This is a genomic window from Chlorogloeopsis sp. ULAP02 (assembly GCF_038404745.2).
Classification (GTDB): Bacteria; Cyanobacteriota; Cyanobacteriia; order Cyanobacteriales; family Nostocaceae; genus Chlorogloeopsis.
Window position 1 is genome coordinate 57,672 of the sequence record NZ_JAYKTT020000071.1, and the last position, 57,671, is coordinate 115,342.

The following is a 57,671-nucleotide window of genomic DNA, read 5'->3' on the forward strand; positions in this document are numbered from 1 at the left end:
CTTATCCCCTTATTTACCCATGTTTTTTACATCTAAATTATTCATGAGCAACCTCTTTGCAATTATTTACAAGCTTCCTGAATACTTATGATTTATGGTAGATATGTAGACCTAATTGCTTGACAATAACTGTATGTATAGGACTCATATTTGATTTTTGAAAAACACGTAGTCACGCTAGTAGGGTGTGTTGTCGCGAAGCGTAACGCACCGTTTTCAAGGGTTGGGTGCGTGAGACTAAATTTATAACACAACGGCGTTTTGCAGGAAGAAAATCTACACCGCAAACTGTCTCCCCTAAAAAGACTTAATTTTTCAGTAATTAAACCGGATTCCTATATTTCTTATCCTGATGGCTAATCTTGCTTCAATAACAACAGTTAAGGCTTTCAACTATAAATATAGTAAACATTCAGCCTTTGCTGTTTACTGTCTCCAACCTATAGGGGGATAGGAATTTTCTTAGAGAATAGTTAAATAATAGACTGTAACAATCATTTAGTCATATCTTTAGTTTATGTGTAGTTCAGTGTTTAAACCGTAAACCTCAAATACACCTCACTGCTAAAACAGAGACAACCTTTGACTGAGGAAGGAAAAACTGTATCTGAGACTACTTAAACAACAGCAGCAAGGTTTGGTGGGGCAGATTTAACAATGACTTCTTTACATAACAATTGCAAGCAAGCAGAAGAAACATCACTAGATAGGGAAATCCCAATCAAACAATTAGCCGATATGAGTCCGGGATTGTTGTATCTGTATGATGTGATTGAGCAGCGAAATCTCTACATCAACGCGCGATCGCTCCAATTACTGGGCTACCCACCCGAAACCGTTTTGGCGATGGGAAGTGACTTCATGCTTCAAGTCATGCATCCAGACGATTTGGCTCAAATGCCTGCACATCTTGAACGGCTCAACACTTCTTGTGATGGCAGTTTTCATAACATTCAGTATCGAATGCAGCACGCCAATGGCGAATGGCACTGGTTTAGTAGTCGCGATGCTGTATTTAAGCGGACAGCAGACGGACAAGTTTGCCAGATTTTAGGCACAGCTGAAGATATCACTGAGCAGATACGAGCAGAAGCAACACTCCGCGAAAAGGAACAACATTTCAACATCGCCTTACAGACAGCTAAACTTGGTACCTGGCAATTAGACTTAGCAAGTGATACACTAACTTGCTCACAGCAGTGCAAGGTAAACTTTGGACTAGCACCTGATATTGATTTTTCTCATCAAACTCTATTTTCTGCACTACATCCGGATGATCGTGATCGCGTACAAGCAGCAATGCAACAGGCAATAGAAGAGCGAAGCGATTACGAGATTGAGTTACGTTGCTTTTGGGCAGATGGCAGCTTGCACTGGTTAATTGCACAGGGACGTTTGATTTATAGTTCTGATGGTACTCCTGTGCGTATGGTTGGTGTTACCTTGGATATTACAGAACGTAAGCAATATGAGCAATCTCTCCAGGCAGCCAACCAACGTATCTCCAACATTTTAGAAAGTATCACAGATGCATTTGTGGCATTTGATCGGCAATGGCACTACACCTACGTTAATCAAGAAGCGTCACGATTATTACAACGATCGCCTGAAGAATTACTTGGGAAACGTTGGCAAGATGTCTTTCCCGAAGCAGATCGTCTGAATCCGCAGATTTATCAACAACTGAATCGATCTGTAACTGCACAAGTCACAGTTAAATTTGAAAGTTTTTCCTTTGCTGCCAATCGTTGGCTGGAAATATCTGCTTTTCCTTTCCCAGATGGACTAGCGGTTTATTTTCGTGACATTAGCGATCGCAAACAACAGGAGCGACGCAAAGCAGCACGGTATGCAGTAACTTGTGTTTTAGCTGAGGCGACTACTTTGGTTGATGCTGTTCCAGCGATTTTACAGTCTTTGTGTGAAAGCCTCCAATGGCAACTAGGATCGATTTGGAGCATAGATAAACACCATAACGTTTTGCGCTACGTCAATAGCTGGCACGCTTCCACAAATAATCTACAAGAATTTATCGCGGTTAATCAACAAACAACTTTTGCACCTGGTATTGGACTTCCAGGTATGATTTGGGTAAACCGTCAACCCGCTTGGATTTCAAAAATTAATGAAGAGAAAAACTTTACAAGATCTGCATCAGCAAGCAAAAGTGGTTTGCAATCTGTATTTGGCTTTCCAATTTTGCTTGGCAGCGAGATTTTAGGCGTAATTGAATGCTTTAGCGATCGCGCCCAAGCACCCGATGAAGATTTACTACAAATGATGGCAGCGATCGGTAGTCAAATTGGACAATTCATGGAGCGCAAGCGTACAGAAGAAGCACTACAAGAAAGTCAAGCATTGTTCCAAAGTTTCATGAACAACTGCCCGATCGCTGCCTTTATTAAGGATGAGGCTGGGAAGTACATTTATGTAAATGCGTTTGTAGAACAATTATTACAACGTAGTCAGTCTGAATTGGTGGGCAAAACAGATTTTGAGTTGGTACCCGATCAAGCAACGCAGATGCGTGCTAATGATGCAGCAGTACTGACAAAAAATCAAGCAATCCAAGTATTAGAAACGCTTCAAATGCAGGATGGGGAACACTACTATATGTCCTTTAAATTCCCTTTCCAGAATGCTGCTGGGCGAAAATTTCTAGCAGGAATGTCTGTTGAAATTAGCGATCGCATTCGAGCAGAAGCAGCTTTGCGCAAGAGTGAGGAGAAATACCGCACAATTTTTGAGAATGCAGGTGTATCAATTTGGGAAGAAGATTTTTCTGAGGTGAAAGCAGCGCTAGAACAATTGAAAGCCCAAGGTATTAAAGATTTTCGCACCTTTTTTGCCGAACATCCTGAGTTTGTGCAAAAGGCTGTTGGCATGGTGAGGTTGGTAAATATTAACCATACAACAGTACGAATGTTTGGAGCGCAGGATAAAAACGAACTTTTAACTTCATTCAAGCAAATATTTCTGCCAGAAACCTTTGAGGTGTTTGTCGAAAAACTCCTTACCATTGTTGAAGGAAAAACTTCATTTGAATCAGAAACTATTGTCAAAACTCTACAGGGAGAATGCCTGAATGTAATTTTTACAGTTACATTCCCGCCTGCGACAGCAACATTCGATAGCGTACTGGCGAGCGTTATGAATATCACTGAGCGCAAGCGCTTAGAAGAAGCTTTACGCCAGAGTGAAGAATGTCTGCGACTAGCATTGAATGCTGCCAGAATGGTTGCTTGGACTTGGAATGCTAGCACTGATGTGATCGTTCGTTCCGCAACTGCCTGCGAAGTTTTAGGACTAACACCCGACACCCTCAACGGTACAGGAGCACAAGGATGGCAATTGGTTCACCCAGAAGATCTTGCCCATCACCAGGCAACAGTACAGGCGGCGATTAACTCTAAGGATAGCTATGTGTCTGAATTTCGCGTTATCCGTCCTGACAATGGTAAAGTGATCTGGGTGGAAGAGCGGGGAAAAATTACCTGCGATGAGATGGGGCGTCTTGTCAGCGTTGAGGGTGCAATATTTGACATCACTATTCGTAAACAAATTGAAAAACGAGAACGGGCAGCTCGTGAACAAGCTGAAGCTGCTAATAGAATCAAAGATGAGTTTTTGGCTGTACTTTCTCATGAGTTGCGTTCTCCCCTCAACCCAATTTTAGGTTGGACGCAACTTCTGCAAACTCGCCAGTTTGATCAGCAAGCAACCAGTCGCGCCCTAGAAGCGATTGAGCGCAATGCTAAATTGCAAACTCAACTTATTGAAGACTTACTTGATGTCTCGCGTATTCTGCGTGGCAAACTAGTCTTGAATGTTTGCCCAGTTGATTTAGTAGGGGTGATTGAAGCTGCTTTGGAAACCGTACACCTGGCAGCGGAGGCAAAAAACATCACGATAGAGAAGGTTTTTGCAACCGATATTAGACAAGTTTATGGTGATGCTAACCGTTTGCAACAAGTGGTGTGGAATTTGCTCTCTAACGCCATCAAATTCACACCCCCAGGTGGGCGAGTGGAAGTAAGATTGTCAAAGGAATTGGGGACTGGGGAAGAAGCAGAGGGGCAAGAACGTCAAGCACGATTCTCCGTGTCCCCGCGTCCCCGCGTCCCCGCATCCTCTTCTTCTCAATCCCCAATCACTAACTATGCCCAAATTCAAGTCACAGATACAGGTAAAGGCATTTGTCAAAAATTTTTGCCTCATGTATTTGAATATTTTCGTCAAGAAGATGGGACTATCACCCGACAATTTGGCGGACTAGGGCTTGGACTTGCGATCGCTCGTCACCTCACTGAACTGCATGGTGGCACAATTGAGGCAAAAAGCCCTGGTGAGGGATTAGGAGCAACCTTCACAATTAGATTACCTTTAGTAGCAAATAACACAGAGGTAACTCACAACTGTACACAACCTGATCAAAACTGCGATCTGAGCAATTTGCAGATTTTAGTCATAGATGATGAAGCTGATATGCGAGAGTTACTGGTGATGATTTTAGAATTGTATGGAGCGAAGGTAACAGTCGCAGCATCAGCAGCACAAGCATTGTCTACCTTAGAGCAATATCAACCAGATGTATTAATTAGCGATATTGGTATGCCAGATATGGATGGCTACACGCTAATGCGGCAAATCAAACATCGCTCAACAGAACAAGGTAGACAGATTCCAGCTATTGCCCTAACTGCCTACGCTGGAGAATACAATCGACGTCAAGCACTTGCTGTTGGATTTGACTTACATATTTCCAAGCCTGTAGAGCCACAAAAACTAGTTAGTGCGATCGCTCAAGTTATGAATAAGACTCATAGTGCATCTTAAATTTGCAGGATTTGAGCAAGTATAACTACATATTACCATCAACCAAGCGAAATTTAATAGAGATCTGGTGTAGAGGTATAAAAGCCGAGGCTATTATTCACCAATTTAATTAGAGGAATTAAAGATTAGTCATAAGCACTTAATCAGTCATGGGATTGCCTAAGGCTTTACTTAACCTGCCTAATCCAGAAATTCCAAAACATGACTGAATATATGCGATTGCTGTGAGGTGAACTATGTCAGGCGATGATCTGCCGGAGATTGGTACAAACTGCGAAAATTTTTTTTCACAAGTTTTCTGTGAAACACCCATACTTTCTAGCGGTAGAAACATATGGAGCGGAATCAGTTTAGAGCAGCGCTACCTACCACCAGGGGAGACTCCTGAATATTCTCTCAACCAATTTGTCATTACTATTAATCTTGGGCAGAGTTTTCAGGTAGAGCGAACCCTAGATAGACATCTGCAAGCAGGATTAATGTTTACAGGTGCAGTGGCACTTTGTCCAATGCATATTCCCCAAACAATCCGTTGGGATAGGAATGCCAATGTTCTTTTTCTCTATCTGGATTATGCATTACTCAGTCGTAATGCTGTAGAGTTACTTGATACAGATAAATTTGAGATTTTACCGCATCTGATCGCTCAAGATCTGCTGGTTCATCAAATTGGGCTAGGATTGAAAGCACAACTTAAAACCAATGGTTTAGATAGCCGTCTCTACGCCGAATCAGCCGCAACATTTTTAGCTGTTCATCTCCTGCAAAACTATTCAACTCGAAAATCTTTGCTTTGGGAGTATGCAGGAGGTTTACCGCAACAGCAGCTAAAACAAGCAGTTGATTATATTCAAGATCACCTAACACAAAAAATCTCTCTAGATGCGATCGCTAATTATCTCGGTATCAGTCGCTATCACTTTTGCCGATTATTCAAGCAATCTACGGGACTTAGTCCCCACCAGTATGTGATTCAACAGCGCATAGAACGGGCGAAGCAACTATTACTGCAAGGTGAGATGAGTATTGCGTATGTTGCTCAAGCCTGTGGCTTTTCCCATCAAAGCCATCTTAATCGCCACTTCAAACGATTAACCGGAGTGACACCCAAAAATTTGCTCAAATCATAGCAAAATTATGCAAAAGCAGCACAAACGTGCAAGACATTTAGCTGACGACTTGCAAAAATTAAGTTGTTTAAGTAAATTCTTGCCATCAATATTTCTACTTTTCCTAACTCAAAAAGTCTCACATAATTACTATCTTAGCGTTACAAAATCACCTATCTTTTTCTTTGTATGCTACCCTTACGGGAAGCTGATACGCGTCTAATATGTACTTTTTGGTTAGTTAAAAAGTTTTTTCAAAAACATAATTGTCATAGGAGTTAATTAACACATGGCCAGTGTCAAAGCTTGTAATTTATCTTTTGATTCTGAAAATTTGTTTACAGAACTTTCAGAGGATGAACAAGAAATAATTTCTGGAGGCAGCATTCCCCAAGGAATACCCTGTACAGATGATTTACCACCAGGGCATTGGGGTGCTCCATGTATTGGACGTGGTGGTGTTTCAGATATCAAAGTGTTTGTGTGGGAGCAGAAAATTGCTTAAATACTTACATAAACCATACCATCTTACTCAAAAGTAAAATTAGAAACTGTATCAATCCCCTTGAGTTATTGATACAGTTCAAAAACAACATAACAAACCAAAAATCTTTACAAATTTTTGAGGATAAAAAATCTTAAAAAATGAAGAAAAATCACCTAATATTATGCTTAAATGTCAGTATTTACTAATTATTATTTTATTTTGAATATCGGCTGAGAAAAATTAATATAAATCTATCCATAAATCAGCGAAGTTTATACTAAAATCAGCCCCTTGAAAATTAATGAATATTTCGTAAGTCTATTTGGTTAATATAGAATCAATTATCAAAAGGAGTTGAAATATGTTCTATAAAAATTTATTTAAAAATTCATCACAATCTAATTTAAATATTGAAATCGATGTTGAAACAACACAATTTTTTTGGCAAGAGCTAAATGAGCAGCAAACTGAAAGTATTCGTGGAGGTTTCAATAAAGGTGATTTTTTAGACAAAGCAGTTGAAAAAGTATTGACTATACAACCAGAAGCAGAAGGTAAAATTCGAGGAACTTTGATATTAACCTTATAAATTCTCATACACTTAGCTTTTGTAGAATTAACGGAGCCAGAACATAAAATTGGCAGCATAATTTTCCTGATGATTTTACTGCCGTCCCCAAGAATTACATAGCTTTTTATGCTATTCTTCACCAAGTCTTTTTGTTAATATTGAGTCGCTTACACCTTGTCTTTCGGTGGCGGTACAATCCCAAATTTATTTAAACCTGCGTCGATTTCTCTAAGTATTTTAAAATCCTGCTCTGGTAATGAATAATTGCCACTTCCTAACAAACCTGCATCCTTTGTAAGGTACTTTTCCAGAAAAGAGAATGCTTGTCGAAATTGATGCGCTTCTGCTTTGATGGGTGAGTTAAAGTGAGAGGGAATAATCCACTGAAAATCCCAACTTGCCACCTGATTTGCCCATTCAATAGTTTCCTTTGGCGCTCGATTTAGAATTAGAGTCTGTAAAATTGGGGCTACAATCAGACGACCATCTCCTCGCAACAGATCAAATGAGCGTTTCCAGTCGTCCTTCCACTTAAAAGGAAACAAACCAAAATAAGCTTTTTTTGAACGTTCTGGTGCTTTTAAGGCATTGCGAAATACCTCACCCCAACCAAGAACCTCCAGCACACTTGGTTGAAAGTACATAGCAAACAGCGAGATGCGTTGCCAGCCTTTACAGCGGTTTGCTTGATTGTCTGCAACAACATCAGATGCATTATCCTTAGCATGGAATAGCAACGGATATGGATCTAATTGGACGATCGCAGGTGGTTCTTCCGGTATAGAAACGACTGAATCTGTAATCAATAGTGTGTGCGATCGCTTATGGAAGAATGCAACTTCTGTAAATTTACCTAGCCCAAGCTCAATAGAACCCAAAATCGCATAGTCAAACTCGTCGGCGAAGGGTGTTGTAGTGCTGTCTTTTGGTAGCTGCTGAGTGCGCCGAGAGGGCAAGCCAAGCCAACTGAGGGGCAGATTTAGGGGAAAACTCCACTGATTGGGAGCTACAAATACCAGTGATTTTGGAAAGCATCTAGAAAAAGGGCCAACGAAAACCTTATGTTCTATACCAGAAGTAGTTGGTAGAATAATATATTTGACATCTCCGTGTTCTGCCACTAATTCTTGCATAAGTCGAATACACTCGGTGGTTGGTGCAACAGGTGCATAAACCAAAAGACCTCCCTGAGCCAACTTCACCACCGTCATCCGAATAGGTACAACAACATAGAAAATGCCTTGCATCTGGTCGAAAGTCCAGATGGTATCCTGAACCACTTCTTTGCGGATTGTTCGCCGTTGACCGTATGGATAAAGTGGTACAACTGGCCAAAACGGCCATGAAAATTCCTCTGAATAAATCTCTGATGCTTTCGCTTCCTGTGCATTTATCGTGGTTTTAGGCACTCCACGACCCCCTTAAAAATTTATAATCCTAAAACTGTCTGATTTACTCATCAAAGCTGGGAGTTTAGACAATTTTGAGGTAATCATCTATTTTTTTTATAACTTACTTTAATGCTTGTACCTCACTTTAACAAATTCAGTGCGATCGCCTCCCTTATCTTCAGATTGCTAAACTAAAATACAACCCTCACTCCCAAGCAAAGGTAGCCTTATGACCTCTGCAACCAATCCAACCACCGATCTTACTCCTTTCCCTGACCATACACAGTTACCAGAGTCTGACGGCACTTTTGTGAAAAATTTCCAGGAACATCCACAAAGCATTCTACTAACCGACTCTATTAAACCCATATTGCAAAAACGTCATCCTGATGGGCAATACTGTATTGGTCAAGATTGCGGTATCTATTGGCGCATAACCGATCCTCCAGAGAAAGGTGCAGAAGCTCCCGACTGGTTCTATGTACCAAATGTACCACCATTGCTCAATGGGCAAACACGGAGGTCTTATGTATTGTGGCAAGAATTTATTGCCCCGATGATTGTCTTAGAATTTGTCTCTGGAGATGGAAGCGAAGAACGAGATCAAACCCCTTGGAAGGGGAAATTTTGGATTTATGAACAAGTGATTCACCCGGCTTTTTACGGCATTTATGAAGTAAATAAAGCCAGTGTGGAAGTTTATCACCAAATTGAGGGACAGTATCAGCAATTAGCAGTAAATGAGCGCGGACATTATCCCATCCATCCTTTAGGTGTTGAATTAGGTATATGGCAGGGGGAATATCAGAATATGGAATTACCCTGGTTGCGCTGGTGGGATTTGCAAGGCAATTTGTTGTTGACTGGCGAGGAAAGAGCTGAAAAAGAACGTCAAAGAGCCGATCGCCTAGCTGCCCAATTGCGATCGCTTGGGATTGAACCAGAAGCTTAATGTTTTCTGACTTTGGTTCAAAGGTGCGCACATAGCGATCGCCTCCCTTACCTTCAGATTGCTAAACTAAAATACAACCCTCACTCCCAAGCAAAGGTAGCCTTATGACCTCTGCAACCAATTCAACCACCGATCTCACTCCTTTCCCTGATCATACACAGCTACCAGATTCCAATGGCACCTTTGTGAAGAACTGGCAAGAACACCCGCAAAGTATTTTACTGACTGACTCAATTACACCTATACTCCAGCAATTACATCCCGGTGGTCAATATTGTATTGGACAAGACTTGGGCATTTATTGGCGCTTGAGCGATCCTCCAGAGAAAGGTGCAGAAGCACCAGATTGGTTTTATGTCCCAAATGTACCACCCTTGCTTGATGGACAAACACGAAGGTCTTATGTTTTGTGGCGAGAGTATATTGCTCCGATGATTGTCTTAGAATTTGTCTCTGGAGATGGAAGCGAGGAACGAGATCAAACTCCTTGGACAGGTAAATTTTGGATTTATGAGCAAGTAATTCGTCCTGCATTCTACGGCATTTATGAAGCGAAGAAAGCGAATATAGAATTTTATGAATTTGTTGGTGGGCAATATCAGCTATTAGCAGCAAATGAGCGAGGACATTATCCCATACCTCCTTTAGGAGTTGAGTTAGGTATTTGGCAAGGACAATTTCAGAACGTGGAATTACCCTGGCTGCGCTGGTGGGATTTTCAAGGTAATTTGTTGTTGACTGGCAATGAAAGGGCAGAACAAGAACGCCAAAGAGCAGAACAAGAACGTCAAAGAGCCGATCGCCTAGCTGCCCAATTGCGATCACTTGGGATTGAACCAGAAGCTTAATATTTTTGTGTATTTTCCAACTTTACTGAAACTAACTTAAAATCTCAAATAGAAGTAGCTAAAAAATAACCTTAAAAGAAGGCTCAAATCTGAGTTAGAAATTTAGATCCTACTATTTTAGAAAAGCTAGAAAATCTTACCAAACAGCTTGGTAAGTCTTTACAACAGATGAAGCACTAGAAGTATTAGTGCAATCAACACCAGACATTAACTCAGTGATATCGTGTCAGTTTAAAGACTTATCAATGAGGCTGACGTGGAGAAACACAGACGCGGGGACGCGGAGAAATGCTGATAAGTGATTAACCGAAGTTGGTACGACATCGCAATGCCAGAGACTGAGAGCAAGGTAGACAAATTCCGGTATTAGCCAAGCTCCTCTTCAAGAGGCTCGCCTTGAGTGCTTATACAGAAGAAATAAATCAGCAACAAGCAACCTCTGGAGGCTTCGGAAATCACTCCATTTAGCATTGCTTTTCACCTCACCTGGTTAGGCGTCCTTAAGTCCAATAATGATAATATAATTCCCGTTGCATTTCCAGCCCTCTACTCGCTCCTACTCCTCAAAGTTCATGACTGAAATTTTCCCTAAAGCCATTGCAACAACTGCCCCTGTACCTGCAAATGAGGTAGAACGCTTAGAGGCACTGCGGCGATACAACATTCTCGATACACCACCAGAAGCTGCTTTTGATCGCATCACCTCCTTAGCAGCACGTTTATTGAATGTGCCGATCGCGCTGGTTTCGCTAATTGATGAATCGAGAGGCTGGTTTAAATCTGCCCATGGCTTTGAGATACGGGAAGTGCAACGAGATGCGACTATTTGTAGCTTTGCGCTCTTATCTGATGAAGTTTTAGTTATTCCCGACACCAGGCTAGACAATCGCCTTATCTGTAATCCATTTGTACAAAATGAACCAGGGCTGCGGTTCTATGCTGGTGCGCCATTGCTAACCCAAGATGGCTTCAACTTAGGTACTCTTTGTTTGTTAGATACTAAACCGCGTGATGGCTTAAGCGATGAGCAAAAGGCTGTTCTGGCAGATCTTGCCGCAATGGTGATGGATGAACTAGAACTACGGCTGGCAGCCCGTAAAATTGCTCAAATCGATGTAGCGTTGTTAGAGGTGACTCAAGGCGTTTCTGTTGCCACGGGTGAAGCTTTTTTCTTTGCTTTGGTGCAACATTTGAGCAAAGTGTTGGGAGTAGATTATACCTATATTGGTTTAGTAGATGGAGATAACCAGGAAGCAATCCAGACGATCGCCACTTGCGCGAAGGGTCAAATCATCGACAACTTTGCATACCTGCTGCATGATACCCCCTGCCAGGAAGTCCTTCAGACACGAAAATTGTGCTGCTATCCCCATCGAGTCCAAGCTTTGTTTCCCAACGCACCACTGTTAGAACCTCTAAATGTGGAAAGTTATGTCGCGGTTCCGTTTTTTGACTCCACGGGTGTACCCCTTGGCTTACTGGGCGTGATGGATAGCAATGCTTTGACGAATGTTCAGCTTACAGAATCTCTATTGACTATCTTTGCCCTCCGCATCGCCACCGAACTAGAGCGACAGCAAACAGAGGAAGTACGGCAACAAGTCCAGTATGAGTTGGAGCGTTTAGTTGAACAACGAACAGCTGAATTATCCCAAGCAAACGAATTACTTCAGTCGGAAATTGGCGAGCGCCAGCAAGCTCAAGCAGCCCTGCAAAAAGAACAAGAGTTACTCAGAGTGCTGCTTGATAATGTTCAAGCAGGAATTGTAGCCTGTAACGCCGAGGGGATTTTGACTCTATTTAATCGAGCCGCACGAGAATTTCATGGCTTGCCGGAGCAACCACTGCCACCTGAAGAATGGGCAGAACACTATGATCTATATTTGCCTGATGGTAAAACGCGGATGTCCAAAAACGAGATCCCACTATTTCGAGCGCTACAAGAACAGACAATCGAGAATGTCGAAATGGTAATTGCACCCAAATATGGAACCGCAAAGACTTTACTTGCTAGTGGACAGACGATCGCCGATAGTCAGGGCAAAAAACAGGGGGCAGTTGTCGTAATGCACGACATCACTGAACGTAAACAAGCCGAAGCAGAGCTACTGATTTCCGATGCTGCTTTGCAACAGATGCCTGATGCCATTTTGTTAACCGATTTGGAGGGTAAGATTCAACGCTGGTTAGGCAATGCCGAGCAAATTTTTAACTACACAGCAAAAGAGGCGATCGGCAAACCCGTAAACTTTCTCCATCACCCAAATATCAAACCGAGGATGATGGCTCAAATGATTCGCTCCATTCAAGAAACAGGAGCCTTTTGTGGTGAAGTTCTCTGTCTACGAAAAGATGGCTCCGCAGTGCCAATTGAAACAACAGCTAAAACTGTGTACGACAAAGCCGGAAATCCAATCTTTTTCATTAGTATCAACAAAGACATTACCGAGCGCAAACGCTCGGAAGCGGAACGCGCCCAATTGATGCGGCAGCAAGTTCAAGAGCAAACTGCGCGTCTAGAAGCAGAATCCGAGCAGTGGCGATCGGCATTTCTTGCAGAAGTTAGCACAGCATTGGCATCCTCCTTGGATTATGAATGTACTTTGGCAAGTGTTGCAAATTTGGTGGTGCCGTTCTTTGCAGATTGGTGTGCGATCGACCTACTGCAAGACAATCAATTTATTCATCGGGTTGCAGTGGCTCACCACGCTCCAAACAAAGTGGAATTGGGTTGGGAAATTCATCGCCGATATCCTAGACAAATCAACGCCACGGAGGGAGTACCCAAAGTGCTGCGAACTGGGAAAACCGAAATGGCAACTGAAATACCAGATGCTACATTGGTGATGATGGCTCAAGACGCTGAACATCTGCGAATTTTGCGTGAACTGGGCTTAAAGTCTGGCATTATCTCACCGTTGCTTGCCCGTGGGCAGATTTTGGGAGCAATTTCCTTTGTCACTGCCCAATCCGATCGCCGTTACAGTCAAGCAGATCTAGCCTTGGCAGAAGACATTGCCCATCGAGCCGCGATCGCCATTGATAATGCTCGCCTCTACGAAGCTGAACGAACAGCAAGAAATACAGCAGAAGCTGCCAACCGAGTCAAAGATGAGTTCTTGGCGGTATTGTCTCATGAGTTGCGAACGCCGCTCAATCCGATCTTGGGTTGGTCTAAATTGCTTCGTGCTGGAAAATTAGATGCTGCCAAAATAGATTATGCCTTAGAAACAATTGAGCGTAACGCTAAACTCCAAACCCAACTCATAGAGGATCTTTTGGATGTCTCACGCATTTTGCAAGGTAAGCTTAGTTTCAACAAGGCTCCTGTGGATTTGGCTCCGACAATTGAAGCAGCTATTGAAACTGTGCAGTTAGCAGCCCAAGCTAAATCAATTCAAATTGAGACTGTGTTTGAGCCAAATGCTGGGCAAGTTTTGGGTGATTCTGCTCGCCTACAGCAAGTAATTTGGAATCTACTTACAAATGCCGTTAAATTTACTCCATCGGGCGGACGGGTTGAAATTAGACTGAGGTGTATTGATTCACAGGCTGAAATTAAAGTCAGCGACACGGGTCAAGGTATTGATTGTGACTTTTTGCCGTACGTATTTGAGTACTTTCGACAAGCAGATGCGACAATAACGAGGAAATTTGGCGGGCTAGGATTGGGATTGGCAATCGTCCGTCACTTAGTAGAACTGCATGGAGGAACTGTGTATGCAGAAAGTCCTGGTGAGGCTTTAGGTGCAACGTTTACGGTCAGATTACCGTTAATAACCGTTGTTGGGAAAACAACTCAGGACAACCTATTTCCTGTTAGCACCTTTGATTTTAGTCAACTACAAATTCTCATAGTTGATGATGAAGCTGATATGCGAGACTTAGTACTCACCATTTTGGAACAATATGGAGCGCAGGTGAGGGTTGCAGCATCGGCTACTCAAGCATTGGCACTGTTAGATATTTCCCAACTAGACTTGTTAATTAGCGATATTGGGATGCCTGATATCGATGGTTATATGCTAATGCGACAAATCAGGAATAGACCGCCCGAAAAAGGAGGAGCAATTCCAGCAATTGCCCTAACTGCCTATGCCACAGAGTACGATCAGCAAAAAGCCCTGGAAACAGGATTTCAAAAGCATCTGTCCAAACCCGTTGATCCTGAAGAATTAGTCCAAGTGATCGCGACATTGGTTGTCAGTATTGATGGACACAGCAAACGCGGTAATATTTAATACAATTAATCGTAAATTTCAAGAAGGGAGATGGCTTTATGATTTTTTCCCTATGATTTCCATCTTGGTAATAATGGATTCTTGACGACTTTTCCCACACGGTTCAGCACTTTGACAATCACTAACCGATGCTATTTCATAATAGATGCGTACTTTCTGATTCAAAAAAGTTTTTTCTTGCGCACACATCTCAAAATCTGCACCAACGTTATGCTCTTTTCCATTTTCGTCTACTAAACTTACGTAACAAAGAAGGTCGCCATTTTGTATACTTTTGACTGTACCAACTGTTGGTTGTTTGGATGAAGCTGGCTTTGTGGTATTAGCGTTGTCTTGATTAGCAGTAGTGGTTTTGACAGAATTACTCTGGGGAGTATCTTTTTTGACTTGAGTAATGGTGTCTTTTTGAGTTTCTGTAGAAGTATTATTCTGAGGATTATCGCAGCTAGAAATTAAAATTAGGCTAGAAGCGATCGCAATTGTTGAAATCAGCTTTTTCATCCGCGCATCCTTAATTAATACCTCGCTCACACACCATATCAACTAGTTCAAAGCGATACGATACTTAGCTTATAGTATAAAAATTACGATGTTTAGTAATGTATAGTATAAAAAAAGATACAAAGTTACTATAATTATTGCAACCTTTTTAAGACGTTCAGAACCAAAAAAGACAACACAGTACTAATTAATCCTAATTGCCATAAACCACATCCAGCCGCTATTCCCAAAGCTGCTGATATCCAGATAGCTGCTGCTGAGGTAAGTCCACGAATTTTAGTACGTTGGGATTCTTCAGGCGATTCACGTAAGATTTCTCCAGCGCCAAGAAAACCGATACCAGCTGCAACACCTTGGATGACACGACTGAGAGGATCGTAATCTGCTGAAACAGCAGCCGTTTGCAAGATGACAAGAACAAATAATGCCGAACCAACACTAACCAACATATGAGTTCTTAAACCGGCGGGTTTACGTCTTAGTTCACGTTCTAAGCCGATAACTGCCCCAAATAGCAAAGCGAGACACAACCTAAAGGTTAGGTTAAACCAATCATGAGGTGAAAGGTAGTATGTATTAATCAGTAATAATGATTGGGATGTCATATTTTTTATTCAAAAGACGCGATTCAAAAGCGATCACGACGGTATAAAATCCACATATCTAATGTTTTGCAATTACTAAAGCTGACTTCATGCCAGCATACGGAACTAGTCAAGGGATGTCTTTAGTAAAGAGGAGGAATATTCTGTACAATTTGTCTTTTTTAGTTCTCAAACTCTCCCCTTGCTACTGTTATTCTGGTATAATCTGGAAAGTTCCGGTATAGATTTTCTTTTCTCAGATGCCCTGCAAGCAGACCAACAGAGCAAAGCTCACGGGAAAACACCCAAGAGTTTACCTCGGCTCTTTGCTACGCTTCCAGATGTGTTGATTACAGACATACAAATGTCAGGGTAAAAACAAAATCGCTAATTAGATAAATACCATCTTTAGCATTTTCAGTATAGCTAATTCACAACTCTAAGAGCTAAGATCATTCTGAGCAAGCAGACGAGAGAATTTACCAGCTTGGACATCAAGAGGCTCTCTAGAAAAGTTAGTAAAAATTTTATTAGCACATACGTGCTGCCATTGTGGTGATTTAATTTAATAAACAGAAGCCTGCAATTATCATAGTTAAACCCGCTCATACATTAGCTAGCAGTAATTTTGATAAATAACGAAACACCACTAAAAATGGATTTCTCTGGTTTTAACTAGAGATGATGACAACCGATAACTGACAACTGACTAACTGAGTGGACAAACTCTACTGGCTTGAGAAAATTAAACTGCAAGATCGCGCCGAAGTTGGTGATAAAGCTTTTTATTTAAGCAGAATCATGCATCGTAGTTATCCGGTGCTACCTGGTTTTGTGATTGCAGCATCAGTTTTGCGAAAATTTCTAGAAAACCTCAATAGTTCAGAGGCGCTAGTTGCTGACTTACCTCACTCCTCCTTACATTTAGATGTGAATAATTGGCGTCAACTTCGGCAGGTAGCTAGTGGTCTGCGTCAGGAGATAATTAATGCTACGGTACCACCCCAATTGTTGAACACAATCCTCAAAGCAGCTAGGCAATTAGAAACTAAATATCTGATTTTTCGCCCCAGCTTGATGCTTCCAAATATGAAACAGTCTGTTGGGAGCATATCTGGATTGCTGGAGTCACAAGTTTGTTGTTGTGAGCCAGAAGCGATCGCCATGGTACTCAAGCAAACTTGGAGTCAGCTGTTTCGAGCTAGAAGTTTACTATATTGGCAGCAGGTAGAGATTGATTTGCAACAAATTAATTTCGCAATTCTAGTACAACCAATTCAAAATGCGATCGCCTCTGGCTTGCTCGTTGCTAACTCTTCAGGATGGGAAATTCAAGCTACTTGGGGATTGGGAATGGCGATCGCTTACGGTGAAGTTCTACCAGATTCTTACTACATTCATCCGGAAACTGGTGCAGTGTTGGAGCAACAATTGGGGAACAAAACCTTAGCATATCAAATTGACAAAACAAATTATAGAGTTGATTTGCAACACATAACTTTGTCTGGAGAAATACCAGAGTGCTCATGTTTACAAACCAACTTTATAGAAGAAGTTCAACAAAAACAGTATGCTCTACCAGAAGAAAATTTACAACAATTAATTGGATTAGCGAAACAAATTGCCAAAGAGTTTGGCAAAAACTTTACCTTAAAATGGACAATTCCACAACAAGAATCCTCTAGAGCGCTTTATCTAACCCAAGTCATCGCCCCTCAATTAGGTATTTCTAATTTTCATTTTCTCAAAGGATTGGGAACAGCAGCAGGACGTGTCACAGCCACTGCCCATGTGATTGCTAATTCCCGACAAAAACCAGCACAAATACCCAAAGGAGTAATTTTAGTCACACCAGTTATTACACCAGATTGGTTACCAATCTTGCAACAAGCAGGCGGCATCATCACTGAGCAAGGAGGATTAACTAGCCATGCTGCGATACTGGCAAGAGAATTGGGAATTCCAGCAATAGTGAATTTAGCAAATGCCACAACTTTCATTCAAAACGGTGAACGAGTGCTGATAGATGGTGAAAAAGGAGAAGTTTATCGGCTCGGCATGAACACAGTAGAAGATGTAAACAAACAACAAGAAAATCAGACAAGAAAACACCTAGAAGAACTCTCTCCTCATCACCCTACCCACTCGATTAACTTCGAGCAACCGATGACTGCTACTAAGTTACTAGTTAACTTGAGTCAACCGAGTCTGATTGAGCAAGTGCAATCCTTGCCTGTGGATGGAGTTGGATTATTGCGCTCAGAACTGATGTCGCTCAATATCTTAAATGGAGAGCATCCTAATACTTGGTTGAACGAGGGGCATCAAACACAATTGTTAGAGCGTTGGTGCGAAACTATTATGCAGTTTGCTCGTGCTTTTGCACCACGACCGATTTTTTATCGCTCTTTGGATTGGCGATCGCACGAATTCTCATCTTTAAGAGATAATTTACCATCTTCTCCAGCATCAATGCTCGGAGAGCGAGGTACTTTTAGTTATCTAGCGAATCCCGCCCTTTTTGAAATAGAACTCACTGCTTTGGCAACCGTACAAAAAGCTGGTTATACTAACATCCACCTACTTTTGCCCTTTGTTCGTACTTTAGAGGAATTTCGCTTTTGTCGGCAAAAAGTCGAACAAGCAAAATTGACTCAAGTACCTCAGTTTCAATTATGGATAATGGCAGAAGTACCAAGTGTGCTGTTTTTATTGCCAGAATATATCAAAGCTGGGGTGCAAGGTATTTCAATTGGAACAAATGATCTAACTCAACTACTGTTAGGAGTAGATAGAGAGCAAGGGCAGCTAGCACAAGCATTTGATGAACGTCATCCGGCGGTAATAGGTGCCATAGCTCAACTTATTCGCATGGCAACAGAAGGGGGAATTCCTTGCTCAATCTGTGGGCAAGCTCCAACGTTGTATCCAGAGATTGTTGAGAGCCTAGTTAAATGGGGTATTACTTCTATTTCCGTAGAACCAGAAGCCGTTTCTAGGACATATCAAGCCATTACTCGTGCTGAAAAACGCCTGCTTTTAGAAGCTGCACGGCGACAAATACAATAGTTAGTAAGTACAGACGCGACGAACATCGTGTCTGTATGCTCAGTGTTTGCTGCTTAATCTTGAGAGTTAATTGTTAGTATTGATACTTTGAGAAGGAATATCTATACTATTGTTTCTTTGCTTTATAAAACCAAGAGTCACTCGTTTCATCAACCAATACAAGCCAACAAGTATGCCAAAAGTTATAGTGATAATAACTAATGGTTGTTTACCAAGAATTTCCTCTATCCCTTTAGTTAATAAAGCATCTGGTTGAGTTACAAAGTCCCAACTATTGAAACGTAAAAAACGCCCCCAATAAATACCAATAGCACATAAAGCATGGGTAATGATTTCAACCCAAAAAATCCATTGACTCTTACCAATACGATGCAAATAGTAACCCAAATTAATTAGAGAGATGACGTAAGCTTCAAAACCAGCCAAAATCACTAACACATATACCGGGATTAACACGAGGCTAATTATCCACACAGATTGAATTGTACGGATATCATGAATTAGGTGAATGACATCAGTCAACAAATAAGGCGCATTTGGTAAGAAAGCGTAAAATACCACCAAACCCAACCACCAAACCCAAGAACGTCCACGTTTAATCCGAAATAACCAAATACTTAGAGCCAAAGGTATAAACGCCAGAAATAAATTCCAAGTCATCCAACGTATATTTATTTGTAAGACTTGTATAATTCTGTCCATCAATTCAATCAGATCCGCTTTCATTGCTACTTCCTCTGAAGATGTGTGTGAAGATTGGTTATTTCCTTGTGAGCGTGAACCTACATTGTTGACAGATAAAACAACTAAAAGCTGACTATTTTTTCTGCCAACAGTGAATCAGTTTCATTTCACTCTAAATAAAGAGTCGTGTATATATGAAAACTGAATCTGTGACAGTATAGTTAGGAAGGGGGTGGTTCGGAATCCTTGTGTTAATCATCTAGTATAGCGATAACAACACTATAGGCAAATCTTTCACACAAAATTTTTTATTGTGGAATATTACCATTATCTTAACTATGTTATCAATTTCATCTTATTTAAGTGATATTCCAGAAAGTATTCACTCACACAGTAGCAAGAAACTATGGCGATCGCACTCGTGGCGGGTGCAGCACAGGCAGAAAAATGCAATTGTATTTGTCGCCATCCGTGCGTTACACCTCGCTTCTTGAAATCTAGATATTTTTAGCAGTGGTACTACTCAGTCTGACTACAATACTTATTCACCTCACCTGCTAAGATATCAGACTGTTTAGCAGCGATCGTGGCTACTTTTAAAGCATTATCAATTTCATCTCTAGTCTTTTGTAGTTTATCTCTACCAGATGATGAAGCTTCTGTTAGCTTTGCTGCACCAAGAGCCTTACCAGCCTTGTTAATATTTTGACTAAGAGTTGCAAACACTTTGACAAAACGGGTTTGAAATTCTTGAAGCTTAGGATCTTTAAAGTTTTTTTCTCCAATATTTTTAGCCACAGCTTCCAAATCTTGAGCTAATTTCAAACTTGTGATCACTTGAGTGCCTTTATTTGTCTCTAAAAGAGAGGTTCCATCATTTACAGCCGTAATTAGTCGCTGGCATTGAGAAGCTTTGCTGTCGTCACAACTGGTAAGAAATAGAACTAAGCTGACGCTAACAGGAATAATAAGGGTATATTTACGCCAAACAGACATTTATACTTTACTACCAATAAAATCTAAATCATAGTAACCAATGATTCAGTATGATTGGGGTGTGTTCCGATAATTTGAAACCTCAATCAAATTACCATCAGGATCGCGTAAATAAAGAGATTCAATTTCTCCTAATGCTCCTGTTCTACTCACTGGCTCCTCTACAATTTTTACACTACACATACTGATATAATCTTTCACCTAAGATAGTGGTGTCGTTGTAATGAAACAAATATCTGCCGAGGCAGGTGTGGAATGAGCAGAATCCTCAGAATAGATTCTAATTCAGAGCTAGAAGTCATTTTGGCGCATTAGACATTGACAAGATTATGAGGCGATCGCCACTGCAAAAGAACTAGCTCAGATTAATGCTCTGTATTCCTACCCTGCGAGAAGGCGTTCGTGTAGCGTGTCCCTTTGCGACTCAGCGCCTAAAGTGTTAAACTCTGCGTTCCCACCGAAGCTTTGATCGCCGGAAGCCGCTTGCGCGTCTACAAACTTCTCTCTGCGTTGAAAAATAAACTCAAACATTTGGGATGCTCCTCAGACAAAAGCGTTCTCATCCGCTGTAATTTACATATTTTTAGCAAAATCACCTTATTTATTACTTATCACATTCTTATTTCTTTGCTGTAATGTTAAATCTGTTACAAAATAACATCAATCAAAGCTATTTTTTCAATGCATCTCACCTTCAACCAGATGTAATTGGTGTTGGTGTTCGCATATATTGTGAAAAAAAATGATTTTAATTAACAAGTTTATTCGCAACTAAGTGTTAAGTTGCTGAGTTTAAAGATTTCATATTTTTATTAAATCTTTTTTAGGTTTGTGGCACAGTCTTACTTCAATACTCTTGAAGATAATTGGACTGATAGGCTTGCCATGTCTGCTTTTTCAAACGCCTGTCATACTTTATTTTTTCTTGTTTGCTTACAATCCAGCTAATCTAGTGATGAACTCAGCTATTAATTTATTCCTTAATTTTTCTCAGTTCGGTTGAGTTATAAATTTCAGACCAATGTATTATTTTCAATTGAGATTTATGTAGTCTAGGGTATATTCTTTTTGGATTTTTTAGAATAATTTAATCTTTAAAGTTCAGAATGTTTATAAACTCAAAGATAAGAGTTATTAATTTTTGGCTAGAAAAATTATCTGTACCTAACTGGCATTTGTTTAATAAATTAAAAAGATGATATCAGCATTAACTGTCTAGAGATTTCACACTGCTGAAAATCTAAGATTCACACGATCGGGAGACATCTATGACTGCGGAAGAACAAAGGCTTGAGCAAAACCGCACTGGCAAAACCGATTGGTACAAATGGGGGCCGTATTTGAGTGAGCGGCAGTGGGGTACTGTACGCGAAGACTACAGTTCTGATGGGAACGCCTGGAATTATTTCCCACACGATCACGCGCGATCGCGAGCATATCGCTGGGGAGAAGACGGTTTGGGTGGTATCACCGACAACCATAACTTGCTTTGCTTTGCACTGGCACTATGGAATGGCAAAGATCCTATTCTCAAAGAGCGGTTGTTTGGGTTGACTAACGGTGAAGGCAACCACGGCGAAGATGTGAAAGAGTACTACTTCTACATCGATAGTACGCCCACCCATTCTTACATGAAGTACCTCTACAAATACCCGCAAGCAGAGTTTCCTTACGATGATTTACTCAGCACCAATCGTCGTCGCAGTCGTTATGAACTGGAATACGAACTTTTGGATACGGGCATTTTTGACGATGATCGCTACTTTGATGTGTTTGTAGAATACGCCAAAGCAGATGTCGAAGATATTTTGATTAAAATCAGTATTATTAATCGAGGATCACAAACAGATCCTATTCATGTGCTCCCGACTTTGTGGTTCCGCAACACTTGGTCTTGGACAGACGGTGGAACAAAGCCTGTACTCAAAAAAGTTGAGGGAACGAATAACAGTGTAGTGCATGCTCACATCACAGATTCCTTGCTCAATCAATATATTAGCGACTATTACTTCTACTGCGATGGTTTAGTTCCGCTGCTATTCACGGAAAATGAAACAAACAATCAGCGGCTGTTTAACACACCTAACGCCAGTCTTTATGTAAAAGATGGCATCAATAATTACATTGTACATGGACAGCGGGACGCCGTTAATCCCCACAAAATTGGCACAAAAGTTTCACCCCATTACGAAATCAATATTGGAGCCGGGGAGACAAAGGTAATTCGATTGCGCCTTTCCAAATCTGCTCCGATTGATATCAGTGAGGAATTTGGCGCTGAATTTGACCAAATTTTTATGACTCGTCTAAAAGAAGCAGATGAGTTCTATAAAGCCGTGACTCCACCATCGGTTCTAGCGGATAGCGATCGCACGAATGTTATGCGGCAAGCACTAGCTGGGATGATGTGGACGAAACAATACTTCTATTACGATCTCGATAAATGGCTAAGGGAGCGCAACGTCACCCCTTGGACGCTGGCAGCCCAAAGAAAGCATGTGCGCAACAGCGATTGGTTCCATATGCATAACGACGATATTATTTCTATGCCAGACAAGTGGGAATATCCCTGGTACGCAGCCTGGGATCTGGCATTCCACGTCATTCCGATCAGCTTGATCGATCCGGACTTTGCCAAAAATCAACTGATGCTGATGCTGAAGGAAGATTACTTGCATCCAAATGGTCAAATCCCTGCCTATGAATGGAATTTTAGCGATGTGAATCCGCCAGTACACGCTTGGGCAACCTGGGAAATTTATATCCGCGATCGCGAACTCAACAACGGCGTCGGGGATATTGAATTTCTCAAATACGCCTTTTCCAAATTACTGATCAATTTTACTTGGTGGGTCAATCGCAAAGACGAAGGCGGAGACAACTTGTTTCAAGGTGGATTCCTGGGATTGGACAACATTGGAGTGTTTGATCGCAGTTCACAGTTACCCACAGGCGGCTATCTCGATCAAGCAGACGGCACTGCCTGGATGGTTTTTTTTAGTCAGCAGATGTTTGAGATTGCAATTGAACTAGCACTCCACGATCAACTCTACGAAGACTTTGCGATTAAGTTCTTAGAACACACCATGTGGATTGCTGGAGCAATGGATCGGATGGGTGAACATCAAGACGAATTGTGGGACGAAGAAGATGGTTTCTTCTACGATGTACTGCGTTTTCCCGATGGCAACTCCACTCGTCTCAAAGTGCGATCGCTAGTAGGTTTATTGTCTTTGATGGCAGTTGTTGTTTTCCCTAGTGAAGCTTTTGCAAAACTGCCACGCTTTAAGGCAGAAGCACAAAAGTTCATTATGCAGCACCCCGAACTTACTCATAATATTCATCTACCTAATCAGCCCGGACATCGAAATCGGCTAATGCTGTCTATCTTAAACGAAAATAAACTACGCCATGTGCTCTCGAAAATGCTAGATGAATCTGAGTTTCTCAGCGATTATGGCATTCGTTCCCTTTCCCGCTATCACTTAGAGCATCCTTACAGCTTCTATCACGCGGGACAAGAGTACAAAGTAGGATACGTTCCTGGTGACTCTACCTCAGGTATGTTTGGTGGCAATTCTAACTGGCGTGGCCCCATCTGGATGCCTGTCAATCTCTTACTGCTGCGAGCACTTTTCCATCTCTATGCCTATTACGGCGATTCTTTTACCGTAGAATACCCCACAGGATCTGGTAAGCACCTATCGCTATTTGATGTCGCCCAGCAAATCAGCGAGCGAATTGTGAGTATTTTTCTCAAGGATAAATCTGGTCGTCGTCCAGTTTATGGCGGTGCCGAGAAATTCCAGACAGATCCCCATTGGCACGATCTAATTTTGTTCTACGAATATTTCCACGGGGATAATGGTGCAGGCATCGGTGCTAGTCACCAAACTGGATGGACGGGCTGCGTTGCGCGTATTATCCACGCTTTGGGCTACTTTACTAAAGAAAGAGTATCAGATATCACAACACCTGGAGAACTCTCAAGGTATCGGGCTTAAGTTGCTTACCTGCATCGAACAACAGAATTGTCCTTAAGCAAACTTTGCTACAGCTTTTTCTTGAATCGACCCAGCAGCGTGAATGGTAGAGTCATTGATAAACAGGGTGTAGGGAGCAGGTGTTCCCAATTTTCAAGCCATTTCCCACATCCAGGAGCAAAGCGACGATAAAAATGGGAGGTTCCAAGCCATGTCAACGCCTATGTATCCCCTTTTATACCAGGTCAATACTCGTGTCTGGATACAATTGCTATCCAAGCAATTGCATCGTCCAGCAACACTAGATGATATTCCTGACAAAGCCCTCGATGAAATAGCCAGCTTGGGATTTGATTGGGTTTATTTCCTGGGAGTTTGGCAAACAGGGGATGCGGGGCGAGGTGTTTCTCTGTCAAACCCAGAGTGGTTAGAGGAATATCGACGACTGTTAATTGACTTGTCCGATGAGGATATCTGCGGTTCTTGTTTCGCCATTAAAAATTATGCTGTCAGCGATCGCTTAGGTGGTAATACAGCAATGGAACGACTGCGCGATCGTCTCCACCAGCGCGGACTCAAACTGATGTTGGATTTCGTTCCCAACCACATGGCTGTTGATCATGCCTGGGTGCAAACCCATCCCGATTTTTTTGTCCAGGGAACCGAGGCGCTACTAGCACAAGAACCTCAAAACTATTGCCAAATCACCTTACCCTCTGGTGAAACCATCTTTGCCTATGGACGCGATCCCTACTTTGCTGGTTGGCCGGATACACTCCAACTCAACTATGGGAACCCTTTACTGCAAGCGGCAATGCTAGGTGAATTATTGACAATTGCTCAATTCTGTGATGGAGTGCGGTGCGATATGGCGATGCTGATTTTACCAGAAATTTTTCAGCGCACCTGGGGCATTGCAGCCGAACCATTCTGGCAAATTGCCATCCCAAAAGTACGGCAATATCATCCCGGCTTCGTCTTTATGGCAGAAGTTTACTGGGATTTGGAATGGACTTTACAACAACACGGTTTCGACTACACCTACGACAAACGTCTCTACGATCGCCTGCGCGAACAACACGCCCAACCCGTGCGCGAACATTTTTGGGCAGACTTAGACTATCAGAACAAGTCTGCTCGATTTCTAGAAAATCACGACGAACCTCGTGCTGCTGCTACCTTTCCACCCGATGTGCATCGTGCTGCCGCCATCCTCACCTTTTTGAGTCCGGGTTTGCGCTTCCTGCATCAGGGGCAGCTAGAGGGCTTTATCCATAAGATTTCGGTGCATCTCCAAAGAGGCCCCAGCGAAATTATTAACGAAGAACTACATACCTTCTACTACAAACTGCTAACCTGTTTGCGGCTGCCAATTTTACGAGAAGGCTCCTGGCGACTGCTCAACTGCACTCCCGCCTGGGATGGCAACTGGACGTGGAATAATTTCATCAGCTTTTCTTGGCAAGAACCCGGACAAAATCGGTTGCTGGTGATTGTGAACTACGCATCCTATCAGAGCCAGTGTTATGTAACTCTGCCTGACGACGACTTAACAGGCAAGTCATTTCACCTCAAGGATTTAATGAATCCTATTGTTTATGAGCGCTCCGGTGACAGTCTAGTCTCTGGTCTGTATTTTGATATACCGGGATGGGGCTACCATGTGTTTGACTTGCAGCCCGTGAGTTTGCTCCAACACCCTTTAGAAAATTTGGTCTCAGCATCATGAAATTCGGTGACACCTATTTAACTGCTCTAGATACTACATCTTTAATCTGTGGCAGTGAGCGACAAGAAAATTTAATAGGGGTTCTACGTCGGAGATTTATTTCACCTCAAAACCCATGCTCCGAGAACGCCTACACAGCTGTTTTTGGGTTAGCTCAAATCTGAAAGCTAATCCAATGATTACTCTCCAACTCAAACTAAGGAGCAAACCAACATGGAAAAAATGGTTGTAGTCGTTTTCGACAACGAAAGCAAAGCTTACAGTGGTTTGAACGAACTTAGAAAGCTGCATCAGCAGGCAGATATAGTCCTCTATGCGATCGCAGTCATTGCTAAGGATACAGACGGTAAAGTTGATGTGCGCCAAGCCGATGCAGGCCCCCTTGGAACCCTCTTCGGTGCAGCCCTAGGCAGCATGGTGGGTATGCTTGCAGGCCCTGTTGGCATGGCTGTAGGAATGGCTAGCGGCTCTCTTGGCGGAGCAGTGAGCGATATATCCCAGATGGGTATTGACCTTGAGTTTCTCGATGATGTCAGCAGAGTTCTAACTCCAGGTAAAGCAGCGGTTGTGGCATCCATTGATGAATACTGGACAACTCCTCTCGACACATCAATGGAACCACTGGCAGGAACAGTATTCCGTAAACTCCGCACCGAAGTCATTGACGATCAGCTTGATCGCGAAATCCGAGAGACTCAAGCAGAACTGCAAGCATTGGAGGAAGAATTCAATGCAGCAACGGCAGAACAGCAGGCTAAACTCCAAGCCAAAATTGATGCCACTCGCAGCAAACTCCAATCCAAGGTTGATGCGGCAAACAAGTGGATGGAAGAAACCAATCGTCAGTTTCAAGACAAAGTCAATGTACTGCAAGAGCAGGCAAAAATTGCTAGCGACAGAAGAAAAGCTCAGATACAGAAGCAGATTGCAGAAACTCAGTCTGATGTAGCACAACGGCAGGAAAAGCTTAAGCAGGCATCTACCTTAGCGAAAGAAGCCCTGACTGTCTAGTTAGATTCTGTTCAGAATATGCTCCGTTAAGCTACTTGTCTAACACAACTGCCTTCAAGCCTGATGTCACAGTATTTGGCTAGCGTAGATTTCGACAATTCATACCTTTTAATCAAGAGCAAAAAAGGAGAAATGAATCATGAGTAACAATCCAGTTCAAGTTATTGTGGCAGCGTTCAGCACACCCGACGGTGCAGGTAAAGTCATGACAGATCTCAAGCAGGGTAAAAAGGCAGGGTTAATCGGTATCCAAGATGCCGCAGTTGTTGTTAAAGACACTAACGGTAAAGTTAAGATTACTGATGCAAAACATCGCACAGCCAAAGGCTTGGTTACCGGTGGTATACTCGGTGGCTTGGTTGGGCTACTAGCTGCACCGTCGGTTGCAGCGATTGCGGCGGGCGGTGGTGCGATCGGAGCACTCATTGGTAAGTTGAAGAACGCTCCACTCAAGGCTGAAATGAAAGAAATTGGTTCAGCCTTACCTCCAGGCAGTTCGGCGATTGTAGCAGCGATTGAGCACAACCAGGAGGCACAATTGGAAGCTTTAGAAACTGCACTGGCAGAAGAAGCCGAAAGAGTCGTCCGCGATTCGCTCAAGGCAGATATTGCCGAGCAGTTAAGTGCAGGTGGCAACGTGCTGTATACCGCAGGTAGCGGCACAATCGCATCAGGAGTTGGTCGCGTGGCTCAGACACCCCAAGGAACTCAATTCAGCGGTATCCTCACCAGTGAAGATGGTGTCTTCGTAGAGGACGCGCAAGTCACAAACGAACCATTAGAGACAGCTAAGTAAAAATATGCCGCTAGAAGCTGGCAATAACTAGCTCTATCAACTTGATTTCTTTAGATGATTCTTGTCAAGAACGCCTAGCTTGTCAACAAATCGCACAGCAATAGGCGTTCTTGGCTATTCATTACTCAAGCCAATTTTAGGATGACAAATAAATTTAAAATATACCTGCCTCTACTAACCAGTTATTAGACTGTTAAGTAAGTATTATTTCTAGAAATTAGATATCTTTTCCTTCTGCCATCTGCCTTCTGAATAACTTCACCAATCTACAGGTAAACCCAACCTTTCCAAAGTATCTGCTTCTTTTAACAGTGGCTGAATCTCAGTGTCTATTTGAATGCAACCCCCAGACAAGACTAAAGCACGTTGAGTAACCTTGCCTAACCAATGCAAATCATGTGATGCGATTAACATCACCTTTCCTCGCCACTGTAATAATAGTTGAGCAAATTGACGACGCCATGACGGATCAAGTCCATTTGTCGGCTCGTCTAAAATCAAAATTTCGGGTTCGAGGGCTAAAATTGCAGCTAAAGCAGCAAGGCGTCTTTGCCCTCCAGACAATTCGTGAGCAGAACGGTTGGCGTAAGCTTCTAAACCAAAATCAGCTAAAAGTTGCCTGGCTTTGTCAATTGCTATTGCTGGTGATACACCGTAATTACGTGGCCCGAAGGTAATATCTTCTAGTATTGTTGGCATGAAAAGTTGGTCATTGGCATCTTGAAAACCAAAACCGATTTGACGACGCACTTGTGGTAAAGTTTTTGGTTCTACGGGAATGCCATTAATCCAAATCTTCCCGCTTTGGGGTTGTTTTAAGCCGATAATATTTTCAAGCAAGGTGCTTTTCCCAGAACCGGTTGGCCCCATTAAAGCTACACGATCGCCTGCATTGAGGGTAAAAGAAATTTCTTGTAAAACAGGTTTAGAGTTGGAATAAGTATAAACTAAATTTTGAACTACTAAGGCTTGTGACATTCTTGGAGTTAGTGGTTAGTAGAGGCGGGTTTTGCTGATGATTTTTGGGCTGAAAAAGACAATTTATCTTCTAAACCCGCCCGTATAGTATTTAGTAATTAGTAGGGGCGGGTTTTGTTGATTATATGAACGGTTAAAACCGACAACTTATCTTTTAAACCCGCCCGTACAGTGGTTAGTATTTAGCAGAGAAAACTAATGACTAATTGTGAGTTATGAGTTCAAAACTCAATATTCGATGAGAAGTTAGCGTCAAACAAAAAGCGATCGCACAAGCTGCCAGCACGACAAAACGCTCTTTTGCTTTTAATGTGGAATCTACTGGTAATGTACCTTGATAACCACGAGCTACCATTGCAGCATAAACTCTTTCTGCCCTGTCTAAACTCCGCAGATACAAGCTACCGATCATGGCAGCGCTGGTGTAGCGTAACCATCCAGCAGTGCCATTCATACCTCTAAGTTGTGCTGCACGCTGCATCCGCGTTACTTCATCCAGCAAAATTTCTATATATTGTCCAGATAATAGTAAGCTTTCCTTTAAACCACCTGGAACAGGCAAACTCTTGAGAGCAATGCCAAAGCTGTGTGGCGGCAAAGTTAACAAAAAACTATTCATTGTAAGCAAGCAAATTAAGGAACGAACAAGCAGAAAACTAGCTCGTTCCCATCCCAAAGGTAATGCTAAAAAGGATAGAAAAATTAATTCTGCACCCAATAATCCTGTCAGTTTACGAATGGGTACACGTAAAAGAATAGCCCAAATAAATGCGATCGCACCATATATAGCCAGCCAATACCAAGCATGGTATTTTAGCAAGGCTGTGCCAACTACAATCACTAAAGATAGCTGTAAGCGCAACGGTAATGAAAGTCTAAGCATTATTCGGTTTCACCACTTGTGCAATACCAAAGGCAACAGCAAAGCAAACACCAGATCCAATAATTCCAGCGATACTTGTGCCGATGGGGCCTAGACCCTCTATGCTGTAATCTGCAAAGGGTGTTGGTACTGATACTCGTATTTGTTCTGCTAAATTAATAAAGCCCAAGTCTTCAGCAACTCTCTCCAAACCATCTGGCCATGCTGAAGCTATTAAAGACAATATACCAGCAATAAGTAGAATACTCACTACTGGTACTAACCATCCTTGTAACTGCTCTTGTGTTCCTGGTAACAAATCTGGCCGTGCTGTAGACAGATAAGCTAATACACCTCCGGTGATCAAACCTTCGCCGACACCAATCAAAATATGCACACCTGTCATTGCTGGTAAAACTATGTTAACAGGTGCAGTTCCTGAAAGTGCCAACTCAATAGCAGCAACTATAGCGGCTGCGACTACGCTTACGCCAGCGGCAATCCCAGCAGCTAAGGGCAACCTTCCTCTAGCTCCTCCCAGCAAACGCTGCAAAGTTTGAGTTAAGCCCCAGCCTACCCACACGCCAACTACTGCCATGTTAAAAATATTTGCTCCTAAAGCAGTGATGCCTCCATCGGCAAACAGCACAGCCTGAATAATTAAAACTGTAGCGATGCACAACGTACCTGCCCAAGGGCTGCCAAGGACGATCGCTGCTAAAGTTCCTCCCAATAAGTGACCGCTAGTGCCACCTGCTACAGGAAAATTAATCATTTGGGCAGCAAAAATGAAGGCAGTAGTTAAACCCAGCACCGGTGCGCGTCTGATACCAAAAGCATCTCGCGATCGCCCTAAGGCAATACCCAGTGCTGCCACACTCAATGCACCAGTTGCTGCTGCTACCGGCACAGAAACAAAACCATCAGGAATATGCACTATGTGCCTCCATTTTTGTTTTTATTTGCATTGTGTTTAGTAATTAATAAAACTACAGCACAAATTAATAAAAAACAAATTTTTGGTCTCTTTTACAATGCCCTATTGGGGGATTTACTAGTATTCCTAGAGGATTATTGACAATAATCTTTTTATCAATTAATTTACATTTTTATTACATTTTTATTAATTGTAAAAATATAATAATTTACTTTTGATAATTTACAAAATTTGTGTCGAACATTTACAAACATACTCGTTTCAACTAACCAATAAATTATTTAACGAGTATCCACAGAACCAATATTAAGTATAGATAATTACTAAATCATCATGTTCTAATTACATTACCTGCATCTGGTTAATAACAGCTTAGTTTAGATAAATAAAAACCTTTTTTGTTAAAAAACTGTTGAAATAAGCACACTATCAAGTATGTTATCGAGGCGAAACCAAGCTACCTAACAAAAAGTAAGATACTTGTATGCAGCTCATAGTAGTACTGTCTTTGTTAAAGCACTACTCAAAACTAATTATGATTATTAACAGTAACTTACTTAACTCCTTGTAATTTCTATAACCGAGCAAAGTCTCATCTCTGTGGCTGGCTGGAGAATGTAAATTGAGTTTTATATACAATTATGAAAACATTTAGAAATTATTGACATTAATTCTTAATTGCTCTTCAATAAAATTAATTGCAAAAATTGCAGTTTATTTTGAATTGCAATCTTACATCTGCTATGCCCAATCACTTGAGTCTTAGCCAAGAAAAAATAGTAAGTCGTCGTCAGCTATTGAAACTTGGGTTAGCAGGAGCTGGTGTTGCAGGAGCAGCGGCAGTGTGGCATCGGCTAACTACCCAGAAATCGTTGGTAAGAATACCACCCTTGGAGATGGAGGCATCTGCAAAAAGTGCTGCTAATCCTGTACAGTTCATTCGAGATTTTGATTATGGAACGCTAAAGCGAGAAAATGGGCGGACAATTCGAGAATTTAGCTTAACTGCGGGGACTTCGGCCATACAGCTAAATAGTGCTATTTCTTACAATATATGGGATTTAAATGGCCGCATTCCAGGGCCGACACTGAGGGCAAAACAAGGCGATCACGTGCGGGTGTTGTTTCTCAATCAGGCAGGGCATTCTCACTCTCTGCATTTTCATGGTATCCATCCTGCGGCAATGGATGGTATTCGTCCAGTTAGTAACGGTAGTGCGGCGATTTATGAATTTGATGCTGAACCTTTTGGCGTTCACCTTTATCACTGCCACATTGAACCAGTTACCCGGCATATTGCTAAAGGGTTGTATGGGATGTTTATTATCGATCCACCCACTCCGCGTCCACCCGCAGATGAAATTGCCCTGGTAATGGCTGGGTATGACGTCAATGATGATAACCACAATGAATACTATGCATTTAACGGCTTGCCCGATTACTACATCGAGCATCCGATCCGCATTTACCAAAATCAGTTAATTCGGTTATACGTCCTCAACATTATTGAATTCGATCCTGCTGTTACCTTTCACCTGCATGCCAACTTTTTTGATGTTTACCCTTTAGGGATGACTCTAACTCCTAACCAAAAAACAGACGTAATCACAATGGGTGTAGCAGAACGACATATCTTAGAGTTTGCTTTTCGCTATCCGGGAAAATATATGTTTCATCCTCATCAAGATGTGATCGCAGAACATGGATGCATGGGACAATTTGAAGTTATTGATGAGCATGACTCTATCAAATCAACGAAAAAGTCTCTAGTGTGAAATTTTACCAGCTTCCGTTGACAGATGTATTTTGGAAATTTGCCGTTTGTTTCTAGTTATTGGTGAAAGAGTTTGTTTGGGAATACACAAATATAATTAATTGGGCAAAATTAAACTCACTCGTGGAGACAGGGGGCGGGGAACAGAGTTGGGCAAAACAATGTGTGTAGTTAATTCTGTGTGAGTACTTAATTAATTTACTGATATCATTTTAGACTGTAATTGCTAAAGATTTTCGACAGGCTCTAATCCTTGATCAGCAAATTCAAATAATTTATTAAACTTGCTCGTTAAAATCAGAAAGCTAGTTGATAAAAAATCTCATTACGTGCAAAATTGACATAGCAAAAAATACGACAAGATGTCAAATTTAACTGCTGGTATAGCTTCATAGTCTTTCTATGACTAGCTTTTAAACATCACTTAGGAGCAAAGATGATAAAATTCCGTTATATTTGCTTAAGCGTCACTGCCTGTGAATTGTGACTTTGAGTGCCTGTAATAGCGGCACACCCACAGCAGAAAATTCACCTGCATCTAGTAATGCTAATCCTGCAACGCAAACCACACATATAGGAAGTCATAGCGGACATAGCAGCAATAAGAAAGTTAATATTAATACTGCGATTTTATCCGAGTTGGATAAATTTGAAGGGCAGTTAGGTATACCTGCGTTATCGCATAAAATTCAGGCAAGCCGTCCTTATGGTAGTCCAGAGGATTTAGTGACTAAAAAGGTGATTACCCAGGAGCAGTTTGACAAAATCAAAGACCAAGTCACTATTGAGGAAGTGGTTCTTACTGGTGAAGCTAAAGATGTAGATTATATGACCAAATTGGGGTTGATGAAAGGGCATCTGATAGTAGCACAAGAACTTTTAGATAAAAATCAGCCAAAACAGGCAGAACCACATATTGGGCATCCAGTAGAAGAAATTTATGTTGATGTAGAAGATCAACTCAAAGAGCGTAAAGTCAAGGAATTCAAGACTACTTTGATCAGCTTACAAGATTTGGTAAAAGCTAAACCTAAAGATGCCAAGGTGAAAACCGATTTGAGTTCTTCCATGCAAGCAGTGGATGGAGCGATCGCGGCTTTAAGCGAAACTGAACGTACTAATCCTCAATTCGTTCTCCAAGTGATTAATGGCTTGCTTGATGCTGCCAATTCGGAATATGGCGCAGCAATAGCCGGCGGCAAAGTGTCGGCAGCAATTGAATATCAAGACTCCCGTGGCTTTGTAGTGTATGCTAACGACTTGTACAAAGGTATTTCTAGTCAAGTAGCGAAAAAAAATCCCACAGCACACAAAGCTATTGAGACGAATATGGCTGAACTGTTGAAAGTTTGGCCTAGTGTTACTCCACCTGCAAAACCAGTCAAAACACCAGAAGAAGTAACCAAGCTGGTGAAAACCATTGGACTGGAATCACAAAAAGTGATTGATGCTTCTGGTACCTAAGCACAAAAATCATAATAGTCGAAATGAACGGAAGCTAGATTAGCCTTGGTTTTAATCTTAAGGTTAGGAGTTTAAAATTTAGTCAGAAGTGAAGAATTATGAGTAGAAGAAAATGGCTGATTTAGTCAAGAGCTTTTAATAAAAGCAAGCTTCGATTAAATTTGTCCGTGTAAAAGTTAATAGTATTATTGATAACTCATAATTTTTCACCTTACTTATAACTCCTCAATGATAACTTTGGCTTTTAGCGTGAATTAACTACTAATGGAAGAACTTGACCACAAAAAGACAATCGACCTGCTAAACTCCATCATGGAATTTGAACTAGCAGGAGTTGTACGTTATACACATTATTCCTTGATGGTGAACGGGCCTTATCGTATTCCCATCGTAGATTTTTTCAAAGCGCAAGCAAGTGAGTCTTTACTTCATGCCCAACAGGTAGGAGAAATTCTCACAGGTTTAGATGGGCATCCCAGTCTTAAAATTGCGCCGATGGAAGAATCTTACAAGCACTCTGTTAAAGACATCTTGGAAGAAAGCTTGGCACACGAAAAGAAAGCTCTAGATTTGTATAAAAAATTGCTAGATGCTGTTACTAATGCCAGTATTTATTTAGAAGAATTCGCTCGAACTATGATTGGACAGGAAGAGATGCATAATCTTGAACTGAAAAAAATGTTACGCGATTTCGGTTAATAGTCAGTAGTCATTAGTCATTGGTAGGGGCGGGTTTTGTTGATAATCTTGCCGTTCAAACTGCTAATTTATCTTCTAAACCCGCCCGTACTAGTTATTATTTATGGCTTTTGACTAATGACAAAAGACAAAGGACAAAGGATAATTGATGGATTTTAGTACTGCATTACCTACTTTTGTGATTACGCTCCGAGAAGGAGTGGAGGCTGCCTTAGTTGTTGGTATTGTCATGGCTTTGCTCAAAAAAGCAAAAGCTACTCGGCTCAACCCTTGGGTATATGCTGGTGTTGGCGTTGGCATTGTCATTAGCGCACTTATAGGTGTGCTGTTCAGTTTTTTGATTCAAGTACTAGGGACTATTAATCCCCAGTACACTTCTGTAGTTGAACCATTAATGGAAGCTACCTTCAGCGTTTTGGCGATCGCCATGCTCAGTTGGATGCTCATCTGGATGACTAAACAAGCCAGATTTATGAAAGCCCAAGTTGAAGGAGCGGTGACAGATGCCTTAAAAAGTAACTCTAATGCTGGTTGGGGCATTTTTAGCTTAATTTTAATTGCAGTTGTACGCGAAGGCTTTGAAACAGTTCTGTTCATCGCTGCCAATTTTCAACAAGGGTTAATTCCCAGCCTCGGTGCAATTGCTGGGATTGTGGTTGCTGCCCTAGTGGGTGTACTTCTGTTTAAATGGGGTGTCAAAATCAATATCAAGCAATTTTTCCAAGTGATGGGTATTTTGTTGGTATTGATTGTGGGTGGATTAGTTGTTTCAGCATTGCATAATTTTGATGAAGCTGTTGCTAACCTTGCCCTTAGTAACCGTGCTTCGGAAAGCCTTTGTTTTTATTATGAAAGGTTTACCAAAATCCACTCTTGCATTTTAGGGCCAATGGTTTGGAACACTGCCAACATTTTGCCCGATGAAAAATTCCCTGGTATTGTACTCAAAGCTTTATTTGGTTACAGACAACATCTCTATCTCGTACAAGCGGTAGGATATGTTTTATTTCTGTTGACAGTTGGGGGTTTGTATTTGCGCAGCATCACAACAGGATCTGCTGCTGGCAAAATCCCAGTCAAGACTGGAAACTAGGGACTAGGGGAGCCAGCGCGTTGGGCGGCTTTGCCGACTTGTAGACGCCCGTCAGGGCGGCTTCCCGGAGGGTAGCGACTGGCGTGCTAGGGCGTGGGAGATAAAATTATAGATCTAATCCCCGATCCCCAATCATCAGTACCCAGTAACCATTTCCAATGCACAAAATTTTCGTTCACCAATTATTTATTTATCCATTTAAAGGGTTAAGCGCCCACCAGTGCGATCGCGTCAACCTGCAAGTAGGGCATGGCATACCAGGCGATCGCGCTTTTGCTTTGATGTACAAGCAAGATATAACAGATACCGATTCTACAACTGTGCCTTGGATGAAGAAGCATAACTTCGCTATCCAAAATGATTGGCATGGGCTGGCGGCGTTGGATTGTTTCTACGAGTCGGCTAGCGGCAATTTAACAGTTAAGCGTAAAGGTGTAGAGTTATTATTTGCCAATACCAACACTACCAAGGGACGCGATTTAATTTCTGCCTTTTTCACTGGCTACCTAGCAGGAATTTACCCCAGCCAAGCCGCGAGACATCCTCACCGCGCACCTTTACAACTTGTGGGAGAATTTCATAAAACCCGCTATCCCGACCGAGAAGCAGTACATATTTCTCTTGTCAGTCGAGAAACTATTAATCATTTAAGTGAGTTAGCTATACAACCAATAGATGTACTCAGGTTCCGTCCTAATATTGTTGTTGAAAGTGTACCCGCTTGGCAAGAATTTGATTGGGTGGGGCAAGAAATCCAAATAGGAACAGCACGAATTGCTATCACAGCGAGAATTAATCGTTGTTTAAATATTAATGTAAATCCTGAAACTGGGGAAAGAGATATAAATCTACTTTCTTTATTACAAAAGCATTTTCATCATACGCAGACTGGAGTTTTGGCACAGGTAATTAACGATGGTTCTGTGGCGATTGGCGAGCAGTTAATATTTAATAATACATCAGCCGAACTCACCTTGAGTCGCAGTAAATAATAGATTGATTGCAAAATCCAATCGTAGGTGAGAACGAACACTGTCTTGGAAAGCTTTGAAGTTCCCTCCGGGATCTGCGCGTAGCCGCAAAGCGTCTACAAACTTTCCGCAGATAAACACAGATCCACACGGATAAATTATCTGTGTTTATCTGTGTCCATCTGTGGTCGATTTCTAAAATATGATTTTTGCTTACCATTTCAATTCATTTCAAACGTAAATTTCAAAAAATTATCCTTTTTTTCTACGAATACAATAAGCAACCAAAAACACAAATAATCCCATCCCAAACAAATATTTAAAGGGTGTTGGCACGAGGGGATTAGGAGATATAAATCCTTCAATTATACCTGCAATAATCAACATAGGCACAATAGCAAACACTAACTGCACAGCCTGAGAACCATAGAACTTTAATGCGTCGGCACGGCGATACTTTCCAGGAAATAAAATTGCTTTTGCTAATAAAAATCCAGCACCACCAGCAAAAAAAATCGCTGGTAATTCTAAAGAACCGTGGGGAAATACAAACCCCCAAAACGGATAGGCAAGATTATTTTGTCCTACTAAAGTGCCGATCGCACCAATCATCAAGCCGTTAAATACCATTAAAAACGCTGTGTATAGCCCAGCCGTCATGCCACCAGCCACCGCAGCAAAAGATACCGACAGGTTATTCGTCATAATGTTGCTAGATGCCAGAGGTTCAATACCAACAATAGAACCCATCCACAATTCACGGCGATCGCGCACCCTAGTAATCAGACTTTCAGGCACAATCAGCGACATAAAACTGGGATCTTGCCAAGCATACCACCAAGCAACTAGCGCCCCCAGCATAAATAAAGCTGTAGCAAAAGCAATATATGGGAATGTTTTTTGGATTACAGTTGGTAATCCCCAGCGGTAAAAATTTAATACTGCATCCCATTCTTGTCGGCGCGAACCTTGGTATATTTGCGTATAGGCACGAGTTGTTAACGATTGTAAATTTTGTATCAATGTATCACCGAGTTGCTGAGTGCGAGCACGTGCCAAATCTGCCGATATCGAACGGTATAAGCTAGCTAAATCTTTGATTTGGGCAGCCTGCAAAGATTTAAGTCCTTTTTTTTCTACTTGTCTTAACAGTGCCTCCAGACGTTGCCAATTTGGTTCTCGTCGCGAAATCCAACGTTGAATATTCATAAATTTTGGGAACACTGAGTTTAAGTTAACTTAAGATAGCCTCAAGTTTACTACTGATATCACAGGAGCATAAGACATCATGTCTTTTAATCGGGGTTCTTATAGTTCTCTACAACCATTAAATATAGGTAATGTGGTTAGTACGGGATTTTTACTATATCGTTCTCACTTGAAGAAATATTTTTTACTTGCTCTCAAGGCTTATGTATGGCTTTTTGTTCCAATTTATGGCTGGGCAAAGTTTTTTGCCCTAACAGCTCTAATTTCCCGTTTAGCATTTGCCGAGTTGGTTAATCAACCCGAAAGCATTCCCTCTGGGCAGCGTTTTGTTAATTCTAGATTATGGCAGTATCTAATTACAATGCTGTTAATGTTACTTTTAGGTGTGGGAATTGTTATTGGTATTATAATTTTATTCTTAATTTTTAGTGTTTTATCAGCATTACTAGTTGGTGGAATAGGTCAACAAGCAAATCCAACTATATATAACATATTTGGTTTAATAGCTATTGTATTTATGTTTTTGATCATGGTAGCTATTTTATGGTTAATGACACGGTTTTATTTAGTGGAAGTTCCTCTTTCTATTGAAGATAATGTTAATAGCACCTCAACAATTACTAGAAGCTGGGAGTTAACTCAAGGTTATATATGGCGAATTCTGTCAATTTCACTAATTGGATTTTTAATTACAATACCTATTCAGATATTCGCGCAAATTATTAGCTTTATTCTCCAAGGAATTTTTGCACCCCTAATCAGACAAGAACCGATAATTTTTGGCTTGATTTTTTTTGTATTAACCATAATTTTAAGCTTTGGTAGTGGAGCACTTATTTTACCATTTTGGCAGGCTCTAAAAGCTGTTGTTTACTATGATATTAGAAGTCGAAAAGAAGGTTTAGGTTTAAAGTTACGCGACCACGATATTTAAATATCATTTGATTTGACTGCCATGCATATTTTTAATCGTATTAAATACCAAACTCCAGAAAGTGTAGAATTAGAATTTGTTTTAGCAGGAATAGGCAGTCGTGCATGGGCCTTACTAATTGATTATCATGTTTTGGCCTTAATTTTTATTACTTTTATAAGTGCATGGTTATTTATTTCAGTACAGCTCATAGATTGGTTAACAAATATTTTTAGCAGTGAGAAAGTTGGTATTTGGTTATACGCGATCGCTTTATTAGTTAATTATTTTATTTACACAGGATATTTTGTCTTCTTTGAGACAATATGGCAAGGGCAAACTCCTGGCAAACGCATAGCCAAAATTCGTGTTCTTAAAGACAACGGAAGTCCGATTGGATTGCAGCAAGCAGCGCTACGTGCTTTACTACGACCTATAGACGATACTTTATTTTTAGGTACATTTTTTATTATTTTTGGTCGTCGTGAAAAACGCGTGGGCGATTGGATAGCTGGTACAATTGTGATCCAAGCTCAACCACCTTCTATATCCACGACTTTTACTATTTCTGAACAGGCAAAGTCAATATGTCAAGAGTTGCTAGAAACAGCAAACTTATCAGCAATGTTACCTGATGACTTTGCCGTAATTCGTGAGTATTTACTTAGACGTAAAGGAATGTCACAAAAAGGTAGAGAGTCGGTAGCTCTGCAACTAGCCAAACAAGTTAAAAGTATTATTAATTTGGAAAAATTACCAGAAGCTATTAACCCTGATATATTTTTAGAAGCTATTTACCTTGCGTATCAACAATCTTCAAATTTTGGTCAATAGTTGATAGTCATTAGTTATTGAGCAAGAGTTATTTAATTAACAACTAGTACGGGCGGGCTTAGAAGATAAGTTGTCTATGCCGCAAGATCATCTACAAAACCCACCCCTACTAACCACTAACCACTAACTAAAATTTAAAAATGGCCAGTCTGGCTCACGATAATACCGTGTCATGTCATCAAATTTTCGTAGTTCAGCACGATTTACCACAAAATCTAACGAATTCATTAACCATTGTTGATTTATTTGTGAAAACACATTTACAAGGCGATCGCGATCTAATTCAAGAGGTACGTCTCCAAAATAGCCCAATGTAATGTGGGCAGTAAAATGGTACTGTTGTTCAATACCTAAACCAATTAATTGAGGATTTTGATAAATTGCCCGGCGTAAATTTACAACTTGCTCGTAAAATCTTTCTTCTTGAGGAACTAAACAAACACCCACAGCTCTTGGCATAATCATCAGCCCCAATGTTTGCCAGTGAATCGGAGCAGTAAAGCCTGTCAACGATTGTTGATACTGCTGGAAAATTTCGGTAAAGCAAGAGCGTAGCTGCTGTTCAAATTCAGGATTTTTGTCACAAGCGTCTCGAAAAGCGCTGTCCCAAATTAAATCTGCTAAGGTTAAATGAAAGCTAGCAGGTGGTACAGGTACAATCAGATTAGAACCAATAGGCAATTGCAAGAGTTCTTGTTGGTAGACCTCTAACTTGGCATAGAAATTAGAGTTTTCTGTTTCTTCTTCCCAAGGTGGAGTCATAACCGTATAACCAGGAAAAGGTGCAGCTTGTCTTGCCCCATCCGGTGTAGGCTGAAATTTAGAGGATTCCTGGATATGCTGGACTTGGGATTTGTACGCTTCTGGGAGCGTCATCCGTGCTACCCGGTTTAAGTATGTTTGATAGTTGTCGTCCAATCTTCATATCCTCATGTTCTTACGCTTATTGATTTTAGGCAAACTTATCCGCATTGATTGAGTGACTTAAAAAGTATTTAGCTTTTTGGTGTGAAGGAGAACATAAATTAAAAATTAACTGGTTTCGGTGAATAACCCCCACCGTCAGAGAGAGGATTGACGAAAAAACGCCGCCCTTAGTGGGAATATAAAATATAGATTGTACAGAATCTAATGCCCAAATTCGACACCCAGTAACTAGTCCCCAATCCCCAGATTCCCTTTTTATTGAGGTTCCCTATGCCAATCTATGTTTACTGGGGTGAGGATGATTTTGCGATTGAAAAAGCAATTACCGCTTTGCGCGATCGCATCCTCGATCCTTTGTGGACAAATTTCAACTATACCGTTTTTCCTCCAGAGCAATCTGATGCCGTTATTGCTGGTTTAAATCAAGCTATGACACCACCCTTTGGTGCTGGAGGACGCTTGGTATGGCTTGTAAATTCTACAATCTGCCAGCATTGTCCAGAAAATGTGTTATCAGAATTGACACGCACTTTGCCAATCATTCCCGAAGATTCGTTTTTATTGCTGACAAGCCGCGCCAAACCTGACGAAAGACTTAAATCTACAAAGCTTTTAAAAAAATTTGCTGCTGAATTCCGTGAATTCTCGCTCATCCCCCCTTGGAAAACAGAATTACTGCTGCAATCAGTTCAACAGGCTGCTCAAGTTGTAGGCGTAAAATTAACTTCTAAAGCTGCGCAGATGTTAGCAGAAGCTGTAGGTAATGATACGCGATTGCTGTACAATGAGCTAGAAAAAATACTGCTGTATGCTGGCAACAATAACAAACCACAAGATATAGACACCGTTGCCCAGTTAGTCAGAAATACTAGTCAAAATAGCTTGCAACTGGCAGCCGCCATCAAGACGGGGGATGTAGCCAAAGCTTTAGCAATCTTGGCAGATCTGATCAATGCTTGTGAGCCATCTTTGCGCATAGTTGCCACACTCATTGGTCAATTTCGTACCTGGTTATGGGTAAAGATGATTGTGGAAAGTGGTGAAAAAAACCCACAAGCGATCGCTCAAGCTGCTGAAGTCAGCAACCCCAAGCGTATCTACTTTTTACAACAAGAAGTCAAACTCCTTTCTGTAAAGCAACTAATTGCTTGTTTACCTTTACTACTAGAGTTAGAAGTTAGTTTAAAGCAAGGAGCAACTGAGATCTTAGCCCTGCAAACGAAAGTCATTGAACTTTGTCAAGTATGCCAAGGGAAATAATAAAAAAGACAGATGTGAGATAAAAGTTTTATTCAAAGAAGAAATTCAGTAAATTTCTGGAACTTCTCTCTTATAAAATAATTCATTGTGGTTAACAGAAGTCTCAGTATAGTTGTTTTGTACATAGCATAATGAACAGATCTGATTATCCTTTTCGCAAACCAAGCCTAGCTAAGATAATTTTTCACTCCTTACTTGTCGGTTCTCTTAGTATTGTTAGTTTGGGAGCTACTATGTTTGTATGGAATACAAAAGTGGATGCTCAAAGCCCATCACAAACTATCCCATCAGATAAAAATCCTGAAATAATTGGCTACTCTAGAGCTCTCATCAAAATCGAGTCAGCACGTCAACAAGCTTTTGAAAACATCAAGAAAATAATTGGGAATAGAGAAGTTCCTAAAATGACTTGTAACGATCCAAATAGTTTAAATAGCATTCCCAGTGAAGCTAGAGATATAGCAGTTAATTACTGTAATCGCTCCCAAGAGATAGTTAAAGAAAATGGTCTCACACCAGAGCAATTTAATAAAATTACTGTTGAATTACAAAATAATGAAGACTTAAAACGTCAAATTTATAATATGCTAATTCATTTGCAAAAAAATCCTAATGAGAAATAAATCAATTTACCATAAATTTACAAACTGTCCTTAGGAAACTTCCTCACATCTAGAAATATTTGGGACAGCAAATCTATGATGTAATTAACAACAAAATCAATTTTTGTATTATTTTGGATTTAAGCATAAATATAAATAAATGCAACTTTATACATAAATTTTAATTCCAACTCCTAGCTCCTATATACGCTCTCAATCTTAACGTAGCTATTCATCCGTAAATATCAATAGTACAAGATACGATATATCTGGAGTTTTCTAACATTTTGCCGTGCTTTCTTCTGTGTTGCCGACTATCAACATTTTGAAACAACCCACTAGTGCCAATTGGGTAGAGCAAGCTATATCAAATCTAGACACCATTCTCCTCGATCATGCTCAATGCGAACGTAAAGCTGCTGGTGTCGCTTTGAATTTGATATTTCGCTACCCCTCTAGTGCTCGGATGGTAAGGGAACTAACTAAAATTGCTCGTGAAGAACTAGAACACTTCGAGCAAGTAAATCAATGGCTGGAACGCCGAAATATACCTATGCGCTCCTTAACACCGCCTCCTTATGGTGCGGGTTTGAAAGCCCAAATTCGTCCTCAAGAACCTGATCGCTTTTTAGATTCCTTGCTTGTCAGTGGATTAATTGAAGCTCGCAGTCACGAACGCTTAGGCTTATTGGCTACTCACTGCCCTGAGCCAGAATTAGCAAGATTTTATGCGGGTTTGATGGCTTCAGAAGCGAGACACTTTGGTACATATTGGGTACTAGCTGATACTTATTTTGACCGTGAAATTGTCAAGCAACGCTTAGAGGAACTCGCGGTGATTGAAAGTGAATTACTGGCAAATTTGCATCCTGAACCGAGAATTCACAGTTAAGTGAGTCAATATAAATAAATAAATAAATAAATTAAAAACACAGATCCCCGACTTCTCGAAGAAGTCGGGGATCTTACAACTCTACTTAAAAACATAATGAGGAGATGGAGTTCTTTATTTAGGTGTTCATTATTTACTTGAGTTGGGATGAAAAAATATTACCAAGATTTTTTAATTCGTGACTGGCAGGAGTGCGATCGTATTCCCGCTGCGGAAGTGATTCGATCAGTATTATCAGAATATGGTTTGGGTTGGGAGCCAAACGGTGCAGATCAAGATGTACTGCAAGTCGAGGAATATTACTTAGCCACAGGGGGAGAGTTTTGGATAATTGAACACCAAAATAAACTGGTAGGCACGGGGGCATACTACCCGATCAAACGTAGCGAAAATGCTGTCGAAATCCGCAAAATGTATTTTTTACCCTCTGTTAGAGGTTTGGGACTTGGGAAATATTTGTTACAACAGCTAGAAGAGGCGATCGCCTCCCGTGGTTTTCTCTCAATCTGGATAGAAACTGCCAGCGTTTTAGCCCAAGCAGTTAAGTTGTATGAAAGCAACGGATATATATCGGCAACAGGTGTAGAAACAACTCGGTGCGATCGTGTCTACGTCAAATCCTTAATGACTAATTCCCCTTAGCCATATAGCTGTTGATAATGTTATGCAAGTCTGGAACAGAGCGATCGCATCTTTGCTAAATTTATTTCTCCAATCTGATTGCCCCTTATGTCAACGTTCCGCTCCAGAGGAATTTTGTCAAAACTGCACTCAAAAGTTACAAAAATTTCGTCTTCCTATCAATAGCAGTTTGAGACAAGACTGTGTGCCTATATTTGTTTGGGGAGCCTATGGTGGTATGCTCAAACGAGCCATCACCATCATGAAATACGAAAACCAGCCACAAATTGCTCGTCCTTTGGGTAAATGGTTAGGAGAAGCATGGTTATTACAACACGGATGCGATCGCAAACTAACAGTAGTTCCGATTCCACTCCATCCCCATAAACTAAAACAGCGTGGCTATAACCAAGCTACACTCATCGCCCAGAGCTTCTGCCAAATAACTGGATTAAAATTGAAACAGAATGGTTTAGAAAGAGTTAAAGCAACAGACGCACAGTTCGGCTTATCTGCATCTGAACGAGAAAGAAACTTAGTTGCAGCCTTTGAATTAGGGCAAGGCTTTTACCATCGTCCAGATGCTCAAGTTTTGTTAGTGGATGATATTTATACTACAGGTGCAACCGCCAGAGCCGCTGTGCAAACACTTCGTCAAAAAGGAATCGCAGTTTCTAGCTTAGTAGCAGTTGCTGCTGCTGTTAAAGATTGTTAACAAGGTGAACAAATAGCAATCTCTGCTAAACAAAACTATAATTGACCAAATTACGCTATTTTTGTGGAAACACTCTTGGGGATGTTAAGTAAAGCTTTCGCGGTGGGTTTGAAACAAACTATTTTCATTCCTACCTCTTTGCTGGTAATTGGCATGAGCTCAACAGCAGTTTTTGCCCAACTTAATAAGCTGTACAATCCAATTCCTTTGCCCAGCACTTATGAAGTTGCCGATACGCTATCAGATAAAGATATACCCACCGGTCAGGGTGGATTTGCTCGTGATTATATGGTGAAATTAAATAAGGGTGATAATTTAGCTATTGATCTTAGTTCTGATAACTTCGATAGCATTGTCACACTGCTAGGCCCAGATGGTACAACAGTAGCAGAAAACGATGATGGGCCTGATGGCAGCAGCAATTCTTTATTATTTACCCGTATTACCCAGGCAGGGATGTATATTGTCCGCGTCCGCTCTTTTGGCGAAACAGGTGTAGGAGCTTTCAAGTTAAAAGTTACACGATTGCAGCCAGTTAAATAGTAACCTAAAAAATAGTGGTCAATACGCACAAGAACAAAGCTTCAGTCCACTCTACAACTGCACCATATGTATCGCCTGTATGCCCACCTAGTTTGTGATTGAACCAAGCACCAACGCTGAGGGCGATCGCACTACCTGCAATTACTATTACCAAACTTTCAAATAATTTACTTCGCTCCATTAAAATTGGCCAAATACTCAAGCCCACCAAAAATAACAGTGTTGGCAACCAATCTCGATCAGAACGAATAGCTTGTTTGTGAAATGCTCCCTTGCCAGTCGGTTTTAAGTAAGGGTAGCGAATAATCGCCAGCACTTGCCCCCAACGCCCCCAACCCATTGCTGCACTCAAAACCAACCAACGGTTTTCCTGTAAATCAGTTAATGCCACTGTTTTGAGTAGCACTAAAGCGATTGCTACCATTGCCCCAAAGGCACCTGTGGCACTATCTGCCATTACCTCTAATCTTCGCTTCGGATCACCCACTGCCAACCCATCAGCAGTATCCATTGCCCCATCCAAGTGCAATCCTCCAGTCATGGCAATCCAAACACAAACTACTAAAGCACTGCGAGTCAGTATTGTCATGCCCACATAATGCATTAGAGCATCAAATAGCCCTAAAATTACTCCAACCATTGCCCCTACCACTGGTGCAAGTCGCGCCACCCCTTGAAAGTTGAAAGCATCTATATATGGCAGTGGAATAGTTGTATAGAAGGTGATAGATGCTCCTAAATCTAACACTAGTTGTTTCCACCACTGACATTTATTTGTCATGTTAGTTACGCTAATGCAAAGTAGAGATGCGATGAATTACACCTGTACAATAGTCTAGAATTCTAAAGTGAAATATGCACTTTAAAATCCTGAGTTTGCAAAACTGAGTTGTAAAGATGTTGCTGATCATTTCTTTACATATATTTACGTTCTGACTAAAAAATTTAAATAAGATTTAATGAGACTACAAACTTCACCATAAAATTTTGCTATGCTAAAAGTTCAATTCCTATTAAAAATAAGTATAAATGATTACTTAAATAAGATTACGTAAGTACAATTTCGTTAGTGGCACTTCTATAGTGTTTTCTTAGTGAAATAATTTAATAATTTATTGCAGTTGATCAGGCGATCGCCCTACAAAGTTGATAATAAATGGAAGGGACGAGAAAGCGGCGAAATCGACTGTTTAGTCTTGTTCCATCTGCGCTCGTAAAGTAATTTGATTATGAGTCATCATCTACCCGAAAGTCAGATCCCAGCTCCATGCATCATCAACACAGGTGTAGTTGTAAATAAGTTGGATATGCGGCGATTGCTAGCCGATTTAGGTCGTGTCCGCTATATCTACACCCAAGATGGTGAATTGCGGAGCGAGGGTGAAGGAGATGTGATGGAAGTGTTTGCCAACCCACGGCGTTCAACCTTAGTGGCTAACCATACTCTATATCTCAATCTTTATAGTTTTGATTACCTAGAATTAAAACAGCTACCAGAACAAGAAACCTGCTTCGATTTAGTACAAGAAGGAAACTGTCTGCGATTAATTCCTCTTTCTACTCCTATGCAAGAACGACAGGAGCGTTCGTTAAATGTTAGTGCCATAGAAGCGATGATGGAGCAGGTTCTTTCAGCTAGATGGGATGCAGAAATTGATGACGACTCTTCCGAGCCATTTTGAACTGATATAAAATATTTCTGCACAAAAACTCAATACCTTGAACAAAATCCAATACCGTTCTGGGATGCTGCTATGCTATGGATAGGCGATTTGGATGGTTACTAGCAAAAAGCACCACTTTTTATCTTCATAAGGAGTAGGGGCTACACAACCAGCCCGTCACAACTCCGCTCAAGTTAAAAGTTACGAGGCTATTTTCAGTAGCGATCGCGGTTCAGGTATATCACCTGTGAATATTTCTTTAGATCTCTAATCACAAGCACTTCTTAAAGAGACAAGGCTTTTAAACCTAGTGTTCCCGGACGCTTCATAAAATATTTTTGCTTGAATGGCTCAGGTGTGATTCGAACACACGGCCTAGGGCTTATGAGTCCCCCGCTCTAACCTACTGAGCTACTGAGCCAAACTTTTCTCACCGATTTTTAAATATAGCACACAAGTTTTGTCATGGCTAGTCTCATACATAAATTTGTTGTATTCAAAACAAAGAACTCATCAGCAAAAGTTTCTTAACTAAAAAGCAAATGAGGGAGATAAAGCTCCCTCAAACACCAGAGAAACATTTAGTTAACAAAGAAAAAAGAACTAGAGCCGCTCTTGTGGTAAATAAGCAATCGGATTAACAGCTCCCTTGCCTGAGGAATGAACTTCAAAATGTAAATGAGGCCCAGTACTAAAGCCAGTGCTACCCATTAAGGAAATAGGTTGACCTTGCTGTACTTGTTGTCCAGCCCGTACTAGAACCTTGCTATTGTGAGCATAGCGTGTTAAGGTTCCATCACCATGACGGATATCGACAAGATTGCCATAGCCACCAGGATTCCATCCTGCTTTTTCCACTACACCAGCCGCTGCTGCAACAATTTGTGTGCCAGTTCCGTTAGCTATGTCAATACCTTTGTGCATCCGTCCCCAACGCCAACCATAGCCAGAAGTAAGAACACCTTTTGTTGGCCAAATATAGCCTGTGGATGTCGGTGTAATTTCCTCGATCGGTTTAGGCAGGTATATGTCAACTGAGGCTAGAGGTGGTAATTCTGGAGAAACTTTGGTTCCTCGTCTTACGCCAAGAGAGCGAGAGGCATCTACATCCACAGAAGGTGTTGCTACCTTGGTACCTCGGTTAGACTGGAACTCAGGATTAATTGGTTCGTTAGTTGGTTGGGTAGCGCGAAAAGAAGGCTTAATCGGCTCTGGTTGATTAGATGCCCTAACCTGAGGGACAGGAATTGATACTGACCTTTGAATTAAAGGTGCAGCTACATGATTCGGTGTAGCAACTGGAATTGGTACTGATAAATTCTCACTCGGTTTAGATGGAGAGCTTTGGAAAGCAGCAGTATCAGTGGTATTTTCTGTAACTGTTGAATTACCAGATTGTTGAGAGCGGTATTTGGCTCGTAGTTTTTCGATTTCTGCTTGTAAGCTGCGTAAACCTTGATTACTTTTAGTGTTTGTGATTGTGGTGCTATCTTCTTGTTTAGCTAGCCGTGTCTGGTTTGTAACTTTCGGTAGGGGAGTATCACCACCTATGCCCGCAGTATTACTAGTATTGATGACAACTGGGGCTGCAACATTGGTGGGAGTTGGCTCTGGATTCATCGAAATCTGGCTACTGGTTTGTTGCCAAACTCCAATCATCGGAACATTTTTGTTAGCAATAACTGAACTCGTATTTGTATTGACAACCTTGGAAGTGCTATTCCAATTAAAAGTTGGGGAATAAGGTGTGACTGCTGTTTGAGTTGAAGTATTTTTTACTGGAATTTGAGGAATAATCAGCTTTTGATCAACCAGTAGTTGATTGGGATCTGTAAGATTATTGGCTTTAACTAGTTCTGAGATTGAAGTGCCGTATGCTCTGGCGATCGCTGCTAACGTATCCCCACGTTTGACTTTATATTTTGCTGTAGTGGATAGCGCTACAAGTGTTGGTGAAGCTGCCGTTGGCTCTAAAACTGGTGTTGCAGGTATTGGTGAAGCTACTGTTGACTCTAAAGTCGGTGTTGTCAGTGTGGGTACAACTGCTGCTGGCGCTGTTGCTGAATTAGATAGATTCGTTGCAGTTGCTCGCTTTAATTTAGATATCAGATTAGCTTTTTTAGAATCTGTTTCTGACTGTAGTGTAAAAGTATTGCTTGTATTGTCTTGTGACGAGTTTTCTAGCGCACTTGCTGATGGAACTGTATTTGCAGCAATCTGTGAGAACCCCTGAGTCTGATTAGAGCGCAATTGTGTCAAACTTGCTCTTAATCGATTCGATTTTTCTTGTAAACGGTAGAGCGCAAACTCTTGTTGTGCTTTTAGTTGAGCATTGACTTCACTGCTAACCGCATCTGTTGTAGTTAAAATTTGTGGTTGAACAGCAGGCAAGGTAGTTTGATTCGCATCAACACCGTAAGCCCTAGAGAGTTTCTCTACTGTTTGCAGTTGTTTTTTGACTGTTTGTGCATTCGCGTTTTCTGAAGAAGCACCTTGTTTTACTGCTAATGGTGCAGTAACTTGTACAGGTTGCCATTGTGCACCAAATCCAGGTACTTGTGAAGCGGCTTTTGGCTCAACAAAGACAGGATTTTCAGGCTTGCCTGTCAAAGAAGCAGTTTTAGACTCCCAACGAGTTGCGGAAGCAAGTTTTACCTCTGACTCCGCAAGAGCAGGAATTGTTGAGGCTGTATTTTGGTTGCCTACAGGTTCTGCTGCAAGGGCTCGATCGCTTTGTCGAGTCACCAAAAGGCTGGTTGCTCCCATTGAGATTGCCAAACCAATCATGGCGGCTTTTGTCGGTACACGGTGATGATTACGTGGATTAACTACGTTCTGGTGTTCCACCGGTACATCCTCGCTTTGGGCGTTTTCTAGCACAGCCTTCTCTTTTTTCTTTAATGCTCGTTTCAAAGACGACCTCCTATGATCACTAGCGCTTAACTGACCTCAATATTTAGGTCGGATACTAGTCAATGATTTAGATCACATCGAACTGTAGATCAAGATCACACTCTCCAGAGATACTTAGGCAAGATTAACTTGCTTCTGTAATTTAGACAAGTTTACATCTTTTAAATTTGGTAAAAATGAAATTTTGCCGTTTACTTGTCTATTACTCCTCATAACCTTTGACAGTCGTTACCGTGATTTTTTCACTGAATCTTGCTTCAAAAACTATGGCTGATAAACATAATATATTTAACCAAGCCTTCATAATCTGCAAGTATTTCTCCTGTCAGGGTTTCTAAAAGAGCTTTTTCCCTTGCTATAGACATTTTCAAGGTTTTTTCACTCAATCTGCAACCCAACACGAGACTTTAAGTTGATTATTCCCTAAAAAATCACCGTAATAACTTCCATGCAATTTTCATGATTATGAAAAGTCAACGAGCTACAAATGCATTCAAATGGTTGTTATGACAGACTTACAGTTTTTTTGTTCCCTCCAGGAAAAGAATTAGATTCACGAAAATCTATCGTTGGGTGTGACCTTAACCTAGTTTTTAATATACAAATTTCTTATATTATCCTACTCGCCATCTAAGTATTTTTGACTACATTTTGCTAAAAATTTAAAATTTAGGTGAATTAGGTGTAGGAATATAATTGCGTTTACGGCATGATTCAGAAGGAAATTTTACTTGCAAAAAGAACTTAGAACATCGAATCTGTTCAGCTTTTCTAGGCAATAATACCTAGAGTATTATTTAACGTACCCTTTCTTTGTGAGCACTTATTGAACTTTTTGGAAATCGCCCAACTGACGCCGTGCTTCAAACAAGCCTACTGCTACGCTGACTGAAAGATTTAAGCTGCGTACCTTGGGTTGGCTCATTGGAATGTAGAGAGTGGCATCACAAGCCGAGAGAACGCTTGGTGGTAAACCTGTAGTTTCACTGCCAAATAGTAACCAGTCGTTTGCTTGAAACTCAAAGCTGGTGTAGTCAAAGCTTCCCTTCACACTAAATCCTAGCCATCTTCCCCCAAGTTGCTGGTGTACGATTTTAAAGGCTTCAACAGATTCGTGATAGTGCAGCTTGACATAAGGCCAGTAATCTAAGCCAGCTCTTTTAAGATAGCGATCGCTAATTTCAAATCCTAAAGGCCCTACTAAATGTAATTCTGTACCCGTTGCAGCGCAAGTACGAGCGATGTTACCTGTATTTGGAGGGATTTGGGGATTAACTAAAACTACCTGAGGCATTTTCTGGACAACTTTATCAGAACTTTAAAAATAAAGTATATTTTTTTACAACTGAATCTAAGTAAATTAGTAGTTGATATAGAATTTTTTAATATTTATCAAATTACTATAATTGATTAGAAAATTAAAATAAACAATAAATTCCTACTTAAAGGTGAATTTGAGAATAATGATGCATTCTGTCTAAGAAAAGCAAACTTTTCTGTCTCATAGCAGTTGAAATTCTCTCCAGAAAAATCTACCACTTTCCTGGAGATATCAAATACGGTGTTATGCCACCAAGCTAGAACACAATTTGTCTGCTAGCTCCATTTCCCGCTCTTGAGTAGCACTAATAGCCTGGATAATCGTGTTACGAACACTAAAACCAACTTTGTGTAGTTGCAGCCACTGCTGGGCTTCATTACCTTCACGGAGAATTTTTTGCAGAGGCGACAGAAAACAACTAAAACCTTGTTGCTTGGCTAGTGTCCACACTTCCTGATAAAGTTCCTCAATCCAATCTCTAGCAACAATGGTTCTTCCGTCTTGCCAATGCAATAGTTGAGCATCAAGGCTTGAAGTTGCTGCTGCGATTTCGTTGGCAGTGGTAAGAGAGATGAGTTCCTCATTAGAGAAACTGCTTTGGGTTAACGGATCAAGTTTTGGATTTTCTGAGAGTTGCAACAGACGTGCTTCTAGTAAGGCAGTGATTGCCAACAACGCAATTGGATCTGTAACTAAATCACAAATTCGCAATTCAAGCCGATTTAAATCGTAAGGGCGGCGATCGCCATTTGGTCGTACAGATGTCCATAAATGACGAACATTTTGCATTGTTCCTGCTACGAGTTGCTGTTCTACCCATTCAATATGGTGTGCATGGCTTTCAAATAATGGAACGTAAGCAGGAGTATGGGGAAAGACACGCCAACGAGTGGAATGGTAGCCTGTGGCTTTGCTATCTAAGAAAGGAGAAGAGGCACTAAGGGCGAGGAATAATGGTGCTTCCACCCGAATTAACCGACAAGCCCGCATTAACAACTCAGGATCGCTAATACCAATATTGATGTGAACGCTGGCAGTGACTACTTTAGTGCCGTAGGTATTCTCTATATAGTCGTGATAGGGATTTGTGGGATCGGAGCGAAAAAAGCGATCGCTACCACCCAAAGATAGAGTACTACCTGGAATTAAAGTATAGTTGCCTAACTGTTTCAGATATTCTCGCAATTTGAGGCGAGGACGCACTAAGGCACACAATAACTGTTCATAATTGCTGATTGGTGCGGTTGTGTATTCTACATTTCGGCTATCTGGTTCCCGCACATACCCATCTAAAGAGGCGGTAATCTTGTCGGAGAGACCGACTATATCACCATTAGGTGTGCCTGTGTACATCTCAATCTCAAAGCCTTTCAATAGCACCTTATTCTTTCTCCTCGGCTCTCCTTATTTATAAATTGTATCGAAGGAGACGACTTTAGTGCTTCACAATCGAAATTGTTGATAAACTTCACTCGCCGCTCGGTGTAGGAGAGAGTGGCGATAGACTAGTGCATTGAGATCCTCAGCATAACCACCACCGATCACACAGGCAACGGGAATGCCAGCTGCAACACAGGTACTCAAAACCTGCATTTCCCGCCGATAAATGCCAGTATCTGTGAGGGCTAATTTGCCGAGGCGATCGCCAATATGGGGATCGACACCCGCATCATAAAAAACTAAATCTGGTTTGACATCCGACAATAAATCTGGCAAGTAATCTGCCAAAGTTTGTAAATAGGCATCATCTTCCATTCCCACCGGGAGAGGAACATCTAAATCGCTTTTTTGCTTAGTACCAGGAAAGTTTACTTCACAGTGCATTGAAAAGGTGAAAACACTATCGTCACCTTGAAAAATAAAAGCGGTGCCATCCCCTTGATGAACATCCAAATCTACGATGAGAACTTTTCGGACTAACCCAAATTTTTGCAAGGCACGGGAGGCAATAGCTAAATCGTTGAAAATACAAAAACCAGAACCATAACTAGGAAAAGCGTGATGCGTACCACCAGCAGTATTGCAAGCTAAACCATGACTAAGTGCGAGTTGGGCTGTCAGGATTGTACCACCTACTGCCACACAGGTACGATTCACTAATAGCGGACTCCAAGGCAAACCAATCCGGCGTTGTGCTTTTGGAGTTAAGGTTCCGTCATAGTAAGCTTGAACATACTCTGGCGTGTGAATTAATTCGATTAGCTTTTGTTCTGGGCGTAGAGGAATGCGAAATTGGTGAGGAGAAGCCACTCCATCTGTTAACAATAGTTCATAGAGTTGCCGGAACTTGGGCATAGGAAAACGGTGTCCTTCTGGCAAAGGAGCAATGTAATCTGGATGATAAACCAGCGGTAAATCCATTGTTCGGCTATTAGCTATTTCTTAACCCATTCGGTATTTTAAGCAGTTTTTTAGAATCTGCGATCGCGCTGTAAATCATAAATAACTTTTTCTAAGTACCAGTTATCTGATTTACCCGGATGTAATTGCCGTTGATGCTTGAGTAGGCGCTTGGCTGTAGATACATCACCACCAAGGAGAGTGAGTAGCTCTTTTTGCAATTGCCTATTTTTAGGATCGCTCAAGTATGAGAGACTTTTCCCCCGTAATCGATTGCAAAAAAGTATGACTGCTAAAACAACAATCACCAAAATCACAAAGATAAAAATGCTTTTCATACATAATCAACTCAGGAACACTTTCCGCTTGATATAGAGACTTGATATAGAGAGATTTTAGAAGCGTAAGGTGGGCATTGTTCACAACTTAAAAATAAGGGTTTGAGGAAAGTTGACAATGCCCTTACTACAAAAATTACTAAAAAGTTAATTTAAAGATGTAATATCAACTAAAGTCTTTCATTTAAAGTTCCACGTTACTCATGAATATGATGGAAATAATTTTGCCAGTTGTGTTTATCATGGCTGGTGTAATTGCTGGAATTATTGGTGAAAAAATAATTTTCAGTAAGCTGAGAAAATTTGTGAGCAGGAGAAAGATTCCAGGAAGTGAAATCATCTTTAGCTCTCTGTATCGAATGACATTTCTTTGGTTAACACTAGCTGGCTGTTTTGGAGCCACTCTGAGTTATCCTTTAAATACCAATATTTCAGAAGTAATTAAAAAAGTTCTTACTATAGTTTTTCTCTATTCAGTCGTTTTAGTTTTTGCAAAACTAACTGCTGGTTTTGTTAATTTATTTTTGCAAAGAACAGAAGGAGTATCAGCATCATTATTTTCTAATATCACTAAAATAGCAGTTTTAATTTTTGGAATCTTAGTTATATTACAAACAGTAGGAATTCAAATTACCCCTTTAATTACTACTTTAGGTATTGGTGGACTTGCTGTTGGTTTGGCACTTCAAGACACATTAGCTAATTTATTTTCTGGTGTATATTTAATTATTTCTAAACAAGTTAAAACTGGAGATTACGTTAAATTAGATGGTGGTTACGAAGGTTATATTACAGATATTACCTGGCGAAATACAACAATCAAAGAGCTTTCAAACAACGTAATTATTGTACCTAACTCTAAGCTGGGAACTTCCATTTTCACTAACTATCATTTACCAGTTAAAGAAATTACCTTAACTCTAAATGTTGGTGTTAGTTATGATAGTGATTTGGATAAAGTTGAAAGAGTTACTTTAGAAGTAGCACAAGAGGTAATGCAAGAAATTGCACCAGGTTTAATGAACAATCAACCTTATATGAGATTTCATACTTTTGGTGACTTTAGTATAAATTATACTCTTTATATGCGTGTTAATGAATTCTTTGAACAGCGCCTTGCCAAGCATCTCTTAGTTAAGAAATTACATAAACGCTATCAGCAAGAAAGAATCGAAATTCCTTTTCCGATTAGAGATGTTTATGTTCAAAATAATGGCAATAAGGTTATCAATCAGGATTAACTCTTAAAAACATGTCCGCAGGTTGGAAGCCTGGAGCAATAATTACAAATAGTCAGAACAATTTTTGTCGGATGGGTAGAGTGCAAGCTTACCCATCATAAATTGCATTTAGTTACTTACGCCCTGGTGTACGTCCACCTTCATCATTGCTACCACCATGCGGACGAGATTTGCCAGGATCGCACCCTTCAGCACCGTTACCAATTCCTTGGTTACAATTACGTCTTCTGATTTTGGTATCGTCGTCATCATCGTCATCGTCGTCATCATCATCGTTATCAATATTCCTAAATCCGGCGTCTTTACCTTCGACAGTATACCGAGAGGATATATCCATAACTTCGCCAGTGCTGACTAATGCTTTATATAACAAAGCACACACTTCCGCTCTGGTTGCTACTTTCTCGGTATTGAGAGTCTGAACATCAGGATAATTGGCAACAATACCCCTTTCTGTAAGTGCAGCGATCGCACTGCGGACATCGCTGCGAATCATAGCAGCATCACTGTAAGTAGCTAAAATTGTCTCTGTAGAACCACTAACACTGTAATTTAGTCCTTGAGCAAAGCCTAGCAAAACTTCCAAGCGAGATAAGGCTTCATTAGGATTGAGCTGATTACCATAAGTTCTTAAAAAGCCCATTTGATAAGCTTCCCGGATCGCATTATAAGCCCAAAAAGCTGTGGAGACGTCCTTGAATGACATTGCGCTACGAACTTTTACCCTGTCAAAGGCTTGACTAATCATTGCTGCAAATTGAGCGCGAGTTAGTTGCTCATCAGGGCGAAAACTTCCATCGGGAAAACCTTCGATAATTTCTAACGCCGCCAATTCAGCAATAAAATCTTTCGCCCAGTGATCTGAATAAACATCAGTAAACTTTACCTTGATACTAGGAGCTACACCTACCTCTCGATAAGCCATCATTAACTGAGTGATATCGTAAGTAGAACTACCGTCATCATTAACTTCAGTCACTTGTACCAAACTGCCAGGAGTAGCTTGCAAAGCCTGTGCAAGATTGGAATTTGTAACGCTCATAGACTGACGAACTAAAGCAAACTCACTTTTAGTCAAAGAGGTAGGATAAACACTACTTGCGGCTACTGCTGACAAGCCTTGAATTTGGAACTGGTTAACTTGAACTTCTCTAGAACTACTAAGGAAACTAACACGCTGACCACTAACTTGCGTAAAGTAGTCATAAGTAGTAGCACCTTCATCAATCCTGCCATCAAAGTCAGTATCAAGACCATAAACTGTACGGATGACTTTATATTCTGTGGGGTTCGCCGACAAAATTAAATTTACCATCGTGTTTGCCGACAAGCACTCAAATTCACTGTAACCAAGAAAGCGATTTTGCAAATCGTACAAGCGCACAACAACGCGATCGCCTGCTTTTAACCCCCTTACAAATTTCGCTTTGTGCTTCATTTTGTATTTATAGTCGCCCAAAAACCGCTCTTTGGCATAGCCTTTACCACGTTTGGTTTTAACAGAAATACGGCTAATAACTTCCGAGAAGTTACCGGATGGTTGCAAGATCGCGAGAGTGAAACCTGGTTTTTTAGTTTTAACTGCAACAGTAGCCGCACTAATCTGAGTGCTGCCTTGTCTGTTTGCAATACCCATAGCACTTGTTTGGCTACTACGTTGATGTAAGGTTGCAGTTCGGCGCTGCCTGGTGGTACGACTGCCGCTTTGCTGAGTCAAAGATTGTACTTTTGCCATCATAGCGCTAGCTACTTGCGATGACTCTTCATCCAGTATGGCTAACGTTCCAGCCTCGTCTGTACGATACACCCACATCTGCCTACTGCTCGCTACGACAACTTGCCAACCAGGTACTAAAGGCTTAGAACAAATCCCATTTCCTTTCAAACCCAAACAACCATCAGGCCAAGTTATCTTTTCTGCCTTTACAATCCGTAAAGTAGAAATTCCTAAGTTTGTGCGCTGGGTAATATCTTGTAGAACAGCAGTTTTGACAATTTCTGGCGCGTTGTTTCCTGCGTAGTCACTAACAGACTGATCGGCTAAAAGTTGCTCTGTGGAATTAGTCGGTTTTAGCTCGATAGCGTCAGGAACTACTGATGCAGCTAATGCTGGTGCCATTTGCGAAACAATAGCTACACAACTAGCAATAGAAGTTACTTTACTGAAAATAACCGAGTTCATGTAATTTTTGTATCTCATCTCACACCGTACCAATTAGGTAAAAATGAAACAGGCCTAAATAAACCCTTACCTATTAATCCCTTCGTACGAACATAAAATGATGTACTTAAGAAAACTTCATGATAAATATTACGTAAATACTCTAAGTAGTAATAAAAATTATTTTTTACTCTTCCATCTGAAAAGCGATCGCATCTGAACAATCTGATGAAGCAGGATGCCGAGTAGTATTAGCTTTTGCTTTTTGTTTGCCTAGTGTTTTGCTAAAGTCAAATTTATCGGTAATAAACAATCGCGCGATCGCATCATTTGCTTGACTAAATGCGCGGATGGGTAGGTGTTGGAAAATCGGTTCCAGAAAAAATCGCTGGATTGCTTTTGCAATCAGGCAGTTGGGCGATCGCACTACCTCAACCATCCGCGCTCCTTGCCCAGAGTGGATTTGAGCGATTTATACCCTACTCAATCCAAATTTTTCATGCTATGATTGCCCCATCCGCGCAAACGAACCTTGAAAACTTAATATTGACTGGCTTTGGGGCTGCCGCTGTTGAAATTCTAATTACTCCCTATTAGGGATTGAAACGGCT

Annotated in this window: 45 protein-coding genes, 1 tRNA gene, 1 pseudogene and 1 CRISPR repeat array (1 of these 48 only partly in view); of the genes and pseudogenes, 28 read left to right on the forward strand and 19 right to left on the reverse strand. The window is 41.0% G+C overall.

What is annotated here, in order from left to right:
- Positions 1–657 precede the first annotated feature (657 nt).
- From U2718_RS25130 to U2718_RS25145, 4 genes are all read left to right on the forward strand, one after another.
- Positions 658–4,836, forward strand: coding sequence for a PAS domain S-box protein (locus U2718_RS25130; RefSeq protein WP_341995947.1), 4,179 nt, complete (start codon positions 658–660; stop codon positions 4,834–4,836).
- Positions 4,837–5,072: 236 nt separating this feature from the next.
- On the forward strand, positions 5,073–5,966 hold the full coding sequence (locus U2718_RS25135; RefSeq protein WP_341995945.1) for an AraC family transcriptional regulator: 894 nt from the start codon (positions 5,073–5,075) through the stop codon (positions 5,964–5,966).
- 268 nt (positions 5,967–6,234) lie between these two features.
- A complete protein-coding gene (locus U2718_RS25140) occupies positions 6,235–6,450 on the forward strand; it encodes a hypothetical protein (RefSeq protein WP_341995943.1) in 216 nt (71 codons plus the stop codon).
- Positions 6,451–6,793: 343 nt separating this feature from the next.
- Positions 6,794–7,021, forward strand: a complete 228-nt coding sequence (locus tag U2718_RS25145; protein ID WP_411813362.1) for a hypothetical protein — start codon at positions 6,794–6,796, stop codon at positions 7,019–7,021.
- Between the two features lie 149 nt (positions 7,022–7,170).
- Here the strand turns inward: U2718_RS25145 and U2718_RS25150 are convergent, their stop codons facing one another.
- Complete coding sequence (locus tag U2718_RS25150) at positions 7,171–8,397, reverse strand: DUF4336 domain-containing protein (protein WP_341996296.1); 1,227 nt, start codon at positions 8,395–8,397, stop codon at positions 7,171–7,173.
- 226 nt (positions 8,398–8,623) lie between these two features.
- Between U2718_RS25150 and U2718_RS25155 the strand changes: the two genes are divergently transcribed.
- The 3 genes from U2718_RS25155 (at position 8,624) to U2718_RS25165 (ending at position 14,435) form a co-directional block, all read left to right on the forward strand.
- Entirely contained in the window at positions 8,624–9,346 is a 723-nt protein-coding gene (locus tag U2718_RS25155) for a Uma2 family endonuclease (RefSeq protein ID WP_341995940.1), read from the forward strand.
- Positions 9,347–9,450: 104 nt separating this feature from the next.
- Entirely contained in the window at positions 9,451–10,194 is a 744-nt protein-coding gene (locus tag U2718_RS25160; RefSeq protein ID WP_341995938.1) for a Uma2 family endonuclease, read from the forward strand.
- A gap of 572 nt (positions 10,195–10,766) precedes the next feature.
- A complete protein-coding gene (locus U2718_RS25165; protein ID WP_341995936.1) occupies positions 10,767–14,435 on the forward strand; it encodes a GAF domain-containing protein in 3,669 nt (1,222 codons plus the stop codon).
- A gap of 36 nt (positions 14,436–14,471) precedes the next feature.
- Here the strand turns inward: U2718_RS25165 and U2718_RS25170 are convergent, their stop codons facing one another.
- Together U2718_RS25170 and U2718_RS25175 are read right to left on the reverse strand one after the other, a co-directional pair.
- Entirely contained in the window at positions 14,472–14,936 is a 465-nt protein-coding gene (locus U2718_RS25170) for a hypothetical protein (RefSeq protein ID WP_341995935.1), read from the reverse strand.
- A 134-nt stretch (positions 14,937–15,070) separates the two neighbouring features.
- Positions 15,071–15,541 (reverse strand): MgtC/SapB family protein, encoded by a 471-nt coding sequence (locus U2718_RS25175; protein ID WP_341995933.1) that lies wholly within the window; start codon positions 15,539–15,541, stop codon positions 15,071–15,073.
- Between the two features lie 696 nt (positions 15,542–16,237).
- Between U2718_RS25175 and U2718_RS25180 the strand changes: the two genes are divergently transcribed.
- A complete protein-coding gene (locus tag U2718_RS25180) occupies positions 16,238–18,589 on the forward strand; it encodes a putative PEP-binding protein (protein WP_341995931.1) in 2,352 nt (783 codons plus the stop codon).
- A 66-nt stretch (positions 18,590–18,655) separates the two neighbouring features.
- Here the strand turns inward: U2718_RS25180 and U2718_RS25185 are convergent, their stop codons facing one another.
- The gene (locus tag U2718_RS25185; RefSeq protein WP_341995929.1) at positions 18,656–19,315 is read right to left on the reverse strand and encodes a DUF1361 domain-containing protein; all 660 of its coding nucleotides are present in this window, start codon (positions 19,313–19,315) and stop codon (positions 18,656–18,658) included.
- Positions 19,316–19,611: 296 nt separating this feature from the next.
- Between U2718_RS25185 and U2718_RS25190 the strand changes: the two genes are divergently transcribed.
- Entirely contained in the window at positions 19,612–19,767 is a 156-nt protein-coding gene (locus U2718_RS25190; protein ID WP_341995927.1) for a hypothetical protein, read from the forward strand.
- A gap of 25 nt (positions 19,768–19,792) precedes the next feature.
- Here U2718_RS25190 and U2718_RS25195 read toward each other — a convergent pair whose 3' ends face one another.
- Positions 19,793–20,269 carry a hypothetical protein gene (locus U2718_RS25195; RefSeq protein WP_341995925.1) on the reverse strand — a complete coding sequence of 159 codons (477 nt, stop codon included), beginning with the start codon at positions 20,267–20,269 and terminating at the stop codon, positions 19,793–19,795.
- Positions 20,270–21,537: 1,268 nt separating this feature from the next.
- Between U2718_RS25195 and U2718_RS25200 the strand changes: the two genes are divergently transcribed.
- From U2718_RS25200 to U2718_RS25215, 4 genes are all read left to right on the forward strand, one after another.
- Entirely contained in the window at positions 21,538–24,273 is a 2,736-nt protein-coding gene (locus tag U2718_RS25200) for an MGH1-like glycoside hydrolase domain-containing protein (RefSeq protein ID WP_341995924.1), read from the forward strand.
- A 190-nt stretch (positions 24,274–24,463) separates the two neighbouring features.
- Positions 24,464–25,981, forward strand: coding sequence for an alpha-amylase family glycosyl hydrolase (locus U2718_RS25205; protein WP_341995922.1), 1,518 nt, complete (start codon positions 24,464–24,466; stop codon positions 25,979–25,981).
- Positions 25,982–26,194: 213 nt separating this feature from the next.
- Positions 26,195–26,992, forward strand: coding sequence for a DUF1269 domain-containing protein (locus U2718_RS25210; RefSeq protein WP_341995920.1), 798 nt, complete (start codon positions 26,195–26,197; stop codon positions 26,990–26,992).
- A gap of 139 nt (positions 26,993–27,131) precedes the next feature.
- On the forward strand, positions 27,132–27,788 hold the full coding sequence (locus U2718_RS25215; protein ID WP_341995918.1) for a DUF1269 domain-containing protein: 657 nt from the start codon (positions 27,132–27,134) through the stop codon (positions 27,786–27,788).
- Positions 27,789–28,046: 258 nt separating this feature from the next.
- Here U2718_RS25215 and U2718_RS25220 read toward each other — a convergent pair whose 3' ends face one another.
- From U2718_RS25220 to U2718_RS25230, 3 genes are all read right to left on the reverse strand, one after another.
- Entirely contained in the window at positions 28,047–28,766 is a 720-nt protein-coding gene (locus U2718_RS25220) for an ABC transporter ATP-binding protein (protein WP_341995916.1), read from the reverse strand.
- Positions 28,767–28,968: 202 nt separating this feature from the next.
- Positions 28,969–29,649, reverse strand: coding sequence for an energy-coupling factor transporter transmembrane protein EcfT (locus tag U2718_RS25225; RefSeq protein ID WP_341995914.1), 681 nt, complete (start codon positions 29,647–29,649; stop codon positions 28,969–28,971).
- Entirely contained in the window at positions 29,642–30,565 is a 924-nt protein-coding gene (locus tag U2718_RS25230; protein WP_341995912.1) for an energy-coupling factor ABC transporter permease, read from the reverse strand. The genes U2718_RS25225 and U2718_RS25230 overlap by 8 nt, the downstream gene beginning before the upstream one ends.
- A gap of 743 nt (positions 30,566–31,308) precedes the next feature.
- Between U2718_RS25230 and U2718_RS25235 the strand changes: the two genes are divergently transcribed.
- From U2718_RS25235 to U2718_RS25255, 5 genes and pseudogenes are all read left to right on the forward strand, one after another.
- Positions 31,309–32,340, forward strand: a complete 1,032-nt coding sequence (locus tag U2718_RS25235) for a multicopper oxidase domain-containing protein (protein ID WP_341995910.1) — start codon at positions 31,309–31,311, stop codon at positions 32,338–32,340.
- A 435-nt stretch (positions 32,341–32,775) separates the two neighbouring features.
- Positions 32,776–33,803: pseudogene (locus U2718_RS25240) on the forward strand (ComEA family DNA-binding protein).
- Positions 33,804–34,067: 264 nt separating this feature from the next.
- On the forward strand, positions 34,068–34,502 hold the full coding sequence (locus U2718_RS25245; protein ID WP_341995908.1) for a bacterioferritin: 435 nt from the start codon (positions 34,068–34,070) through the stop codon (positions 34,500–34,502).
- Positions 34,503–34,650: 148 nt separating this feature from the next.
- Entirely contained in the window at positions 34,651–35,595 is a 945-nt protein-coding gene (locus U2718_RS25250) for an FTR1 family protein (protein WP_341995906.1), read from the forward strand.
- Positions 35,596–35,753: 158 nt separating this feature from the next.
- On the forward strand, positions 35,754–36,587 hold the full coding sequence (locus U2718_RS25255; protein ID WP_341995902.1) for an MOSC domain-containing protein: 834 nt from the start codon (positions 35,754–35,756) through the stop codon (positions 36,585–36,587).
- Positions 36,588–36,818: 231 nt separating this feature from the next.
- Here the strand turns inward: U2718_RS25255 and U2718_RS25260 are convergent, their stop codons facing one another.
- A complete protein-coding gene (locus U2718_RS25260; RefSeq protein WP_341995901.1) occupies positions 36,819–37,775 on the reverse strand; it encodes a stage II sporulation protein M in 957 nt (318 codons plus the stop codon).
- Between the two features lie 79 nt (positions 37,776–37,854).
- Here U2718_RS25260 and U2718_RS25265 point away from each other — a divergent pair, with 79 nt between their 5' ends.
- Positions 37,855–38,709, forward strand: coding sequence for a DUF975 domain-containing protein (locus tag U2718_RS25265; protein WP_341995899.1), 855 nt, complete (start codon positions 37,855–37,857; stop codon positions 38,707–38,709).
- Positions 38,710–38,730: 21 nt separating this feature from the next.
- Entirely contained in the window at positions 38,731–39,522 is a 792-nt protein-coding gene (locus U2718_RS25270; RefSeq protein WP_341995897.1) for an RDD family protein, read from the forward strand.
- Between the two features lie 123 nt (positions 39,523–39,645).
- On the opposite strand, the gene U2718_RS25275 is transcribed toward U2718_RS25270, so the two are convergent.
- The gene (locus U2718_RS25275; RefSeq protein ID WP_341995895.1) at positions 39,646–40,440 is read right to left on the reverse strand and encodes a DUF1868 domain-containing protein; all 795 of its coding nucleotides are present in this window, start codon (positions 40,438–40,440) and stop codon (positions 39,646–39,648) included.
- A 279-nt stretch (positions 40,441–40,719) separates the two neighbouring features.
- On the opposite strand from U2718_RS25275, the gene holA reads away from it, so the two are divergent.
- From holA to U2718_RS25305, 6 genes are all read left to right on the forward strand, one after another.
- On the forward strand, positions 40,720–41,709 hold the full coding sequence (gene holA / locus U2718_RS25280) for a DNA polymerase III subunit delta (protein ID WP_341995892.1): 990 nt from the start codon (positions 40,720–40,722) through the stop codon (positions 41,707–41,709).
- 131 nt (positions 41,710–41,840) lie between these two features.
- The gene (locus U2718_RS25285) at positions 41,841–42,332 is read left to right on the forward strand and encodes a DUF4168 domain-containing protein (protein ID WP_341995890.1); all 492 of its coding nucleotides are present in this window, start codon (positions 41,841–41,843) and stop codon (positions 42,330–42,332) included.
- Positions 42,333–42,603: 271 nt separating this feature from the next.
- Positions 42,604–43,203: a tRNA-(ms[2]io[6]A)-hydroxylase gene (locus tag U2718_RS25290; RefSeq protein ID WP_341995887.1), complete on the forward strand. Its 600-nt coding sequence runs from the start codon at positions 42,604–42,606 to the stop codon at positions 43,201–43,203.
- A gap of 147 nt (positions 43,204–43,350) precedes the next feature.
- Positions 43,351–43,845, forward strand: coding sequence for a GNAT family N-acetyltransferase (locus tag U2718_RS25295; protein ID WP_341995886.1), 495 nt, complete (start codon positions 43,351–43,353; stop codon positions 43,843–43,845).
- A 22-nt stretch (positions 43,846–43,867) separates the two neighbouring features.
- Positions 43,868–44,539, forward strand: coding sequence for a ComF family protein (locus U2718_RS25300; RefSeq protein WP_341995884.1), 672 nt, complete (start codon positions 43,868–43,870; stop codon positions 44,537–44,539).
- Positions 44,540–44,620: 81 nt separating this feature from the next.
- A complete protein-coding gene (locus tag U2718_RS25305; protein WP_341996295.1) occupies positions 44,621–45,082 on the forward strand; it encodes a PPC domain-containing protein in 462 nt (153 codons plus the stop codon).
- 4 nt (positions 45,083–45,086) lie between these two features.
- Here U2718_RS25305 and cobS read toward each other — a convergent pair whose 3' ends face one another.
- Positions 45,087–45,863 carry an adenosylcobinamide-GDP ribazoletransferase gene (gene cobS, locus U2718_RS25310; RefSeq protein ID WP_341995882.1) on the reverse strand — a complete coding sequence of 259 codons (777 nt, stop codon included), beginning with the start codon at positions 45,861–45,863 and terminating at the stop codon, positions 45,087–45,089.
- A gap of 448 nt (positions 45,864–46,311) precedes the next feature.
- Between cobS and U2718_RS25315 the strand changes: the two genes are divergently transcribed.
- Complete coding sequence (locus U2718_RS25315) at positions 46,312–46,764, forward strand: hypothetical protein (RefSeq protein ID WP_341995880.1); 453 nt, start codon at positions 46,312–46,314, stop codon at positions 46,762–46,764.
- 329 nt (positions 46,765–47,093) lie between these two features.
- On the opposite strand, the gene U2718_RS25320 is transcribed toward U2718_RS25315, so the two are convergent.
- The 6 genes from U2718_RS25320 to U2718_RS25345 form a co-directional block, all read right to left on the reverse strand.
- Positions 47,094–47,167, reverse strand: a tRNA-Met gene (locus tag U2718_RS25320).
- Positions 47,168–47,349: 182 nt separating this feature from the next.
- The gene (locus tag U2718_RS25325) at positions 47,350–49,659 is read right to left on the reverse strand and encodes a peptidoglycan DD-metalloendopeptidase family protein (protein ID WP_341995879.1); all 2,310 of its coding nucleotides are present in this window, start codon (positions 49,657–49,659) and stop codon (positions 47,350–47,352) included.
- An 823-nt stretch (positions 49,660–50,482) separates the two neighbouring features.
- On the reverse strand, positions 50,483–50,953 hold the full coding sequence (locus tag U2718_RS25330; RefSeq protein ID WP_341995876.1) for a tRNA (cytidine(34)-2'-O)-methyltransferase: 471 nt from the start codon (positions 50,951–50,953) through the stop codon (positions 50,483–50,485).
- Between the two features lie 270 nt (positions 50,954–51,223).
- The gene (gene gshA, locus U2718_RS25335; RefSeq protein ID WP_341995874.1) at positions 51,224–52,360 is read right to left on the reverse strand and encodes a glutamate--cysteine ligase; all 1,137 of its coding nucleotides are present in this window, start codon (positions 52,358–52,360) and stop codon (positions 51,224–51,226) included.
- A gap of 63 nt (positions 52,361–52,423) precedes the next feature.
- Entirely contained in the window at positions 52,424–53,341 is a 918-nt protein-coding gene (locus tag U2718_RS25340; RefSeq protein ID WP_341995872.1) for a histone deacetylase, read from the reverse strand.
- A 50-nt stretch (positions 53,342–53,391) separates the two neighbouring features.
- Positions 53,392–53,658 (reverse strand): hypothetical protein, encoded by a 267-nt coding sequence (locus U2718_RS25345; RefSeq protein WP_341995871.1) that lies wholly within the window; start codon positions 53,656–53,658, stop codon positions 53,392–53,394.
- Between the two features lie 209 nt (positions 53,659–53,867).
- Here U2718_RS25345 and U2718_RS25350 point away from each other — a divergent pair, with 209 nt between their 5' ends.
- Positions 53,868–54,899 (forward strand): mechanosensitive ion channel family protein, encoded by a 1,032-nt coding sequence (locus U2718_RS25350; RefSeq protein ID WP_341996293.1) that lies wholly within the window; start codon positions 53,868–53,870, stop codon positions 54,897–54,899.
- A 112-nt stretch (positions 54,900–55,011) separates the two neighbouring features.
- On the opposite strand, the gene U2718_RS25355 is transcribed toward U2718_RS25350, so the two are convergent.
- Complete coding sequence (locus U2718_RS25355) at positions 55,012–57,081, reverse strand: S-layer homology domain-containing protein (protein WP_341995868.1); 2,070 nt, start codon at positions 57,079–57,081, stop codon at positions 55,012–55,014.
- 166 nt (positions 57,082–57,247) lie between these two features.
- Positions 57,248–57,499, reverse strand: a complete 252-nt coding sequence (locus tag U2718_RS25360) for a hypothetical protein (RefSeq protein ID WP_341995867.1) — start codon at positions 57,497–57,499, stop codon at positions 57,248–57,250.
- A gap of 131 nt (positions 57,500–57,630) precedes the next feature.
- Positions 57,631–57,671: a CRISPR direct-repeat array (repeat unit 37 nt; unit sequence GTTGAAATTCTAATTACTCCCTATTAGGGATTGAAAC); it runs 503 nt beyond the window's last position.

Excerpts from the sequence above, each read along its gene's own strand:
- U2718_RS25340 (WP_341995872.1), bottom strand. The coding sequence starts at position 53,341 with ATGGATTTACCGCTGGTTTATCATCCAGATTACATTGCTCCTTTGCCA.
- U2718_RS25355 (WP_341995868.1), bottom strand. The coding sequence starts at position 57,081 with ATGAACTCGGTTATTTTCAGTAAAGTAACTTCTATTGCTAGTTGTGTA.
- U2718_RS25145 (WP_411813362.1), top strand. The coding sequence starts at position 6,794 with ATGTTCTATAAAAATTTATTTAAAAATTCATCACAATCTAATTTAAAT.
- U2718_RS25215 (WP_341995918.1), top strand. The coding sequence starts at position 27,132 with ATGAGTAACAATCCAGTTCAAGTTATTGTGGCAGCGTTCAGCACACCC.
- U2718_RS25315 (WP_341995880.1), top strand. The coding sequence starts at position 46,312 with ATGAGTCATCATCTACCCGAAAGTCAGATCCCAGCTCCATGCATCATC.
- U2718_RS25305 (WP_341996295.1), top strand. The coding sequence starts at position 44,621 with ATGTTAAGTAAAGCTTTCGCGGTGGGTTTGAAACAAACTATTTTCATT.
- U2718_RS25255 (WP_341995902.1), top strand. The coding sequence starts at position 35,754 with ATGCACAAAATTTTCGTTCACCAATTATTTATTTATCCATTTAAAGGG.
- U2718_RS25170 (WP_341995935.1), bottom strand. The coding sequence starts at position 14,936 with ATGAAAAAGCTGATTTCAACAATTGCGATCGCTTCTAGCCTAATTTTA.
- U2718_RS25175 (WP_341995933.1), bottom strand. The coding sequence starts at position 15,541 with ATGACATCCCAATCATTATTACTGATTAATACATACTACCTTTCACCT.
- U2718_RS25155 (WP_341995940.1), top strand. The coding sequence starts at position 8,624 with ATGACCTCTGCAACCAATCCAACCACCGATCTTACTCCTTTCCCTGAC.
- U2718_RS25250 (WP_341995906.1), top strand. The coding sequence starts at position 34,651 with ATGGATTTTAGTACTGCATTACCTACTTTTGTGATTACGCTCCGAGAA.
- U2718_RS25200 (WP_341995924.1), top strand. The coding sequence starts at position 21,538 with ATGACTGCGGAAGAACAAAGGCTTGAGCAAAACCGCACTGGCAAAACC.
- U2718_RS25295 (WP_341995886.1), top strand. The coding sequence starts at position 43,351 with ATGAAAAAATATTACCAAGATTTTTTAATTCGTGACTGGCAGGAGTGC.
- U2718_RS25225 (WP_341995914.1), bottom strand. The coding sequence starts at position 29,649 with ATGCTTAGACTTTCATTACCGTTGCGCTTACAGCTATCTTTAGTGATT.
- U2718_RS25245 (WP_341995908.1), top strand. The coding sequence starts at position 34,068 with ATGGAAGAACTTGACCACAAAAAGACAATCGACCTGCTAAACTCCATC.
- holA (WP_341995892.1), top strand. The coding sequence starts at position 40,720 with ATGCCAATCTATGTTTACTGGGGTGAGGATGATTTTGCGATTGAAAAA.
- U2718_RS25190 (WP_341995927.1), top strand. The coding sequence starts at position 19,612 with ATGTTATCAATTTCATCTTATTTAAGTGATATTCCAGAAAGTATTCAC.
- U2718_RS25165 (WP_341995936.1), top strand. The coding sequence starts at position 10,767 with ATGACTGAAATTTTCCCTAAAGCCATTGCAACAACTGCCCCTGTACCT.
- U2718_RS25140 (WP_341995943.1), top strand. The coding sequence starts at position 6,235 with ATGGCCAGTGTCAAAGCTTGTAATTTATCTTTTGATTCTGAAAATTTG.
- U2718_RS25195 (WP_341995925.1), bottom strand. The coding sequence starts at position 20,269 with ATGTCTGTTTGGCGTAAATATACCCTTATTATTCCTGTTAGCGTCAGC.
- U2718_RS25130 (WP_341995947.1), top strand. The coding sequence starts at position 658 with ATGACTTCTTTACATAACAATTGCAAGCAAGCAGAAGAAACATCACTA.
- cobS (WP_341995882.1), bottom strand. The coding sequence starts at position 45,863 with ATGACAAATAAATGTCAGTGGTGGAAACAACTAGTGTTAGATTTAGGA.
- U2718_RS25235 (WP_341995910.1), top strand. The coding sequence starts at position 31,309 with ATGCCCAATCACTTGAGTCTTAGCCAAGAAAAAATAGTAAGTCGTCGT.
- U2718_RS25345 (WP_341995871.1), bottom strand. The coding sequence starts at position 53,658 with ATGAAAAGCATTTTTATCTTTGTGATTTTGGTGATTGTTGTTTTAGCA.
- U2718_RS25270 (WP_341995897.1), top strand. The coding sequence starts at position 38,731 with ATGCATATTTTTAATCGTATTAAATACCAAACTCCAGAAAGTGTAGAA.
- U2718_RS25210 (WP_341995920.1), top strand. The coding sequence starts at position 26,195 with ATGGAAAAAATGGTTGTAGTCGTTTTCGACAACGAAAGCAAAGCTTAC.
- U2718_RS25265 (WP_341995899.1), top strand. The coding sequence starts at position 37,855 with ATGTCTTTTAATCGGGGTTCTTATAGTTCTCTACAACCATTAAATATA.
- U2718_RS25160 (WP_341995938.1), top strand. The coding sequence starts at position 9,451 with ATGACCTCTGCAACCAATTCAACCACCGATCTCACTCCTTTCCCTGAT.
- U2718_RS25350 (WP_341996293.1), top strand. The coding sequence starts at position 53,868 with ATGATGGAAATAATTTTGCCAGTTGTGTTTATCATGGCTGGTGTAATT.
- U2718_RS25260 (WP_341995901.1), bottom strand. The coding sequence starts at position 37,775 with ATGAATATTCAACGTTGGATTTCGCGACGAGAACCAAATTGGCAACGT.
- U2718_RS25220 (WP_341995916.1), bottom strand. The coding sequence starts at position 28,766 with ATGTCACAAGCCTTAGTAGTTCAAAATTTAGTTTATACTTATTCCAAC.
- U2718_RS25185 (WP_341995929.1), bottom strand. The coding sequence starts at position 19,315 with ATGAAAGCGGATCTGATTGAATTGATGGACAGAATTATACAAGTCTTA.
- U2718_RS25135 (WP_341995945.1), top strand. The coding sequence starts at position 5,073 with ATGTCAGGCGATGATCTGCCGGAGATTGGTACAAACTGCGAAAATTTT.
- U2718_RS25205 (WP_341995922.1), top strand. The coding sequence starts at position 24,464 with ATGTCAACGCCTATGTATCCCCTTTTATACCAGGTCAATACTCGTGTC.
- U2718_RS25360 (WP_341995867.1), bottom strand. The coding sequence starts at position 57,499 with ATGGTTGAGGTAGTGCGATCGCCCAACTGCCTGATTGCAAAAGCAATC.
- U2718_RS25330 (WP_341995876.1), bottom strand. The coding sequence starts at position 50,953 with ATGCCTCAGGTAGTTTTAGTTAATCCCCAAATCCCTCCAAATACAGGT.
- U2718_RS25300 (WP_341995884.1), top strand. The coding sequence starts at position 43,868 with ATGCAAGTCTGGAACAGAGCGATCGCATCTTTGCTAAATTTATTTCTC.
- U2718_RS25285 (WP_341995890.1), top strand. The coding sequence starts at position 41,841 with ATGAACAGATCTGATTATCCTTTTCGCAAACCAAGCCTAGCTAAGATA.